Genomic DNA, 49,068 nt, shown 5'->3' with positions numbered 1-49,068 from the left:
GGGTACCCTTGGGAAATAAGACAACTAAGGAGGTAATATCAAATAAATGAGTTAACTTAACGACTGATACTTTTGGTCCAACATATGGGGAGTATTATAAATCTCTGCATTTAATAAACTTTAGTGGTGGCGTACAGGCAATCGCCTTGAAATCCGCTATTGCGCGTATACCTGACCGGTAGCGAATCCTCCCAAAACGGTATACAACAACGAAAGACACTGTTCATTCCGGAAAGGCAGAATCCGGATGCAAAATGATCCTTGCCTCCCCCTACCATCAGCACAGTGCAGGATGGTTCCTGTTCGTTGCTATCGTATTTTTAACACGGATTTACTTGTAAACGGCTTACCTACCCGGTAAACCGTCGGGTATCGGAAGGGAAAAGTTATGTAGATAATACTGGCGAATCACCTTCTGATGCGTATCTTTAGTGCACGGCGCCAACAAAGGCCGCCGGATTTTGTTAGGAATCCAAAAACGCCTCCCTGGAATGAAAGTCGGATTATTTATACCTTGTTACGTCGAGCAATTTTACCCAAAAGTGGCCATCGCCACCCTTGAGCTTTTGGAAAAGGCGGGTGTGGAGGTAGCCTACCCCCTAAAACAGACCTGCTGCGGACAACCCATGGCCAACTCGGGCTACGAAGAGTTTGGGCAGGGAGCTTCGGATTTGTTTCGGGAGAATTTTGCCGGATACGATTACGTGGTTTGCCCCTCCGGGAGCTGTACCCTGCATGCCAAGGAGCACATTCTTTCCGGGCAAAACGGCGAACCGAAAATTTACGAATTGTGTGAATTTCTGACCGATGTGCTCCAAATCAAGGAGTTGAATTCCCGCTTTCCCCACAAAGTGGGCTTGCACGCCAGCTGCCATGGACTTCGGGGGCTTGGATTGGCAAAGCCATCGGAATTGATGGTGCCCGATTTCAACAAACCCCTGCAGCTGCTGGAAATGGTTCAGGACATCGACTTGGTCCACCTGGCCAGAAAAGACGAGTGCTGTGGATTTGGCGGTACCTTTGCGGTTTTCGAGGAGGCCATTTCCGTACAGATGGGAAAAGACCGCATTCAGGACCATCAGGAACAGGGAGTGGCGGTGATTACCGGTGCGGACATGTCCTGCCTGATGCACCTGGAAGGCCTGCTACGAAGGGACAAAAGCCCAATAAAAGTGATGCACATCGCAGAAATTTTGAACGGGCAGGAGCCCGAGCTAAAAAATCAATAGACCATGAAACCAGCCCCAACGCACGCAGCGGCAGCTGAAGAATTCCTGAAAGATTCCGAGCGTAGCCATTGGCACGACGAAACCCTCTGGCATGTTCGCAGTAAACGGGATGTTTCGGCCCAGAAAATCCCGGAGTGGGAACAGCTCCGTACCCTTGCTTCCCAGATAAAAGACCACGTGCTTTCCAATCTGGATACCTTGCTGCTTCAATTTGAAAAGAATGCAACCGCCAACGGCATCGAAGTGCTGTGGGCCAAAGACGCGCAGGAGCACAACGAACACGTACTCCGTATTCTGGAGGAAAACCAGGTGAAGCAATTGGTAAAAAGCAAATCCATCCTAACGGAGGAATGCGGTTTGAACCATTTTCTGGAGGACAAAGGCTACGACGTGGTCGACACAGACCTGGGTGAGCGGATCATTCAGTTTAACAAGCAGGTGCCCAGCCATATTGTGATGCCGGCCATTCACCTGAAGAAAAAGGAGATCGGTGCTATTTTTCACAAGCACCTGGGTACCGAGGAGGGGGCAGATGACCCCCAATACCTGACGGAAGCCGCCCGGCAACACCTGCGGCAAAAGTTCATTCACGCGCATGCCGCAATCACGGGCGTTAACTTTGGCATCGCCGAGACGGGTGGCTTTGTGGTCTGCACGAACGAAGGCAATGCCGATATGGGTACCCACCTGGCCGATATTCACATCGCCTGCATGGGCATCGAGAAGTTGGTGCCCAGGGCGGCTGATTTGGGGATTTTCCTCCGGCTATTGGCCCGTAGCGCCACCGGACAAAGCATTACCAATTACAATTCGCATTTTCACCGGCCCAGAAACGGTAAAAAAATGTACCTGATCCTGGTAGATAACGGCAGAACCAAGCAGTTGGGCAGAGAGGATTTTCGAAATTCCCTCAAATGCATCCGCTGCGGGGCCTGTATGAATACCTGCCCCATTTACCGCAGGAGTAGCGGATTCAGCTACAACTCCACCGTGCCGGGACCTATTGGTTCCATACTATCGCCCGGTATGGACTTGAAGAAACACAGCACCCTCCCGTTTGCTTCCACCCTTTGTGGCTCTTGTTCGGACGTGTGCCCGGTAAAAATAAACATTCACGAACAGCTGTATAAATGGCGGCAAGTGATTACCAAAGAGGGACCTCCGCAGGCTTCCAAAAAATGGGCCATGCGTTTTGGTGGGCAGGTGATGTCGAAACCCAGGTTGTTTGACCTGATGGGAAAAATGGCCCGAAAGTCCCTTTCCATCAGCCCAAGAGGCTTTGTTTACAACAGTTTCAATGCCTGGGGCAAACACCGGGAGCTACCGGAAGTACCCAAGGAAAGCTTCAAGGATTGGTACAAGAAAAACAGAAACCAATGAGCAGTAAAGAACGTATTCTAGCGGCCATCCAGCAAAATAAACCCGATTTACTCCCCTTGCCGGAACAGCCGGAGTTTCCTTACGACAGCGACTTACCCGCCCAATACGCGATTGGTTTGTCCGGAAATGGAGGAAAATGCCTGGAAGTTGGTGGCCCTGAAGAGGTGCTGGCCTTCATTAAGGAGCATTTTCGGGAAAGTCAAATGATCGTCTCCCTGAGCGAATCGGTTCCGGGAAATTTTAATGTTGCGATGGCAGAGGATCCTCATGAGCTGGAACACGTGGATCTGGCCATTCTGGAAGGAGACTGGGGAGTGGCAGAAAACGGAGCCATTTGGCTTCCCGAAGAAAAATTGCACCATCGGGCGCTGCCCTTTATCGCACAGCACCTGATCGTATTGTTGAAAAAGGACCGGCTGTTGGGGAACATGCACGAGGTATATGCCAGGATAGACGTACAAGCGCCCGGCTACGGGGTATTCATAGCCGGGCCCTCTAAAACTGCTGACATTGAACAATCGCTGATCATCGGGGCGCATGGTCCCCGTAGCATGACCGTCTTTTTGTTGGATTAAGCTGAAAAGGATCCCTGAAGCGCTGCTTCGGTGGCCTCCAGTTGCTCTCTGACTTCCACGATGCTTTCCCATTCACGGCCAGCCTCTCCGTACTCAATGCCACACCAGGAGCGATAACCCGCTTTCAGCACGATGCGCATCATTTTTTCGTAATCCAGCGAATACTGATTGCCTTTGTTGTCCCAGACAGTGGTTTTCACGCTGACTCCCTGTGCATAGGGCATCAGCTCTTTCACACCCTTATACGAATCGTAGGAGATCGGCTGCGCGCCCTCATTGCGGCTGATTTGGAAATTGCCAAAATCCGGTAGTGTGCCCGCGCGGAGATGATCGGCGGCTTTCATCACCCCGGATAGCCACTTTCCGTTGCTGGAAAAGCCCCCGTGGTTTTCGATGGTCACACCGATATCCATGGTATCGGCAAATTCGCAAAGCTGGTGCAGCCCATCGGCTACCAGCTTCATGGATTCCTTAAAGGCCTGCCGGTCGGAACTGTAATCCACCGAAGAATAGCCGTTTACACGGATGGCGTGGCATCCCAGAAATTTTGCCGCTTCTACCCACTTTTTGTGATTCTCTACGGTGGTTGCCCGCTCGGCGGCATCCGCCGCACCGAGTTGTCCTTCCCGATCACACATGATCAATACCGAGGTGACCCCCTCTCCGGCTGCACGGGTTTTCATTTCGCGCAGGTAGGCCTGGTCCTGGGCTTTGTCCATAAAAAACTGGTTGACGTATTCCACTGCATGAATGCCGTGTTTTTTCGCCAGTAGTGGAAAATCCAGGTGGTCCATTTTCCCGGAAAACAAGAGCTTATTCACGGACCATTCGGCCAGCGATATTTTGTACAATTCCGCGCGGGTAGGCCGGGAGAAAGCCTCCGAACCGATTCCCAAACCAAGCAAGGCCGAGGCCATACCGGTTTTCTTGATAAAATCTCTTCTGGTATGCATGCGTTTCGAATAAAGGTTATTGCCTGAATGTAAAGACAGTCAAGATAGCGCTTTTATTTTTTATCAGCAATGTACGTGCAGAGGAACGGTAGTGGACTAGGGCGCCAGCCAATTTCCGGACCAGTCGTTTTCTTCTTTTCTGAAAATGGCGCGAAGGTGCTGCAGCCCGTTTAGTTGCAGGCATTCCACAGCTTCTGCCTGAATGGCGATCACCGTAAAATGGCGCGAATCCCCTGCCTGCTCCCAGGTATGGGCAGCAGCTGGGGTTTCGATTGGCGTGCCGGGAGCAAGGATGGATTGGTAGGCCTTTTGGGCCTCCCCCTGTACGTTTGCCCAATGGCTTTTGCTTACCGAATCCTGCCGGTGGATGGTGGCCCGGCCCTGTATTTTGACCTGGCATCGCTTTTGGGGATGGTAAAAAAGCAGGGTCACGACGGGTTGCTGCTCCAGTTGAAAAACTTTATGACTGCGGCTGTCGGTATAGATATAGCAGCAGAAGTCACCCTCCGTCTTTCGCAGGACTACGTAGCGGGCATCCGGGCGACTTTCTGAGGAACTGCTCAGCACCACAAACCGAAAGGGATGTTTTTTATCAAGCGCAGCCCGCTGCAGTTCCTTTTTGACAGTCATCCATACGGCATCCAGTGCCTCGGTTTCGTGAAAAAGCATGTTTTCTCAGGTTACGTATACATCTTGGTAATTCGGATAGCGTTGAGTATGGCCAAGAGGGCAACTCCCACGTCGGCAAACACGGCTTCCCACATGCCTGCCAGTCCGGCCGCCCCCAATGCCAACACCAGGAACTTTACACCGAAAGCCATACCAATGTTTTGCCATACAATGTTTTTTGTTGTTTTTCCAATGCGAATGGCAAGGGCTACCCGGGAGGGACGATCGGTCTGAATCACCACATTGGCGGTTTCGATGGCCAGATCGCTGCCCAGACCACCCATGGCGATGCCAATATCCGCCACCGCCAGGGCGGGTGCGTCGTTGATCCCATCCCCCACAAAAGCCACCACTCGGCCGGGTTGCTTCTTCTCATTTTCCAGCCAGGCGCTTTTTTCCTCCGGCAGTAGATCGCCCCTGGCTTGGCTGGCTCCCAGTTCCTTGCCCAATGCCTGCACGATTTCCTGCCGGTCGCCGGATAGGATTCCCGTTTCCGAAATTCCCAAGCTATGCAAATCCCTGAAAGCTTCATGTGCATCGGGTTTCAATTCGTCAGCGAGTGCGAAATACCCGCAGTAATTTCCTTCCACGGCTACATGTACCAGCGTTTTATCGGCGACAGAGGTAGCGGGAACGTTTTGGACCTGCATTCGCTCAAGCAGTATTCGGTTGCCCACCAATACGGCCTGGTTCTGGACGGTACCGGAGAGCCCCTGTCCGGCATGTTCCCGGAGCTCCGATACCGGATGGGGAGATTTTCCCAGGTATTGGACCAATGCCGCCGCGATCGGGTGGTTGGATTTGGATTCGAGACTGAGGGCCAGTATTTTCCAATCCGGATGGGCCCTTGCCACCGCTTTTTCTTCTTGTACGGAAAAAACCCCTTTCGTCAAGGTCCCGGTCTTGTCAAAAATCACGGTAGTGACCCGCGTTATCTGATCCAGGTAATTGGATCCTTTGAAGAGAATCCCTTTTCTGGAGGCCGCTCCTATTCCCCCAAAATAGCCTAGCGGGATGGAAATCACCAGGGCACAAGGGCAGGAGATGACCAAAAATACCAGGGCCCGGTAGAGCCAGTCACTGAATACATAGGGGTCAACAAATGCGTAGGGGAGCAGCACGAGTGCCAGCGCCAGATACGTGACGATGGGTGTGTAAACCTTGGCAAATTTGCGGATAAATTGCTCCGTTTTTGCTTTTTTCGCCGTTGCTTCCTGCACCGTACGGATGATTTTTGACAAAGAGCTTTCCTGGAACGAGCGGGACACCTGGATTTTGAGGAGCTGTTGCAGGTTGACCATACCGGCCAATACCTCTTCTCCGGCACCGATTCGGCGGGGAACGCTTTCCCCGGTGATCGCCGCCGTATTGAAGCTTCCGGTACCCTGCTGTAAGATTCCGTCCAGGGGCACACTTTCTCCGGCCTGAATTTCCAGGATTTCTCCTACGGCCACGGTTTCTGGCTGTACCCATTCAGCCTGCCCCTCACGAATGACTCGTGCCCGGCTGGGCCGCAGATCGAGCAGGGCCTGAATGTTTCCCTTCGCCTTGCTTACCGCCTGGTGCTGCAAGATTTCACCGACGGTGTAAAAGAGCATGACGGTCACGGCCTCCGGGTATTCTCCAATGGCAAAGGCGCCCAGCGTAGCGATTGCCATCAAAAAAAATTCGGTAAAAACTTCCCCTTTTAGCATCAGCTCCCCAGCCTTTTTAAGGACGGACCAACCCACCAGTCCGTACGCCAGTAGGTACAGGGGCAGCCAGACCGATAGGTTTAGGAGTTCGTAGGGATACAGGGCTTCTCCGATCGCGGCCAACAGGAGGGCCAGTAAACTGAGAATACTGCTTTTCCATTCCTGCCAGTAATGAAACCATCTGGAAGGAATGGTTTCGCAGGGATCGGGTGACTGATCGCAGCAGGAAGCCTGGGAGGAAAAAGGAGTACCCATCGTCTGTGTTTCGTTTTGGCCAAAGGTACAACATAAACTCATGCACAGAAATTGCAACTGACCTCGGTAGGCGATTTAATTTTCTCAGAGGGGTGCGGAGCGTTTTTTACCCGAGCATTTGATTTTCATTCGCTCACAGGTACTATCGGGATGGTTGCGGTAATAGATATAGGTACGTAGGTCTACCTTTCCTACGCGGTACCGCTCCTTGGCCCAGTCAAAAAAATCAGCATCGGCAGCATAGCCGTCTTTAAAGGACCGGGCTTCAAATACCTCTTTTTTTCCAAATAACGTTGCGAAAAGGATGCAGTCGTCCACGTGTACCAAGCGTTCCGGTTGGTGCCGGTCGGTCACGTAGTAGTCTTCTTCTTTCGCCACGATGGTTTCGGTGGTGGAGGCAATCAGGTCGTAGTACTCCATCTGACGCAGGCATGCCTGCAGGTGTTCGGGCCGGTACTCGTCGTCGGCATCCAGGATGGACAGGTAGGTACCGCTGCTGAGCAGCACTGCACGGTTGATGGCCCTGGATTGGCCCTGATTGTGTTGTCGGAGGTATACCAGGCGCTCCTCGTTCCGCATGCAGTACCCATACAATTCATGCCGGGCATCATTTGTAGAGCCATCGTCCACAAGAATGACTTCAAAATCCCGAAATGTCTGTCGCCAAAGCGAATCAATGGCCCGCTTCACCAGATGAAAAGGGGTATTGTACGTGGCGATCAATACGGATATTTTGGGAGATTCGGTCATACCGGTAAATTTAACCATCCCAATCCAAAAAGGTTAGCGGGCAGTACAAAAAGAATGGATCAAAGCAAAAAAAGCCCTGCACATAGCTGCAGGGCTTTTGAAAACGCCATGGGCGGACGTTATATTATTTGTTGGACAGGTAGGCGGCTACCCCCTCGCGAGTGGCAGACATGGCTTCTTTGCCTTCTTCCCAGTTTGCCGGGCAAACTTCTCCGAATTTTTCCACATGCCGGAGCGCGTCGATGAGTCGCAGCATTTCGTCGATATTTCTTCCCAAAGGCAAATCGTTTACGGTTTCGTGCCGGATGGTGCCTTCTTTATCGATAAGAAAGGTGGCCCGGTAGGCCACTGGAAGGCCATCGTAGGTAAGTTGGCCTTCTTCGTTGTAGTTCCAATCTCCGGCAAGCACGCCAAAATTGTGAGCGATGGTTTTTACCGGATCGGCGACAATTGGATAGGTTACGCCTTGAATTCCTCCTTCCTCTTTAGGGGTATTTAACCAGGCCAGGTGAGACTCTTCCGTATCGCAGGAAGCACCAATTACGGCCACGCCTCTTTTTTCGAATTCTTCCAACTTTTCCTGGAAAGCCAAAATTTCAGTGGGACAAACGAAGGTAAAATCCTTGGGGTAAAAAAAGAAAATCACATCTTTATTCCCGATGTACTGCTCCAGGGAGAAGTTTTCTACGATTTCTTCTCCATCCACTACAGCGGGGGCATTAAATAAAGGTGCTTTTTTTCCAACTAGTGACATAAAATAGATTTTAATTGTTTATAGATAAATTTATGATTAGAATAAGAAAATAATTCTGTTTTTTCTCAATTAACCACGGATACTTCCTCAACTATAAAAGCTTCGATTTGGTTCTTGATGCAGGCGCTTTTTGACGTTTTCGAGATTCCTGCATGTCAGTCATCGCTCCGCTCCGGCTACCGCCAACACAAATGTAGCAGCGCAATCCCAGGAGGGGATGAAAACGCATCGGTGCAGCGGGAGCAGTAACTCGTTTAACCCGCCTGCCCGGCAGCGGCCAGACAACGCGTCGCCCTGCGAGGGGAATAGGGGAAGGCCCTGCGGCTGTTATGCCGGTCATCCGAAAAGCAACCGAGCCAAAAAGATTGGCAGTCGGACAAGCTAGTAGAATAGGTGCTGCAGGCCGGGCTTCGATACCAGCGAAAACCGGGGATTCTTCGGCCGAAAATATCCAGTTTTTGTCGGCTAGCCATTCCTCCTCTCGATTCAGCCCGCAAAATTAGGCATTATTTTAAGAAATTCATATGGATAGTTCTTTCCTTTATTTAAATTGAAAGCCAGTTCAGTTAACCTTCAACCTGAGTCGCCAGGTTGTTCAGGTAAATCCGGAAAACGATGGTTTTATGATCAAAGTCTTGTTTGTTTGCCTTGGAAACATTTGCCGCTCTCCTCTGGCAGAGGCCTTATTTGCCCATAAAATTTCCGGTAAGCCCTATGCGTCTCAGGTGAAGGCGGATAGTTGTGGTACATCGGATTATCATATTGGAGAGCTTCCTGACGAGCGGGCGTTGAATTGTGCACAACGGAACGGGATCGATATGAACCATCGTGGCAGGCAATTGCACCGCACCGATTTCCGAGATTTTGATTACCTGGTTGCCATGGACCATTCCAATCTGGAAAACATCGTAAAATTGTCCAAAGAGGTGGGGTTACCGGCGCGAAACCTTCACTTGATGCGGGAATTCCAGCCTTCCCCGGAGTTTTTAGAGGTGCCGGACCCTTACTACGGTGGGGAAGAGGGGTTTCAAAAAGTTTTTGAAATCCTGAATGAGGCGCTGGATGGCTTCATTCAGGAGCTGGAAAAAAAACACCGACTCAATGGAATCACTTGAGGGTCTTTTTGAAAGCGTATGTCTTCAGGCCTTTGGCCGGGTGCCCGCCATCCGGCAGTACCGGCTGGTGGCGGCAGGAACCCGAAGTCAAGCCATTTACCTGCAAACGGATGCTGGTGAGTATTTCTTAAAAACGAATCACGAGTCTTCTCCGGAGATTTTTGAGCGGGAACGCGAGGGCTTGGATCGGTTGCGCGCTCATTGTAGCCTTTACGTACCACAGACGCTGGCATGTGGAAGCCATGAAGACCGGCATTTTCTTCTGATGGATTGGATCGGCAGCGGCCCGGAGCAGGCAGATTATTCCGAACAGCTGGGGGAGGGGCTGGCAGAATTGCACATGTGCACTTCAGAAAGCTTTGGTTTGGACCGGAACAATTACATCGCCGTTTTGGCCCAGAAAAACAAACCCATGTCCCGTTGGTACGATTTTTTTGTGGAAAACAGACTGGAGCCCCAATTGCAACTTGCTTTTTACAACCAGCTGATCGACTCGGATTTTATGGAACGTTTCCGTTCGCTGTACGAGCATTTGCAGGATTTTTTTCCTTCAGAAAAGCCTGCGCTGCTCCACGGTGACCTGTGGTCAGGAAACGTTCTTCCCGATGCCACGGGAGCGCCGGCATTGATCGACCCGGCCGTCTATTTCGGTCACCGGGAGGTAGATCTTGCCTTTTCCCGCTTATTCGGCGGTTTCGATGACCGTTTCTATGAGGCATATCGGTCCGTTTTTCCCCTGGAGCAGGGCTTTGATGAACGTGTAGCGGTGTACAACCTGTATCCCCTACTGGTGCACCTCAATTTGTTTGGGAAGGCTTATTTATCGGGAATTGAACACACCCTCAGGCGGTTTTTGGACTAGCCCTGGGCGTTTCGGGGAATACCGGCTGCCGATTCTCCCCGGCCAGGCGATCCCATCAGGGCGTTTCCGGTTCGTAGATCCATTGAACGAGTTCCGGGGTTTTTTGCTCCAGGAAGCACTTTTCGGCAACCTGCCGATAGTGTTTCACCGCTGCCTCGGTAGGATTTTTGACCGTGACCATCTGGAGCTGCCTTCTGATTTGCACGTGGAATACCTCCCGAAAAGGCCTGGCCAATTGCTCTTCCGAAAGGGGCATGTCCTGAATGACCACCTGTAGGTGTGCGCCAGAGGCCTGTATCAGTTGAATGCGCCAGTTGGCTTTTTTCGCTGCTTCGTAGACAAATTCGAAATGGAATCCGCCGACCATGGACAGGTCGCGAATTCGCAGGTTAAGCATTGTCAGATTACTTTTGAAAATGGTGATTGGAATACGCGGCGCCTGTCCAAAGGAACCAATGACCGTTCCGGCCATTTCCGGGTTCATAAAAGACTTGACATACAAGGGGATGCCGTGCTTGGCCAGGGGTTTGATCGTTTTGGGGTGAATCACCTTCGCCCCGTAATAGGTCATTTCGGCGGCTTCTTCAAAATCCAGGTAATCAAATTTAACGGCATCCGGAAAGATATCCGGGTCCCCGTTCAGGATACCGGCCACGTCCTTCCAGATGGTAACAGCGGATGCTCCCAGGCTCACGCCGAGAATAGCGGCCGTAAAATCCGAGCCTTCCCGGCCCAGTGTGGTGGTGTTGCCCAATAAATCGGTGCCGATAAAGCCCTGGGTGATTACGGGGAACTGTTCGAGTTTGGGAATCAAAATCCGCCGGCAGTGCTGCATGGTCAGGGCCCAATCTACCCGGGCCATCCGGGTCGTAGAATCGGTTCGTACCAGTTCCCGGGCATCCTGCCAGATGCAGGGGTTACCGGTCTCGCAGAGGTATTCTTGAAGGATGCGCGTGGAGATGAGCTCGCCATACCCAATGATCTGATCGTAAAAAAAGCCCTCCTCGGCTTTGAGCATATCCGTTTCCAGCAGGCGCCGCAACTGAGCAAAGTGGTTGTCGACCCGGGTAAAAATGGGGTGTTCGGGAGAAAAGAGGCTCCGGCAAAGGTCTTCGTGGTAGGTCAATAGTTCAAGCAGTTCTTTATCGTAGCGTTTTTCCTTCAGGGAAAGCTCGATTACCTCTTCCAGCCGGTCGGTGGTATTTCCGGCTGCAGAAACCACCAGCACCAGGCTATTGGTCCAGCGTTTTTTTACCAGTTGTGCGACATTTTTTATGGATGCGGCGTCTTTTATGGATGCGCCGCCAAATTTGAAGACCAGGGGTTGTATCATGAAAAATCGTACAGAAAGGCCAATGAATTGAAGATAATGAATTAACTTTAAAGGTATGAAGACACAGCCTTACAAACAAGACACGGGTAAACTGGCCTATAAGGTAGGCGTAACCCTGGACCGGTTTATTAAAAGCAAGCAGCAGGATTTCCCCTTTGCAACGGGTGAATTGTCTCAAATTCTTCGGGACATTGCATTGGCCTCTAAGATTGTTTCCAGAGAGATCAGTCGGGCGGGCCTTTCGGACGTTACCGGCGCTTTTGGTCAGACGAATGTTCAGGGAGAAGAGCAGCAAAAGCTGGACGTGGTGGCCAATGTGCGGTTTACCCGGGCACTGACCAAAGGGGGGGAAGTTTGTGCGGTGGTCTCGGAAGAAGAAGACCTGGTCATCGATCTGCAGAACAGCAAGGGAAAATACGTGGTGGCCATAGACCCGTTGGACGGGTCCTCCAACATTGATGTCAATGTTTCCATCGGGACCATTTTTTCCATTTACCGGAGAAAAACACCCACGGGTTCTCCAATTCAGGAGCAGGACGTGTTGCAGAAAGGATCGGAACAGGTAGCTGCCGGATACGTGCTGTATGGGTCTTCTACCATGTTGGTGTACTCGACTGGAAATGGCGCCAATGGCTTTACCTACGAGCGGTCTTTGGGGGAATTTTTTCTTTCGCATCCGCAGATGCAGATGCCAGCGGATGGTGGCATTTATACCATCAACGAAGGCCTGACTCCCTATATCAATCCCAATATCCTTTCCTACCTGGAGGGCTGCAAGCGCAAAGGTGCTTCAGCCCGGTATATTGGAAGCCTGGTAGCCGACTTTCACCGCAACCTCCTGAAGGGAGGCATTTACCTGTATCCCGCAACATCTCAGGCTCCGAATGGAAAAATACGGCTAATGTATGAGGCAAATGCCCTGGCCTTTATTGCCGAGCAGGTTGGTGGGGCGGCTTCCGACGGGACGAAACGAATCCTGGACATCGTGCCGGAGAATTTGCACCAGCGAACGCCCATTTACATTGGTTCAAAAAACATGGTCTCCGGACTGGAGAAAGCGCTGTCTGTCTAGCGATACTTGTTTCGGAAATATACTTTAATCAACTGCCGGTCCACGATCGCCAGGGATAGATCCATGGCCATTTGTTCGGGAGGACTTTCGGAGAGGATGCGTTGCAACGTTTCTTCACCCAGGTCCAGGCGGTAACACAGGCGTAGCAACTGCTCCATTTGACCGTTTAGGAGGCGGCGAATCGCCGGGGCGATCGCGGCCGCTAAGCTATCCCTGTCCTGGGCTTCGGGGATTTCCGGTAACTGCAACAATTGGGTAAGGTCCGAAGCTCCGGCCTGAATGGCAGGTTGTCCGGCCTTTTTGGGGTCCATCATGTATCTTGAGCTTTGTCCGAATCGTTGTCAGGACTTGCTTCGCCGGAATCGGCATCGGATGTATCTTCCAGCACTTCCGGGCACTGGCTGCGAATAATGTGGTACCAGTTTATCAGTTTTTTCACATCGGAGGCATAGACCCGGTCTTCGTCAAATTCGGGCAAGATGTGTTTCATAAATGCCTGGTATTCCTCTTTGTCCGCTCCTTCCAGCCCGGTATCGCCTTTAAATTCCTTTTCGATTTTCTGTAGGACGTCTTTTAGGGGAGAGGCCCCGTCCTCGGTCAGGGTGTAAATGGAAATTTCGCTAAGCAGGGATACGCGTTGTGCGGCCCCTACGACCAATTTCCCTTTTTTTTCATCCAAGGACTCCAGGATGACTCCGCTACGGCTGGGTTTCAGTACTTTGTAAAGGCCCGGTTTTCCGGAAACGGTGGCGATGTCTTTAAATTCCATGATAGCTAAGTTGTTTTCAGGCTGCAAATATACGGTTTCGGCAGGATTGACCAAGTCACTCAGCCAGGCTTGTACCATTCGGTAACGTTTTCTTCAATGAATTGGATCAGTTCTTCGCGCCCCTGTCGGTTGACCGCAGAGGTGACGAAAAATTCCGGTGGTTCGACAAACAGTTTTTCCATTTCGTCCAGAAACAGGTGCACGTTTTCGGCGGTTTTTGACTGAGATTGCTTGTCTGCCTTGGTAAAGAGCAGTACCAGTGGAAGCTCTAGCTGTCCGCACCACTGGATGAAATCCAGGTCGATTTTCTGGGGAGGGAGGCGGCTGTCTATCAACACAAAGACAGCGGTAAGATTTTCCCTTTCGGTGAGGTAGGAGCGTATCATTTTGTCCCAGTCGGCCTTGAGCTTTTTATTGACTTTGGCAAATCCATACCCCGGCAAATCCACCATAAACCAGCGGTCGTCGATCGAAAAATGGTTGATCAACTGGGTTTTCCCTGGTCTACCGGAAATTTTGGCCAGTTGCTTGTGATTGGTAAGCATGTTGATGAGCGAGCTTTTGCCCACGTTTGACCGACCAATAAAGGCAAACTCCGGTTTGCTGGGCGCCGGACATTTTCGGTGGTCCGTATTGCTGACCAGGAAGCGTGCATTTTTCAACATGGCTCTTTTTTCAACAAAGGTAACCAATTTCGGGCAAGGCCTCCAAACCAATAATTCATTAACAATTTTCCGATGCTCGGGTTTACTTAGTAATATTGTACCGAAATAAGAAGCCATGGCCGTAGTACCGTATAAAGACAAAAAAGAAGGCAAAAAGGAGCAGGTTGCCAGCATGTTTAATAATATAAGCAAGAAGTACGATTTGCTGAATCACCTGTTAAGTTTGGGCATCGACATCATTTGGCGCAAAAAAGCGATCAAAATGCTTCAAAAAGACCGCCCGAAGTTCATTTTGGATATTGCTACGGGTACGGGGGATTTTGCCATTGAGGCGCTTGCGCTTCAGCCAGATAAGGTGATCGGGGTCGACATTTCGGAAGGCATGTTGGCCGAAGGCCGAAAGAAAATGAAACAACGAAAGCTGGAACACCTGATCGACCTGCAGCTGGGCGACTCGGAAAAGTTGTTGTTTCAGGAAAATAATTTTGATGCAGTCATCGTTTCTTTTGGTGTCAGGAATTTTGAAAATTTGGAAAAAGGGCTCGCAGACATGTACCGGGTCTTGAAACCGGGAGGAAAAACGGTGATCCTGGAGTTTTCCAAACCAAAAAAATTTCCGATGAAGCAAGCTTATTCCTTTTATTTTAAATATATTTTACCCCAGATTGGTAAAATCATATCGAAAGATCATTCGGCTTACACGTATTTACCCGAATCGGTAAATGCATTTCCGGATGGAAGGGATTTTCTTGCCATTCTGGAAAAAGTAGGCTTCAAACAAACGCAATGCAAAACCCTCACCTTCGGCATCAGTTCCATCTATACAGGTATCAAATAGTCGTTGTATTCCTGATTTCCTTGCTGGGACCAATGCATCCATCGCAGGCGCAGGACAGAAACATGATCTTTAACGCCTCTGGAAGCGACGATCAGGCCATTTCCTATGGATTTTTTCTGGCTGCCCACAATAGCAGCCTCCGCATCAGGTATTCCGATAATTTTATGGACCCGACTGTAACCGGCTTGCACAATGTGCGGGCCATCATGCCGGTTTTTTCACCCGGTTTCGCCCTTGGCTTTTTGGTTACAGGCAGGATTCACGATCAGGTCAATGTGTTATTTACCCCCAAGGTGGGTTTTTATGAGTACCGGACAGAGCTACAGCTTTTTAGCGACAATACCGGCAGTCCGGACGGAACCGGCTTCAGCACCGTGCCGCTGCTGACCGAGGAAACCCTGGTAGAATTTCCGCTGCTATTGAAGTACAAATCCGAGCGGTTTAACAATACCCGGATGTTTTTTGTGGGCGGGCTAAATGGTCAAATCCGCACCAAAAATCAGGAAGAAGCCAACGAAGATCCAGTCGTGCTCAAGGGTAGGGATTTGGCGGTGGAAATGGGCCTGGGTTTTGATCTGTATTTTCAATACTTTAAGTTTTCTCCGGAAATCCGCTTTTCGCATGGGTTAATGAACCTCTACCAGCCCGGCCATTCGGACGATCGAATCCTGGGTGCTATTCAGGATATCCGCCGTAAATCCATCACCCTTTACCTGAATTTTCAATAACAGGCGAGGCATTCACTGGCTTTTTACTTTTGATACAGGCAGAAAAATTTTATATTTCCCCATGGAAAAAAAGATTGCATGTATCACCGGAGCCACTTCCGGCATCGGTAGGGCCTGCGCCCGGTACCTGGCCGAAGAAGGCTTTGCCATCATCGGTTGCGGTCGAAGAAAAGAACGTCTGGAAGCGTTGAAAGCCGAATTGCCCGAAGGAACCCCGTATCATTTTCTTGTTTTTGATGTCCGGGATCGGGAGGCCGTGGCAGCAGCCATCGACGCCCTACCCGAGGAATGGCAGTCCATTTACGTATTGATCAACAACGCCGGAAACGCCCACGGCTTGGATCCCATACAGGAAGGGAGCCTTGACGACTGGGACGCCATGATGGATATTAATGTCAAAGGATTGCTGTATGTATCGAAAAAGATCCTCCCCGGAATGGTGGAACGAAAGGCCGGTCAGGTCATTAACATCGGCTCTACGGCAGGAAAGGAGGTCTACCCCAAAGGCAATGTGTACTGCGGATCCAAACACGCAGTGGATGCCATCACCAAGGGCATGAGACTGGACCTGAATCCATACGGCATCAAGGTAATGGCGATCAATCCCGGCCTGGTGGACACCGAATTTTCCTTGGTCCGTTTTAAGGGAGACGATGATCGGGCAGCCGGTGTTTACAAGGGGTTTGATCCCTTGCAGGCGGAAGACGTAGCCGATCTGGTGCGGTACGCGGTAACCCGGCCCCCACACGTGGTCTTGGCTGACGTGATTATATTACCCACTGCACAAGCCAGTACGACGCTTTTGCACAAGAAAGAATCGTGAGGATACCTGTTTGGATACGGGCGTTTTTTCTGGCAGTAGCCTGTAGTTCGCCTTCCGAAAAGCAAGCCACGGGAGAGCCGGTACCCCTGCCCCGGTCGGTATCGGAGAGCAAAACAGTGGATCCTGCCAAGGCGGATTCAGTGCAGGAAGAAGTGCAAGTAGCGGAGCAGGAAACGGACACACTGGAAAAACGATTGCTTGCTGCGGGCTTGGTGGATGTGCAGGCAATCATTCCGGAAGTGAGGGTGGACCTGAAGTACGCATCTACCGATAATTTTTTTGGAAAAAACGTATACGGATCTCTTACCCGCTGCTACATGCAGCCTGAAGTCGCCGGGATGCTCAAAATGGCCTACCTGGAGCTAAGCAAAACCCATCCGGAACTCACTTTTTTGGTCTACGATGCAGTGCGGCCCCAATCGGTGCAACAAATCCTATGGGATGAGCTGGACAAACCGGACAGTATCAAACCGCTGTACGTAGCCGACCCCAAAAAAGGAAGCCTGCATAATTTTGGGGTGGCAGTGGACCTAACCCTTGCCAGCAAGGAAAATGGGGAACCGCTGGACATGGGAACCGGGTACGATTACTTTGGCTATCCCGCCTATCCGGATAGGGAAGAGCAGATGTTGGCGGAGGGCAAACTACGTCCGGAGCAGGTAGCGAATCGGCAAATACTGAGGGATGTCATGAAAAAGGGAGGATTCACGGGCATTGGCTCCGAGTGGTGGCATTTCAACGCCTTTGGTAGAAAAGTTGCCGGGGAGAAATTCGACATTGTGAAATAATAATTGTATTATCGTCCTTTATTTTAACTTACCAAATCCATGCATTCAATGAACAATAAACTCAAAACCCTGGGCTTTATGGTCTTCGGGTTGGCCTTACTCTTCGTGCCTGCTTTAAGTCAGGCACAGCAGTTCCGCGCATTGGTGATCAGCAAGACCGCCGGATTTCGCCACCAATCCATACCCGAAGGAGTCGCCGCCATCAAAAAACTGGGAGAAAAGCACCGCTTTCAGGTGTACGCCAGCGAAGACGCCAGCCTGATCAACGATAAGAACCTGGAGCGTTACGATGTGATCATCCTGATGAGTACTACGGGCACCATTTTCAACGCGGAAGAAAAAGCTGCTTTTGAGCGTTTTGTGCAAAGCGGCAAAGGGGTGGTAGGTGTACACAGTGCCACGGATACCGAATACGAATGGCCCTGGTATACCAAGTTGATCGGTGGACAATTTAACCACCATCCACAGCAGCAGACAGCAAGGATGAAGGTGGTAAACAGGGATCATCCTGCCACCTATCACCTGAACGACAAATGGCTTCGCACCGACGAATGGTACGAATTTAAAAATTTTAATGAAAGCGTCAATATTCTCGTTCAATTGGACGAAACGTCTTACGAAGTGGGCGAGCGAAACGGACAAAAAATGGGCATGGGCGCCGTGCACCCCATTTCCTGGTACCACGAGTACGACGGCGGACGGGTGTTTTATACCGGCCTCGGACATGTGGAAGAAGCGTTTGAGGATGCGGATTTCCTAAACCACCTGTATGGGGGCATTTGGTACGCAGCCCTGGGTAAACCGTTTTAATCCACAGGATATTCGTTGGCAAGATAATGCCTGTTGCTGGTTTTGATCGACTGGCGGCAGGCATTTTTTGTAGGCATTCTTTTCCCAACAGGAGGGGTTATGCGGTACCCGTAGCCCGGGCGGAATCCGGCATGGTAAAGAAGCCAACAGTACCTCGTCTAAGGTTCCCGCTGGGGTACTGGTTAGGATCAGCTTTCTATAGCTCGGGGAGCAGTTGCTTCAACTCTCCCAAGTCCTCGTATCGGTCTACGTCCCGAAGCTTTTCCAGAAAAGCGACGGACAGGCCTTCGGTTTCGGCACGTTCCAGCGTTTGGTGCAATACGGCGGAGGTACTCCAGGAGATATCCTCAAATAAGCGGTCAGCGGGCTTGCGGAGGCCGAGGAGGTAATAGCCACCATCCACCGCAGGTCCCAGGACCAGGTCCTTGTCTTGGAGCAAATCAAAGGCTTCGGTCATGTGCCTGGTTTGTAGCTCAAAACAGTCCGTCCCTATAATCAGGGCCTGTTCGAAACCCATGGAAAAAATCTGTTGGAAGGAAATTTTCATTTTGGTACCGAGATCGCCGGAGTCTTGCGGCTGAAAACGATACCTTTTTCCCGGATAGTCTTCCGGGGAAAAAGGACCTTTGTAAAAGACAAAAATGGCTGCATCGAGCCCGGCGAGTTGTTGGTGGGTGTGGCGGACCAGAAAGGCATACAAACGCGCCGCTTTGTCGGCACCGATGGTTTTGGCCAGACGGGTTTTCACGGTTCCGGCTTTCGGATATTTTTGAAAAACGATGATTGCTTTTTTCATGGATCTTTGCCAAATTAAGACATATTCGGTAAACGGCATAAAAAAAACGGAGGTCACTGACCGCCGCTTTTGATCCATTAATTAAACCCAAATTAATCTGATAATGTCTTGTGTTAGATCCCGGAAGACCCGGGTCGCTGTCGATCCCTGGTGCCAGGTCCGGAGCGCCTTCGTCTCTCCTGCATTTTTTCCTGGTTTTCTGCTTTCATTGATTCCCAGGTCTCCTTTTGCTCTGGGGTCAAAACGGCTGCTATTTTTTCCTGAAAGGCCTCTCTTTCAGCCTTCATGGCCTCTCTTTCGCCCTTTCTCTCTTCCCAGATGGCTTTTCTTTTCTGGGCTTCTTCCAGGTGCAGGGCATGGACTTGCTCTTTTTGTTCCTCGGATAGATCCAGTTTTTCTGCCATTCGTTCGGTCATTTTTTCTGCGAGTTGTTCCGGATTGACCTCTTGATTCCCGCGTCGTTGGGCCTGGGCCTGTACGAAGGTAGCTCCTACCAGTACGGCGATGATTAGTATTTTTTTCATGGTACGTATTTAATAATTGGTTTGTAGGGATTAGACCAAAGGCTGGCGCCGAAGTTTAAGCGCCGTTTGTTAAGAAATGTTAAAATGCAGGAAATGCGGCAGTTAATTTTTTTTCAAGGTCAGTTTTTCCCGGTCTTCTGGCTTGGAAATGGTGGGTTTAATTAGCAAACGCAGCGAGGGGTCAAAGGAAAGGTAGTTCCAGGACCAATCCAAAAAGATAAAAATGCGGTTTTTTACACCTACGATGGCCATGAGGTGGACAAATAGCCAGGTCAGCCAGGCCAGCAGACCCTGAAATTTAATAAAGGGCAAATCCACCACCGCCAGTTTTCTACCAACGGTGGCCATACTTCCCAGGTCTTTGTAGCGAAAGGGTTTTTCCGGTTGCTGATGGAGTTTGGCCAGTAAGTTTGCGCCCAGGTTCCGGGCTTGCTGTATGGCCACCTGTGCTACCTGAGGATGGCCGCGGGGGTAGTCCTCCATTTGCTGTAGGCAACCATCTCCGAGAACAAAGATGTTTTCGCTGGAATGGAGGCGGTTATAAGCGTCGACCAGCAGGCGCCCGCCTTTTGCGATTTGTTCCTCCCGAATCCCTTCGATGTGATTGGGCACAATGCCAGCAGCCCAAAGCAGGGTATGGGTTTGAAAGCGGGTTTCACCATTGATGGTTACATTCAGCCCGTCGTAATCGGCGACGGCGGTATGGAGCAATACTTCCACCTGTAGCTTTTCCAGGTAGGTTTTGGCCTTTTCACCGGATTCCGCGCTCATCCCGGCCAGCAGCGATGCGCCCGCTTCTACGAGCACTACCTTCATGTTTTTGAAATTTAGCTGTGGATAATCCTTCGGAAATACTTTGTTGCGCAGTTCGGCCATGGCGCCTGCCAGTTCCACACCGGTAGGTCCTCCCCCGACGATCACGACATTCATCAGGGCTTTCCTTTTCGATTCATCGGCGATGGTGATTGCCCGCTCGTAGTTGGAAATGATCTTATTTCGGATAAAGAGTGCTTCCGACACCGATTTCATCGGAATGCTGTTTTTCATGATGTTTTCCATTCCGAAATAATTGGTATCGGCACCCATAGCTAAGACCAGGTAGTCGTAGTCGATGTACCCGATTTCGGTGTACAATCGGTTTTGCTGCTGGTCTATGCGTTTGGCACCTCCCATGCGAAAGGTTACATTTGGGGTATCGTGGAAGACTTTGCGCAAGGGAAAGGAAATGGCACTGGGTTCCAGCCCTGCCGTGGCGACCTGATAAAAAAGCGGCTGAAACTGGTGGTAATTGTTTTTGTCCAGTAGGATTACGTGATAGGCTTTTTTGCGCAGGGTTCTGGCGAGTTTGAGGCCGGCAAAACCGGCACCTACGATGACGATTCGGGGATGGGGGGATTGCGGAAGGTTGGAAAGCATTTGCTCCATACGTACAGGATTTAGGGTTGGCAGGCTACTATGGTGTTACGGATTTTGAAAGGTTCGGGTTGAAAAAGGGCGTTGCGTGCAAAAGATATGTTTGGGTTTGTTTGACCCCGGTACTAGGCCTAATGAAAAATTTATTTATTTTTACAAACCTGAAAAAATAACGTGTATGGGAAGAGCATTTGAATTTAGAAAAGAGCGAAAATTCAAACGATGGAGTAAAATGTCCAAGGTGTTTACACGCCTTGGAAAAGAGATCGTGATGGCCGTGAAGGCGGGTGGTCCTGATCCGGCAAACAATGCCAAGCTGCGGACGGTGATCCAAAACGCCAAAGGCGCCTCCATGCCCAAGGATCGGATTGAGGCGGCGATTACCCGCGCCAGCAACAAGGACGAGAAAGACTACGAAGAGATCGTATACGAAGGCTATGGCCCCCACGGAATAGCCGTTATTGTCGAAACGTCTACCGACAACCTGAACCGGACGGTGGCCAATATCCGACACTACTTTACCAAAGCGGGCGGTTCGCTCGGCACCACTGGATCGGTAAGTTTTATGTTTGAGCGAAAAGCGGTATTCCGATTTCCCAAAGACGATTGGGATCTGGAGGAGTTGGAATTGGAGTTGATTGATTTTGGACTCGAAGATATCGACGAAAACGAAGGTGAAATATTCGTTTATACCGCTTTTGAGGATTTCGGCAACATGCAAAAAGCGTTGGAAGACAAAGGTATCGAAGTCATCAGCGCCGACATGCAGCGCTTTCCCATGTCTACCACCGAAATAAGCCCCGAACAAGAAGAAGATATCAACAAAATGATCGAGCGGATGGAAGAGGACGACGATGTAAATCAGGTCTACCACAACATGGCCTAAATCAAACGATTTCCAACTTTAAATTACCCAATGGCATTCCCGAAACGAAGAAATTACCAGGAACAGAAAAAACAGAGATTAGTAATTGTAGGTAGCAAAAATCCGGTAAAAATCAAAAGCACAGAAAACGCATTTCAATCGCTTTTTGAAGACTACTTTCTTGTGGAGGGGCTGAACGTTAACTCCAGCGTGAACGACCAGCCTCATGGTGAGGTAGAAACCTATACCGGGGCCTATAACCGGGCCTTTGAAGCCAAAAAGGCCTTTCCAGAAGCCGATTTTTGGGTGGGTATCGAAGGAGGGGTAGATGAAGTAGGAGAGCAGATGGTGGCCTTTGCCTGGATGGTGATCCTGGACCCAAGCGGCCAAATCGGAAAAGCCAAGACCGCTACCTTTTTTTTGCCGGAAGCGATATCCAGCCTGATTCGCAAGGGCATGGAGCTGGGAGAAGCCGATGATCGGGTTTTTCAGCGAACCAACTCCAAGCAAGGAAACGGGGCCGTGGGAATCCTGACAAACGGCGTTGTCAATCGCCTGGAATATTACCAGCAGGCCGTGACGCTGGCCTTGATTCCCTTTGTTCACAAAAAGCTCTACTAGGGCGCAATGACTCATAGATACAATCAATTGGAATTTGATAGCTATAGTTGTTACCTTTGCGCTTTCATTAAAATCAAACGAAACATATGTTACAGGAATTAACAACGGATAATTTAGCGGAGATCATTCAGGAGAACGAAAAAGTAGTGGTTCAGTATGGGGCTACCTGGTGTGGCAATTGCCGGATCATGAAGCCGAAAATGAAAAGGCTGAGCAATTCCCACGAAGGAATTACATTTCTGTACGTAGATGCGGAAAAATTGCCTGAGTCGAGAAAATTGGCCGAGGTGAGTAACTTGCCGACCTTTGCAGTTTTCAACAAAGGAGTGATCGTGAACCAGGTACAAACCAATAAAGAAGAAGTCCTAAAAACACTGATTGATGAGATTACCAATAATTAAACACGTATTGCAATTTATTGAGGAAAACGACGAGGACTGGGTGGTGGAAACCATCGAACTCTTGGAGTCCATGACCGAGATCAGTTCTCTGAAAGACGAGGAACTGGACGTGATGGGAGAACTGCTTTCAAACCTTTACGGTACACTGGAAGTTAACCAAATGATCAAAGATGGGACCGATAAAAAAGAGGCCATGAATGCCTTTATGAAGCGTGTAGTTGGCTCCATTGATAAATAAGTGCACTTTGAAAAAGTAGAAAAGTTGCTTATCACCCCAAAGTAAAATCTGCTCAAACGAAGTGTGAGGCATGTCCAAAGGGCATGCCTTTTTTTTTGAAGTGGAGGCGACCGAAAAACGAATCTGCAACTAGATGGTATGTTTTTGGATAAACCTGCATTGCCCAAAACACCCGATTTTGCTTCCTGGCAAAAAGAGTATCATACCCTACCAGATGTGTTTTTATCCACGTATTTCGGAATGCTCCCGTCGGATTTCTCCCAATCGAAGCTAATGGTTTTTCGCAATAGGAAAAGTGGCCTAGCTCTGGAAAAGCGAAATACTACCCTCCACAAAAAACCAAGCGTTTCGTAAGCTTTCAGTAAAGCGGCGTAATCCTGGCCCTTTTCCGGAATATTTGGTACTTTCAATACCATGAGTAGGAATAAGCAAAAACCGGAGAGTCGAAGGACGTTTTTACGAAACAGCCTGATCACCGGCGCCGCATTAAGTATGTCGAGCCTTCCCCTGGTTGGCCGGAAGAAGTGGCAGCCGGCGCTAGATTATCGCCTGGACTTGCAGGTGCCCACCCGTTTGTTTGATGGCAAGCAGTGCTGGGTACACCCCCGTGCCGGATTGATACCGCACCGGGGCGAAGCGATTATGACCCTGAGTACCCTGGACCTGGAGGGCAGTGACGTGTTCAAAGGAATGTACCGGATGAAAAGCCCGGACCGGGGTGCGACCTGGACCCAACCGGAAAGGTCTCCAGGATTGGCACCTCGCATGGAAACCATTGACGGTGTGGAGCGGCCGGTGGCGGCCAGTGATTTCTGGCCAAAATGGCACCATAAAACCGGCGTATTGTTGGGTACCGGGCACACCATTGTCTACACGCCAGAATGGAAAGTAACGCACCCCCGACCCCGACACACGGCCTACGCCATTTTTGATACCAAGAAAGGTAGTTGGAATACCTGGAAGAAAATGAAAATGCCGGATGAAGAGCGGTTTAAGAATGCCGGTGCAGGCTGCGTACAGCGCCTGGACCTTTCCGATGGAAGCCTTTTGCTTCCCATCTATTTTAGTCCGCCTGGGGAAAATTCGCAGGTGGCCGTTTGCCGCTGTGCGTTTGACGGAAGAGACCTTACCTTTCGGGAAATGGGCAATACGCTATCGGTAGCTGATGATAGCCGGGGACTGCACGAACCTTCGTTGACCTACTTTGCTGGAAAATACCTGCTTACCATTCGGAACGATCTGCAGGGCTACGTCACATCCAGCGAGGACGGCATGCACTTCGCGCCCATTCGGCCCTGGAAATTTGATGACGGCAGCGACCTGGGCAATTACAATACCCAGCAGCATTGGGTGCGCCACAGCGATGGATTGTTCTTGGTCTATACCCGCAGGGGTGCAGGGAACGATCACGTATTCCGGCACCGGGCTCCCTTGTTTATAGCTGAGGTAGACCCCGAGCGCTTGGTGGTGGTACGGCATACGGAACGTATCCTGGTGCCGGAAAGGGGCGCCCGCTTGGGTAATTTTGGCGTGACCGAGGTCAGCCCCTCGGAAACATGGGTGACGGTGGCAGAGTGGATGCAGCCGGAGGGCGTGGAAAAACACGGCAGCGATGGAAGCGTGTACGTTGCGAAGATCCATTGGAACCAACCGAATGCCTTATTTGAAAGCTGAATCATTGTACCGTGTACACGGCCGGTATCTCCTGGAGCGCGGATGGAAACCCCAAAAGCGATTAGTACGACACCTGTTCCAAAAAAGATTTTAACGCTACCCGCCAATCCGGATCGGCGTCCCAGCGCGTTCCGATGTATTGCTCGTTTCGTACCAAAAACCGGATGTAGTACTTGACGACAACCCGGTCAGGCGATTCAGTTGCCTCGGGGTTCAGGCCCATGCTTTGCATGAGGTCTGCTTCCCGGCCTTCCTGTTTCATCAGAAGAAACTGTACTCCGTCGCGAATCAGTTCCTGATTGGACCGTGCTTCGGTCAGGAAAACCACCTCGTGGGGATAATTGGCCTCAAAAACCGACTCCATACCTTCGCGTTCTGCCCGTTGTTCGGCGGCCACCTGCTCCTCCGGCTTACCGTAGACATCGTGTCGGAAACTGGTGAGAAAACCTTCGTTTCCTGAGGCGCCGGTAAGCAGTACCCCTAGTTTGAAGGCGTCGAGGTTGAGCGGGTTTCGGGGAAGGTAGCCACTTTGAGCCGTGCTATTCTCCATTCCCGGAACGGGCGGGTATTCCGGCACCTCGATTACCAAAAAGTTTTCACTGCTTCTGCCGCTGCCCAGGGATTCGATTTGGTTTTTAATTCCTTGCAGGTCTTCGGAGGAGCCGGACCAGTTTTCTCCCGGAGCAATGATGTTGGCATTGCCGGTAAAGGGAAATACGTGACTAAAAAACCGCCCATCATTTTTCCGGATCAACAAGACGATGTTTTTAACCAACCGTTGGGAAAAAAAGGAGGCATAGGTGCTTTTGATGGCTTCCGATAGGATGGCCTCTTCCAATTCGTAATAGGCTATGGGATCCCCTCCGGCAGCGATGAGAGCGGAGTGGATTTCTTCGGCCAGTTCTTTCCAGGAAAGGGAAGGCGTTGCATTCGTAGAAGCAGAAATAAATACCACCGACTTTCCACTTAAAAACTGCTCCACCACCTCATTTTGGCCGATGCTTTGCAGGTAGGTCAAAAAAAGCAGGCCTGCCGTTAAGATATATTTCGTCAACAAAGTCAAATCTACAAGTGAAAGTTTAGTATTTTCACGAATATACACAAGCCAACGTAAAAACTTCCTGTATGAAAACGATTACCCCGCTTATTTTATTACTTTTTTGGGCTGCTCCCTACCTGGTTTTTGGGCAGAATATTGACCAAAGTCGCCTGCTGGCCGACATGCGCACGCTCTCCTCGGATTCGATGGAGGGCCGGGCTCCGATGACCGAAGGAGGTCGTATGGCAAGGGAATACATCCGGGAGCGATTTGAATCCCTTGGCCTTGGTAGCCAGTTTCCGGGATATCGTCAGGAGTTTGTGCTGGATGCAGCCAAAGGAGCGGAAGGCTTAGGGGTAAATATCCTTGGTTTTATTCCCGGATCTGCTTCGGCCGAGATTATTTTGTTACTGGCTCACTACGACCATCTCGGAAAAAAGGGAGAGGCAATTTATAACGGAGCGGATGACAACGCCTCGGGAACGGCGGCCTTGCTGGAGATGGCGGCTTATTTTTCCGAAAATCTGCCCCGGAATTCCTTTCTCTTTGTGGCCACGGATGCGGAGGAAAAAGGATTAGTGGGGGCAAGGGCATTGCTCAGGGACTTCCCTTTTCCACTGGAAGAGGTCAAAGCGGTGGTCAACATGGACATGATCAGCAGAAGCGATGACCGAACCCTGTATGCGGTAGGTACCCGTTTTTATCCGCAATTTCGCCCCTTTCTTGAGGCTGCCGCCGGAAGGTCTTCCATCCGACTGGTGCTCGGAAACGATGGAGGGGCCGGCCAAAAGGATTGGAGTAAAGCATCGGACCACGGACCGTTTCACGAGCGAAATATCCCGTTTATTTATTTCGGCGTGGATGATCACAAGGATTACCACCAACCCACCGATACCTTTGAAAATATACAGCCCGATTTTTACGTAGCTGCCTGTGAATTGATTTTGGATACCCTCCTTGGTATGGACCAGGAAATGGCTAGCGAATAAGGTAGGAAATTCCCACCTGAGCCACAAAGGTCTGCTGGTCCAATCCGGGCACGAAATAGATTTCCGGGTGATTTTCCAGGTACCATTTGTAATTGAGGGTGTTTACGTATTGAAATTTACCCGCAACCAACAGGTTTTGAAAACGCCATTCGGCAAGTAATGAGGGAACGATGTCCACGTACTTCCTGCGCCAATCTTTGATTTCCTCAAAGCGCTTGTAGTAAAAATCATTGTTGTGGTTGATGTATTCCAGGGCGAAGCCCAGGCGGTTGAATCCCTTCACCCAGGCGGCGTCCAGCGAAAGTACGTTGCTACCCGGGCCGTAGCCGAAGCCAAGTACCTGGCCTTTGTGGGTGTACCCGTGTCGGACGTGGGGATGCGTGTACCAACTGTTGCGTGCCAGAATCACATCCCGGATCGTTTGCCCCGTTTGCGTCATTTCCATGCCGATCTGGAAAAACTCATCGGTTCTTTTTAATGGGATCAGGTTCGAAAACCCCAGCGTAAAAGCCCGGTTTTTATCCGGATTGATAAGAAAGTCGTACAAGGTTCTGCTATTCCCATTGGAACCGTATTCCCCGTAAAATTCAAAGTGACCATTGGTGTCTATCCATCGAAAGTATCCTGCACTCAGCTGGTTTCTTTTGTCCACATCGGGTCTGGAAATACTTTCGGGTCCTTTTTCTCCATTGAAAACCGGTAGGTAATCGGCCAGTTGCTGCATGTCGGTATGGTACATTTGCGATACGGAACTAAAGCCAAGAAACAATCCCGGTAGCCATTTGGGTTGGTAACTAAGCACCAGACCGGATAGGTAGCGCCAGTCCTCCTGCGGTCGTTTGGGCACATACAGCGGCGTGTTCGCGTATACATAGTTATCGTGAGGGGGGGCAAAGCCCGAATCCTCGAGCCTGCCGGCTATGAGCTGTCCTTCGAAGCTGCCGAAAGGCGTTTGAACCGGTTTTCGGGTGTTCAATGTTAGGTGGAGAAAACCCGGCGCGTGGTTACTCATCAGCAGCGAAGCATTCCTTCCCGGACCCCACCAAAGGTTTTCGTTGGAAACTCCCAGAGAGACCTCCCCGAGATTTAGGCGGATGCTGCTTTGCCCCAAAGAAAGGTAGGTATAGGGGGAACCACCGAATCGCTCGGGAATATCGGCCGTGTTCAACCACTCGTAATACTGCAGCCAGGTGCTACCCCAGTGGTCCAGGGGAAACCCCTGGAAATACTGATTGCCTGCATGCATGACTTCCGGCTGGAGTTGAATACTCAAAGGGCCGTATTCGAAATAGAAGCCGGCGTTGAACAGGTATTGCATGCCCCTGTTGGGGATCATGGGACCGTCGTTGATACCAAATCCGTACCCTTCATTGAATTGCGTCCGAACCATTACCGGTAATACTTGAAAGCGCCCTTTGTTGTCTTTGGTACGAAAATTAAACTCCGATAGGTCCTCATCCGTAAACGTTTCGTCCAGGTCCATTCCATTGGAGGTGCCAAAAGCTTCCTGCGGATACAGGGGGCGGATCATAAAACTACTGCTTTCGGAAAGGTTACCCAACAACTGCTGCCTACGCATGTACTCCCCATAAATTGGCAGATTCAAGCTGACACTTTGACCCCATGCAACAGGAACGCTTGCCCATAAATTTAGCAGAATAAAACCAGCGGTCGCAAAAAGGGTGGAAAGACGGTTGCTCATATGCGTTTTAATTTACAGTCATGGTACTCACCTGAATTCGTGCAATGGACCAGCTTTCGTCACAGACAGGGTCGGGTGCGTTTTCTTGTTTCAGCTCATCCCCACAGACGAGTTCCAATTCGCTCTCGGTGTGGTGAATTATTCTGGTAATTTGGTACCTGCTGGTCCAGCCTGGCGTGGTACTGTATTGACAGCGACCGGGAAGATCGGTAGTCACGGCCCCGGTTTTTGGCTCATAAAACCGGGGATACGCATCCGGATAAGATTGGTACAGGCAGTAGGTGGATTCGCAAGGGCTGTTTGAAAAGGTGGTACGCAGCACTTGTGTACCATCCAAATTCATGTACCAGAAATCCGGGCCACCGATGTTGTCCGGATTTCCATCCCAGCTATCGTGCAGCAATAATTCGATTGTGACCTTCAGCGCATTGTGAGAAGGAAGATCCGGTAGTCTTAGCAATATCTCTTCGTTGTGAAAATACCCCAGCACCGTATCACCGTTGAAATCATAGAGCCGGCCTTTTTCAAAATACACCAAATCGGACTCGGCAAAATCATTGTCGTACACCAAAACCTCTTCCAGCAGGCTATCCTCGCAAGAAAAGAAGCTCGTAAGGATAAGGGGCAAAATCCATAGAAAGGCTGGTTTTTTAGCCGTAAAGGGTACTTCCATCGGGGTTTTTTTCAACGATTTGGTTAGACTGGCTCAAGTTCGAAGTAGGCCCTTGGATTGTTAGCGTGACCAATCCGGGACGTCTTTCAAAGTACCTGACAAATAAACAAAAATATATCCAATTCCTCACGACTAAATGAGCGAATCGGCCGGCCGTTCAATCCAATACGTACAGCCGTTTCACACGCCTACCGATCCCTGTCAGCAGTTCGTAGGGGATGGTTCCGATGCATTCCGCGAGTTGTTGCAAGCTAGGGTCCTCTCCGAAGAGCATCACTGCATCTCCCTCGCGTACATCCATTCCTGTCACATCGACCATGCACATATCCATGCAAATGGTGCCGATGGTGCGGGCCTTATTTCCTTTGATTAGGACGTAGGCCTGGCCGTTGCCAAACCGGCGATCGTACCCGTCGGCGTAGCCGATGGCAAGGGTGGCAATTTCCCCGTCGGCATGCATGCGCCCCCTGCGGCCATAGCCGATGGTTTCGCCTTTTTTAAGTTTCCTAACCTGGGAGACCACCGTTTTCAGCGATACTGCCGGCTGTAGTTTTTCTTGTTCCATTCCGTTGATTTCTACACCAAACAGGCCGATTCCCAGCCGTACCATGTCCAGGGCGTATTCGGGAAAGCGAATGATGCCGGCGGAATTAAGCACATGGCGAAGCGGTCGGCATCCCAATCGTTGCATGAGGAACCGACTCCACCGGTCGAATAAGGCCAATTGCTGCCGGCTGAAGGCTTCGTGAGCGGCTTCATCGGCTGCCGCCAGGTGGGAAAACAAGCCGGCCATCTGTATGTGCGGGTGCTGCTGTAGAAGTGTAACGGTAGCTTCCAGGTCCATTTCCTCCATGCCCAGGCGTCTCATGCCGGTATCCAACTCCAGGTGGATGGAGAGGTTTTCTGTAGCGGTATCGGCCAATTCCCTCAATGTTTGTAAGTCGTAGACGACCGGTTCCAGCCGATAGCGAAGCAGCAGGTCCAGGTGGCGAACGGCCGAATTCATCACCATGATCGGCAACTCCACACCCCTTTCGCGGAGATATACACCTTCGTCCGGGTAGGCCACCGAGAGGTAGTCGGCGCCTATCTGTTGCAAGTGGTGGGCGATCTCCGCCGACCCACTTCCGTAGGCAAACGCCTTCACCATGACCATTACCTTTGTGCCCGGTTTTAGCTGTGCCCGGTAGTGGTCAAAATTGTGCCGAAGGCAGTTCAGGTTTATTTCCAGTACCGTGTCATGTACCCGGGCTTCCAGCGCCCGTACCACGCGTTCAAAGTGAAAGGCCCTGGCTCCCTTAACCAAAATCAGGTCCTCCCGCAGATTGAGTTCAGACAGGCGTTCTAACAAGGTATCGGTATCTGGATAAAACGCACGTTGCTCCGGGAATATCCCTTTATGGGAATCGAAGTTCTTCCCTACGCCCACAAAACGATCAATGCCGTAGTGCGTTATCATCCGGGCAATGCGCTCATGGACTACGGATTGCTTTCCTTCCTGAAGCATTTCCGAAAGGATAAGAACTTTTTTTCCTGCCGGTTTTCCCTGCTGGTTCATAAACTCCAGGGCGATTTCCAAACCGGCGAGATCGTTGTTATAGCTATCGTCCAGGATGCGGCAACGGTTTATTCCTTGCTTCGCGGTAAGGCGCATGTCAACGGTATGGAGCAGGTCCAACCCTCTTTGCACGGATTGGGCCGACATGCCCAATACCAACCCGGAAACGATCACGTGGCGGATATTTTCCAACGAAGCCGGATCCCGGAAAGTGGTGGTAAAGGTGTACGTGCTTAGGTCGTTTCCAAGCAATAGTATTCGGCTCCCCTTTTTTCCATCCGGTTTGACCGTAAGCATGTAGTCAGCGCCGGGTTTTTCGGACCAACTGATCCGTACCTCCGGTGGAAAGTGTTGTTCCAGGTATCCACTGATTTTTTCTACATCTTTTCGGTAGATGACAAACCGGCAACCGGCGAAAAGCACACATTTTTCGGCGATTTTTTGTTCCAGATTTTCAAAGTTTTCGTCATGGGCCGTTCCGATGGTGGTAAAAATTCCCAGCCTGGGTTGGATGATCGCTTCCAGACGTTTCATTTCCCCGGGTTGGGAGATTCCTGCTTCGAGCAGGGCCACCTGATGGCTGCTTTCCATTCCCAACACAGATAGCGGAACACCAAGTTGGCTGTTGTAACTTTTGGGGCTTTTCCAAACCCGGTAATTTTCGGAAAGCACCTGGGCCAGCCATTCCTTGACGATGGTTTTGCCATTACTACCTGTAATGCCCACCACCATACCTTTAAACGCGTGTCGGTTCATCTGGGCCAGGTCCTGCAATGCCCGCAGGGGATCCTGGCAAAATAGCAGGTTGGACCCGGAAAGGCTGGTTTGGAGTTCCGGGGATTGAGCAGCCGCCGGGAGTATGAAGTTTCTCACCTGTTGGCGGTAGGCGTCGGCTGCAAAATGCCAGCCACTGCGGCGCGTTCCCTCTAGCGCAACGAAAAGGGTAGAGGTGCCGTTTTGCACGTTTCTCGAATCGATTGACACCCGCTGGATTTGGGCCGGAGCAGATCCAGGCAGGTAGTCTCCGGAATGATTTACCGAAAAAGCATTGAAATCGATGGGCTCAATCATGGAAAAATGGATTCATTTTTTGGTACACAAGGGGTAGCAATACCCGGCGCTTTTTACCGGCTGTACGGCCAAACGACCGTCCGGCAGGTTAAAAGGATTCACGATAATCCTTTGCAATCCAACGAATTTTTCAGTATTTTTGAAGTAAGTTCTCGTTTCTAGGGATTGATTCTTTATCCAAAACATGGCTACCGGTGAATTTACGAAATATACTTCTGAAAATTAGTTTAAAATTTTTATTTGCAGGACTAATATTCTGCGCTCTTGCCGTATCTACTGCCAGTGGACAGACAGCGGAGGAGCGTATTCTCTCGGATAAAGAGAGAAAAGAACTTCCCTATCATCCGCAAACTTCCGAAAACCAGGTGGATAAATCAACCAAACCTTCGGGAGACCGCTCATTTTCGGGATATACCAGGGAAGAAAACACCACGAAAAAGCCAAAGTACAAAGAAATGGGCGAACGGGAAAACCTTACCGGAGAGGCTTCTTCGGAAGAGGTGTCTACGCTGTCCTTTAATATTTTTTTGTACGTCCTGGATCGGTTCAAAGAGGACTAAGCGAAGATAACTGCCGTAGCATTCGTTGTTGACTTGTTGCGTTTTGTTTCCGGGATTTTTTATATTCACGAGGCGTAGGCGGATTTAAATCACCAGTAAACCCAGAACCATGAATAAGCCCCTCCTTTTACTCGTTTTTGCTACCTTGTTGCTCGTGGAGTCAACGAGCGACCTTCAAGCGCAGAAAATCGGCCTTCAACTTTACAGTCTTCGGGAGCAGATGAAGACGGATGTAGAAAGGTACCACCAACTCATCAACCAATGGGGCATTCGCTATATTGAAGGTGGGGGAACCTATGGATTGAGTGAAAAAAAATACAAGGCACTTTTGGAAAAATACGGGCTTCAGTTGGTAAGCGTGGGAGGTACTTTTGAGGAAATGCGGGATAATCCGCAGGCGGTCATTGAGCGGGCCAGGTTTTTTGGCGCTAACTACATCGTAACCTTTTGGATTCCGCATGCGTCCGGTAGTTTTGGCGAGGTAGAGGCAAAAGAGGCCCTGGAGGTTTTTAATCGGGCGGGGAGGATGGCAAAGGAGGCAGGCCTCACGTTTTGCTACCATCCGCATGGGTACGAGTTTACGCCTTACGAAGGAGGAACCCTTTTTGATTACATACTGGAAAATGCCGAGCACTTCGCTTTTGAAATGGATGTTTTCTGGGTGAAAATGGCTGGAGCGGACCCCCTGGCACTATTGAAGGCGTATCCGGATAAGTTTCCCCTGCTACACCTAAAGGACCGCAAGCCAGGCACTCCGGGCAGCAGCGACGGAACGGGAGACAAGCAGTCCAATGTGGTGTTGGGTGAAGGAGACATCGACGTGGAGGGCATCATCCGGCACGCCAAAATGGCTGGTACCGATTACCTGCTCATCGAAGACGAGTCTTCCCGATCGGTGGCCCAAATTCCCCAATCGGTCTATTTTATTCAGTCGATTTTAGCGGAATAATTCCAGGAGCGTGGAAAGAAAAAGGCCGGAGCGCATTGGCAGTCCGGCCAGGTCAATCCAGTTTCAGCTTGTAATGATTTTAGTCCAGGTAGAGGTAGGAAGCACGACCGTTTGCATCCTGTACGCGGAGGTAAATGTCCTCCACTTTCATAAATTTCAGGTGGTACTTTTTCGAAAATCCGCCGGTTTCTTCAATGGTGTCCGAGGCAATTCGTTTGTGGTTTTGGTCGTAGATGGTGATCCGGGTTCCGGGTTTTTTTACGCCCAACATTTTTAGGGAAAAGGTCTTTTCATCCAAAACCTTGGCGTAGGCCATCGGGCGCCGTGGTGCGGGTTTTTTGCTAGCCACCCCGTAGCGCACGGATTCCTCGCCGGTTTTGATCTCCACGTCATACGTTCCTTCGGGGACCTCCGTCAAGTTGTAGGGAATCGTTAGTGGGCAATCAACCTGATAGCGGTCTTTTGCGATCAATTTTCCATTGGGATCGTAGATCGAAACGGTCAGGGGACCTATGGCAGCTGCCAATCGAAGCGTAAATCGCTGCCCTTCTTGTTCTATTGAGGCGATTTCCATCAGGCTTTTTTCCGAGGCCATACTTCCAACGACCAGGCCGAGGGTGAGTACGAGAGTTGCGAATGTTTTCATGATTTTGTGCATTTAATGGATAGTCTGTTTTCCTCTCTTGCTACCAATGCCATACCACGAAATGCGAATAAAAGAGCCCCCCGCCTGCGACGATAATTTCCACACTGGAGTGAAACCTTTTTGCCAACCACTTGCCGCGGAAAGTGTGTCGAAAGCGGACGTTTGATGCAGGAGTTGTCTGAAAATGAGACGGGTTTTGAGAAAAAAGTCCCTTCCAGCAGGCTAAGTTTTGTAAAAAAAAGCAACCGGAATTTTTTAAAAAATGATTAATGTAAACGGATTATCACGGTTTTGGATCGGAAATTACGTCCACTATCGAACAGGTATCGAATGGAAGCGAACACCGGATAGTGAAAAGCAATGTGGGGGCAGGTACGGTCAATGGAATGAAAGGCCCTTTTTGCCAATTCAATTTCGCAGGGGTTTTCGCCTGCGTTTGTAGCCGCCTTTTTTTCTTTTGCTACTCGTATAAAAATTGTAAAGGAAATTCAAGGCCATAAGCGTAATGGTAAGCGGGATGAAAAAGGAAGGAAGCATGTTTTTGATTCCTAGCAAAATAAACAAGGCCGCTATGATGCCAACTTTAAGGGAGGTGTAACTTTCCGGAAAGCTGCCACCTATCAAAATCAGGCTGGCGATTTCCGTTACAATCAGTAAAAGAATCATCCAGGTAAAAAGGGTATGCGTAGGAACGCTGCTCCCAATGAAATACCAGGCAAGGAGGCCGATAACAGCGATTAGGCTCAGGGTTTGCAGGGAGGTGTGGATAGTTTCTTTCATACGACAGGTTTTGGTAGGGAATATAGCATTATTTCACTGAAAACCAAAAAACAGGCTGTGGTACATTCCATTCTTTACAGCTTATTTTTGACATAATTTGTCATCATTCGGTACAGATGCCAGGTGGTATTCCCTCCATAAATGCCGTGGTTGCGATTAGGGTAATAGAAGGTGTCCACCTGCTTATCAGCGGAAATGAGTGCATCAAGCAACTCCACGGAGTTTTGAAAATGAACGTTGTCATCGCCGGTTCCATGAATGAGCAGAAAATTACCTGTAAGTTTATTTACATGCGTGATTGGACTGTAATTGTCGTATCCTGCCGGATTGAGTTGCGGCGTCTGTAGGTACCGTTCGGTATAAATGGTATCGTAATACCTCCAGCTGCTCACCGGGGCGACGGCTATTGCGGTTTTAAAGACGTCGTGACCGATCATGAGCGCTAACGAAGACATGTAGCCCCCATAGGACCATCCCCAAATACCGATTCGTTCGCTGTCAATATAGGGCATGGAGGCCAGGTACGTAGCGGCCGCTAGCTGATCCTGGGTTTCCAGCTTACCTAATTGGCCGTAGGTGCTGTGTTTAAACGCCTTGCCCCGACCACCAGTGCCTCGGTTATCCACACAGGCCACCACATACCCTTCAGCAGCCAGGTGTTGGTGCCACCAATCGCGGGTTCCTCCCCAGGAATTCACCACATTTTGGGAACCGGGTCCTCCGTAGACGTAGAGTAAAAGCGGATATCTTTTTGCTGGATCAAAGTGCGCAGGCTGAATCAAGTAGCCGTTTAATTCGGTGCCGTCTGGGATGGAAAAGGAGAAAAATGTCTTCGGACGGTAAGCATAGGTTTGCATCTGCTCCTGCAGTTCGGTGTTTTCTTCGAGCGTTTTGAGTAACCGGCCTTTGGCATCCATTAGTCGGGTTTTTAGCGGTTCAGCTACCGAACTGTACGCATCCACAAAAAACCGATGGTCCGGACTCATGCGTATGGCATGGGTACCGGACTCGGGGGTAAGTAATTTTTTATCCCGCCCCTCCATGTCAATGGAAAAAAAATGCCGTTCAAGTGGAGAGATTTCGGTGGAAAGGTAATATACTTTTTTCTGCTCCAGGTCCACCCCGACCAGCTGGGTTACTTCCCAATTTCCCTGTGTGATTTGCTGGATTTGGTTTCCCTCCAGATCGTACCGGTAGATGTGTTTGAAACCGTCTCTTTCGGAAGTGGTCAGAAACCCGTTTTCCTCGGGAAGGAATATAAAATGGTCGTTGTAATTCAGGTCCACATAGGTTTCCGAGGTTTCCGTTAGTATGGTCTTTGTCGTTCCTGTTTTGCTGTCAGCGAAAAGAATATCTTTTTGGTTTTGAAGCCGGTTAAGCCGCACAATGGCCAGCGTTTGGCTGTCGCTGGCCCAATACATGCGGGGAAGGTACTGATCCGTTTCCTCGCCTGTATCGATAGGCTGGGTGCGTCCCTGTTTCAAGTCGTGAACCAAAACGCTCACTTCGGCGTTTTTTTCGCCTGCTTTGGGGTATTTAAACAGGTAGTTTTCCGGATACAGGTCTCCCCACAGCTGCATGGAAAATTCAGCAACTTCCCGTTCATCAAACCGAATAAAGGCCAATTTGCTTCCATCCGGCGACCATTCATAGGCTTGGGCCATGGAAAACTCCTCTTCGTACACCCAGTCGGCAGCACCGTTTCGGATGGCATTGGTTTCTCCGTCATCGGTTACCTGCACCCGAATGCCGCTACTCAATTCTTCGTAGAACAAGTTGTTTCCTTTTACATAGGCCACTTTGGAATTATCCGGAGACAGACTTGCATACATGATTTTCTCTCCGTTTTCAAGTTGCCGTGTTTGACCCGTTTGCAGGTTAAGCAGGTGGTACACGGCCTTGCTTGACCTACGGTAAATGGACTCTACCTCCGACGCCAAAAGAGCCATGCTTTCGTCCGGATTGAATGCATAGAAATCAAAATCAATGCCCAATTTTCTTCCGTCAATTAATCGCCGGGATTCTTCCCCTGTCTCCAGATTTACCTGCACCACTACCGGAAACCCATCCACGGTTTTCATGGCGCTGTAAAAGCGTCCGTCCTTCATCCAGTTGATACCGTCTACGGTTTTTGGGCGGAACGCGGCTTCCTTAAAGACGTCTTCCAGGCTAATTTTTTTCTGATTTTGAGCAAAAAGCGGGGAAAAACTCAGGAAAAAGAGAAGCAGACTAATCGAATTTTTGAGTTGTTGTGACATAATTCCGTAGGTTTAACGCAGGTATTTTCTTCCCGGAAAGTTCCTGCAGGGCCATTACCTGATTACTTACTACAAACGAGGTGTTTTTGTTTTCCGGATGAGGGGCTACGTCTGATTAAGAATTATGGCTTTTCGTTTTCTGAATCGGAGGGACGTACGGGTTGTGTCCATGCTAACTGGTAAGGCATATTCTCCACTGGATTTACCTGTGCTTCCGAAGAGGTGATCTTGCATCGGACAAACAACAGGTCCTCTTCGAGTTCGAATGTGGCTGCATTACCCCGGACGGTTTTCAGCACACGCGTTTTCTTTTCTCCAGTGTTGCAGCCAATAAATTCCAGGGTATAGCTTACTCCCGCTTTGGGTTTTGCCCGAACCTCCAATTGGTTATCCGCAAAATGGACCTCCTCCAGTTCTACACCGGTAGACGCGTAGAAATCTCCCATTTCCAGGGCTTCAATCAGTGCACCTGCGGTCAGCTCTCCTGCTTTCACCACTACCCAGCCTCGACCGGAATTGGCCAGTTTGGAGGATTGTTCGTGGTAGCTATGGCTATCGTCGGTGGCCAGACCAAACAGCAAGGGCTGCCCTTTTTCCAGGTAGGCGATGTTGATAAAATCCCACATTTCTTCGTAGCCAATACGGGTGGAATCCCCCAGGTTATTTACTGCTGGATGGCCGTTATAAACTTCAAAGAATCGCTCTCCTTTGAGCCGAATCATGTCTTCCAGCGTAATCGCCCATCGAAAATTCGGATGGTTGATATGTACGATCATGGGCTTTCCGGATTCCTTTCGTTGTTCCAGGACGGCATTGATGTTGTTTTGCAATACTTCCACCACACTTCCACCTTCCCGGGGCTGTATCAATTGGTCCAGGTTGGTTGCATTTAGGTGCAGGGGTTTGCCTTCGTATCCGGCCGAGATTTCTTCCGCGGGCAGCAGTAAAAAGCGTTCCGCTTCCTCATAAAGTGGCGCGTATTCGGCGAAGGTTTTTAACTTCACGCGCAGGGTGTCGCCGTTCTCTTCATAATTAACCCAGGAATCCCCGTAGTCTTTCAGGTAGTTTTGAAAGGCATTTCGGTACATGCTATCCTGACGGATATTGACCCATTTTTCACCTTCCTGAAAAATATTGTGGTCGGAAAGCGCGACAAATTGGTACCCGTTTTCTTTGTACCAACGCATGATTACTTCCGGGAATTCGTCTCCATCACTCCAATACGAGTGCGTATGTAGGTTTCCCTTGTACCAGTTTTTGCTTTCCGGTATTGCGGCATCCTTTGCTGCACATCCGGCGATTAGGAAAGAAACAGCCAGTCCCAGCAGGGGTAGGCATGCGTAGTGTTTGCTTTTTTTCATGTTTTTTGAAGCCAAAAGAAGAAGTCATTTACCCGTGGTGAAGATATCGAATGTAGGGGTAAAATCAAACCTGTATACCAGCTTATCCGTCTCAGCATAGGTAGGACCAACGCATTTTGGTATATTTACTGTTTATTAGTTATTTTACCTAGCTATGGCGATTCAACAAAAATTAATAAATTACTTAAACCAACTATTAAAACATGCCCACGACAGCATCAAGGGATATAAGGATGCCGCCCGAAACCTAACGGAAGGTTCGTTGAAGGATTTCTTTATCGAACGGGCCAGAGAAAAGATGGTATTGCGGGATGCGCTTGTGGAAGAAATATACCGTCTAGAGGGCAAACCGATAGAGGCGGGTAGTTTTTTGAATCTTTTTCAGCGTTCCTGGAAAAACTTCAAGACCTCCCTGGACCACGATAATGAAAAGGAAATCGCAAAATACTGCCTGGAGGAAGAGAAAAAGGCCATCCACGACTTTGGTGTTTTGCTTCGGAATCCCGAACTCGTATCGGCCGATTTTTTCACCGTTTTGGAAGCCCAGCACGATAAAAACCTTGCTGCCTCAAAAGCGTTGATAGAAAGAATTAAGGCTTGAGATCGGGCCTTCATGTATGCCCTTGTTTTTACCAGGTGATCGTACCCTTAACCTTTTTCTTTGGGGAAGGTTGCACATAGTGAATATCGTTAACAACCAGAAACCATTATACTCGCTTATCCTATGAAAAAGTTTTCTATTTGGTTGGTCTGTGTTTTTCTAACCCAGACCTTGGCACTAGGCCAAACTAAGATTGATTTTCGGGAATTTTCCCTGGAAAATGGCCTGCATGTAATCATGCATCGGGATAACCAAACGCCAATTGTGGTGACGTCGGTTCTCTACCATGTAGGTTCCAAAAACGAAGACCCCGAGCGTACCGGCTTTGCACACTTCTTTGAACATTTGCTCTTCGAAGGATCGGAGAATATCGAACGAGGAGAATACACCGAATTGGTGGAAAGCAACGGCGGTGCGTTGAATGCATTCACAAGTAACGATATCACGTATTATTACGAGTTAATGCCGTCCAACTACCTGGAACTGGCGCTCTACCTGGAGAGTGAGCGCATGTTGCACGCAAAGATCGATGAAGTGGGATTGGAAACCCAGCGGGAGGTGGTAAAGGAAGAAAAACGACAGCGGTATGATAACCAGCCCTATGGAACCATCCTGCCGGAAACCCTGGCAAGGGCTTACTCCAAACACCCCTACCAATGGGCACCCATCGGGTCTCTGGATCACCTGAATGCCGCGAGTCTGGAAGAGTTCATGCAATTTTACAAAGACTTCTATGTGCCAAACAATGCCATCCTTACCATTGCAGGTGATATCGATTACGATCAGACCGAGGAGTGGGTCCGAAAGTACTTTTCGGAAATCCCCATGGGCAAAGGAGATATTTACCGTCCGGATGTCAAAGAACCCCGCAAAGAGGAGGAAATTCGGGATGTAATCTACGACAATATTCAGATCCCCGCCATCATTCAGGCCTATAACCTCCCTCCTAAAAATCATCCGGATGCCTATGCCATGGAGATACTATCCACTTACCTGACCGGAGGAAATTCCTCCCTGATGACCAAAGAGCTGGTAGACAAGCAGCAAAAGGCCTTGGTTATTGCGGCCATTCCGCTGGATTTGGAAGATGGAGGCATCTTTATCATGTACGGGATTACCAATATGGGGGTGGAGCCTGAAGATCTGGAGAATGAGGTCGATCGGCTGATTCGACAGGTTCAGGAAGAAGGCATTTCGGAAGACGATTTTCAAAAGATTCAAAACATCCTGGAAAATGATCTGGTGAGTAAAAATGCGACCGTTGAGGGCATCGCACAAAACCTGGCGGAGGCCCGATTGTTTTACGGGGACACCGACTACATCAATCGGGAACTGGAAAAATACCGTGAGGTCAGTCGGGCAGACATACAACGCGTGGCCAGGGAGTACCTCACCTTGGATGGACGAGTGGTCTTGTACTACCTGCCCAAGTCCCAACAGCCCGAAGCCTTCCAAAAATAATCCTTAAACGCTCAAAACCATGAAAAACGCATCGCTATTTCTTTTTGCATTCTTACTTTTCGGGGTTGCTATTGCACAAGTTGACCGGTCGGTTTTGCCTGAGCCCGGACCTGCGCCTTCGATCGCCTTTGAGGAGCCGGCTACCTTTACGCTGGACAATGGGCTGCAGGTCTTTGTGGTACCCAATGATAAATTGCCCCGGATTGCTTTTTACCTGATAGTGGATCGGGATCCGCTCTTTGAGGGGGATAAAGCGGGATTAACCAGCTTTGTCGGAGACATGATGATGGCTGGTACGCAATCCCGAACCAAGGATGAGCTGGACGAAGCGGTGGATTTTATCGGCGCCTCGTTGAGTGCAAGCTCCACCTCGGTCTCTGCCTCATCGCTAAAAAAGCATCAGGATAAAATTCTCGAGTTGATGACGGATGTGTTGTACAACCCCGTATTCCCTGAAGAGGAACTCGAAAAACTAAGAAAGCAGACACTCACCTCGTTGGCCTCCTCCAAAGACAGCCCCGATTACCTGGCCAGTGTGGTCTCAAATGCGGTAGTTTATGGAAAGGACCATCCCTATGGAGAGCCCATGACGGAGGAAACAGTGGCGAATGTGAGCTTGGAAGACGTTCGTCAGTACTACCGAACCTTTTTTAAGCCGAATATTTCTTACCTGGCCATGGTGGGAGATATTGAGGAAAAGGAGGCGAAGAAAATCGCAGAAACCTATTTTTCCTCCTGGGAAAAAGGGTCGGTGCCCGAATTTGACTATGCGAAGCCCAGGCTTCCAGAGGAAAATAAAGTAGCCCTGCATGACCGCTCCTCTGCAGTACAGTCGGTCATTCAGGTTGCTTACCCGGTAGAGATGGATTTGACCAATCCGGACTACCAGGCTACCCGTGTGTTGAATTTTATTTTGGGAGAGGGATTTAATTCCCGTCTAAACGGAAATCTGCGGGAGACCAAAGGATACACTTATGGCGCCCGGTCCAGTTTTGGATCGGATAAGCTGATCGCCCGGTTTTCTGCAAATACTTCTGTGCGGAATGCCGTGACCGATTCGTCCGTGTACGAAATTCTATATGAGATTCGAAACATTGCAGAAAACGGAATCACGGAGGAGGAATTGAAAACAGCAAAAGCTAATTTGAGCGGGAGATTTGGCCGGTCACTGGAAAACCCCAATACGATCGCCACCTTTGCAATCAATACCGCCCGCTACGGGCTTTCCGACGATTTTTACAGCAACTACCTGAAGCGACTGGAAGCACTCACCGTGGAGGAAATCAACGCTGCGGCCCGCAAGTACATGAAGCCAGAAAATCTCTACATCACCGTGGTAGGAGATGGTTCGGAGATTAAGGAAGGTCTAGCCCGTTTTGGAGCGGTGGAAATGTATTCCAATAAAGGAGACAAGGTGCAGGAAATCAACCTTTCGGATGCCGCTACTACGGCGGCTGATGTGCTGGATCAGTACCTGGAAGCGATAGGAGGGGAAGCGGCCGCTTCAGCAATTCAGTCTGCGAAAATTGAAATGTCTGCGGAGGTGCAGGGAACCAAGTTGACGCTGACAGCCCTACACGACATGGAAAAGCAGCGCATGGTTCAAAAGGTGTTGATGATGGGCAACGAAGCGTCCAAGACCATTCTAAAAGATGGGGCGGCCACGGTAAGTGCCATGGGCCAATCGCAAACCCTCACTGACGAGCAATACGAGGACGTGAAAATGGCATCCCTGTGGCTGATACCTGAGTTGTACTACGAAACGATGGGGTACACCCTGGAACTTGATGGAGCGACGGATATTGAGGGGGAAGCCGCCTACAAACTGGTGGTAAGTAATCCGACTGGTGGTAAGGTGATCAATTATTACAGCATGGACAGTGGGCTTAAGTTGAAAAGCGAAAACCAGATTTCCGGAGAAACTATCTATTCGGATTACAAGGAATTTGAGGGCGTAAGGATCCCGGTGAGCATGACGTTGAAAAGTCCGATGATCCCTGTTCCGTTGAATTCCAAGGTGGAAAATCTCGAAATAAATGTATCTTTGTCCGATCAGGATTTCAATTGATTTTAACGTACACGGACTGTTTGCATGAAAAAAGCTATTTTTCTGTTTCTCACGGCCGGTTTATTCGGTTCTCTGTTTTCGGTAGCAAGACCCTACCAAGATCACACACCTCCTGCAAAGACGCCAAAGGAAGTATTGGACGCCTATGTGGAGGCCATTGGCGGTGCGGAAAGAATCAGACAGATAAAGACCTTGGTTTTGGTTATGGAGGCAGAAGTACAGGGCATGACCGTGGAAATGAGCACGGTTCGGGATGTGGTAAATTTGCGGCTAATGCAGCAGGTAGTGATGAACGGAAATGTCGTTCAAAAAACCGTCGTGAAGAACAATGAGGGCTATATGAGTGCCATGGGGCAGGTTCAGTCCCTACGTCCGGAGGAACTCGAAACCTTGAAGACCAATATTTATGCATTTCCCGAGTTGCATTACGAGGAGATGGGATTTTCCATGAAAATGGGCGAAAATACGCGTATCGATGGAGAGGAGGCCTATACCCTTCACGTTACCAATGGTGAGGGCCTGGAGAGTGAGGAATTCTTTAGCGTAAAGACTGGCTTGAAGCTGAAAATGATGACAGAGGTCGCCGGGGATGTAGCCTTCAGTGATTACCAGGAAGTGGAAGGTATTTTATTTCCCATGAAAGTCGCCATTTCCAATGCGGTGTTACCGGTACCGCTGGAGACTCGATTGATCGATATACAGATTAATCAAAAACTGGATGATTCCTTGTTTGAGTAGTTGCCAGCATCCGTGCTGAGTTTATATAAAAAAGGCTGTCGCTCAATCCGCGACAGCCTTTTTTTATGCATGGGGAAATTCCCTAGTTTATTGCGGATGGCGTTAGCGGCGTACAAACGTTTCGAATAGCTCAGAGGATTCGGTGATTTGAATGCGGTAGCTTACGAAATACGCCTGGCCCGATTGCGGTAGTACGACCTCTTTCTTTTCTCCCCACCGCCGCAGGGAAAGGCGTAGGCCGCTATCAGTGAATTTGTACGACAGAATCAGGTCCTGAAGCATAAGCTGATGAAAAGCGGGTGACTTTGGATGGATTCGGATGATTTTGCCATCGGATGCCGTTTTTAATCCGAATTCACTCTCCAGGCGGTTTTCTTTTTTTACAGGCCGAACGGTTATTCCGATGGTTGGCAATAGGGATTCCAAAAGGGGAAACAGGTTTCCGGTGCCCCACACGTACTCTTTAAAAAATTCTTCCATCTGTCCGGGGTTTTCCGACAGCTCGCACAGCACATCCAGGTAATCTTCCAGGCCATAGCCAACTTCGGGCTTGCCGTATTTCGTCCACATGATTTTCATGGCCTGATGCAAGCCTGTTCCCTTTATCAGCAGCATCAGGTCCAGCGCCAGGCTGAGTAGTGCCCCGTGGGTATAGATGCTTACTTTTTTATCCGGGACCCCGGCCTTGTACCCGTCTAGCCAAAGGTCGAAGCTGGAGGCAGCAATGGATTGATTTTCCCAACCCAGGGTCTCAAATCCCCGATCGAAAAGCGTTTCCAGTTTGGAGAGGTACGTCTGCGGGGAATAATACCCGGATTTTAGCAGGTAAAAATCACCCATATACGTGGTCACTCCCTCGGCGACCAATCCTTCCGTCAGGTAAGCTTCCCTGGAAAAATCATAGGGAGCTATCGCCCGGGGCCGAATACGGCAGACATTCCAAAAATGGTACAATTCGTGGGAGCAGATGCCCATCAGTCGATCCATCCCAGTGCTGCTGCCGAGGAGGCTGTCCGGCCCCAGGGTAATGACCGTAGAAAACCGGTGTTCGACGCCATGGTAATGGGGGAAGGGGAGCAGCAGGAGTAGAAAGTGGTAGTCGCTAGCCGGGAACTCGCCAAAATCTTCCACTTGCTTATGGGTAAATCTCTCGAAATGATCCAGGACTTCATCCCAATCGAAGCAAACCTTTCCTTCCACCCAGAGGTGAAAGGTGCTGCCACCAAGCCGATAGCTGCGGTGTTCCAGTTGCGCTGAAGCAAGCAATGGGCTGTCCACCAACTCCTGGTAGTTGCCCGCCTGAAACAATTGCCCGCCCACCTGCTGAAGGGCACAGCCAATACGGTAGGTTTCCGGCAGGATGACCTGCAAGTCAATCGGTTCATCTTCTCTACCGGAAACCGAAAATGCCAGGTTTATAAAATTGATGTAAAAGGTATCCGGAGACACCCAACTGCCTCCTGCATCCAGCTGGGCCGCGTGAAATGCATACCGAACGCAGTAGGTACCCGAAGAGGTGGAGGTAAATGCCCACCGATCTTTGGTCAGCTTTTCAGTAGCAATCGCACCGTCGGGACCGATAACAACAAGATTTTTCAGGTATTGTGCATAATTTGCTATTTCGTAGCGTCCGGGTCGCCAGGAAGGTAGTTGCAGGGACAGGAGTTCCCTGGTATCACAGTAGATTTCCAGACAGATTTCCACAACCTGAGAGGTTGGAATGGGGACGGAAAGCGTATATTTCATGCATTGTATGGATTAGGTCTTAAACAAAAGTAAGCCACCCGTTTGTAAATAAAAAAAACCTATCTATCTTTGCAGTCCTTTTAAAATAAGCGAACGCGTAGTTAAAGATAGCAATAATGAAAAGAACATTTCAACCTTCCCGCAGGAAAAGAAGAAACAAGCACGGTTTCAGAGAAAGAATGTCCACTGCCAATGGCAGGAGAGTACTTAAGGCAAGAAGAGCAAAAGGCAGGCATAAATTATCGGTTTCTTCCGAGAAGACGCTGAAGAAATAATGCTTTTTTTGCTATCTTTAGTGGATAGATCGGTTTGTTTTACATGACGGATTGTACATTTTCAAAAAGGGAAAGGTTACATTCCAAAAAGTTAATAAAGGAACTTTTTGCTAAAGGTTCCTCTTTTTTTTTATACCCGTTTAAGGTCATTTATTTGAATCAACCCAATGACGCCACGCATCGGCTATTGGTATCCGTTTCGAAAAAGAAACTTCGACGGGCGGTGGACCGAAACTACATTAAGCGGAGGGTGAAGGAGGCGTACCGTCTGAATAAATACGTGTTGGAGGAGAGAGGGGTGCCAAAGAAACTTATAGCGTTGATTTACGTATCTCAGGACTTGATGGGGTATCGCGAGATAGAACCAAAGTTGAAAAAAATCCTGCATAAAATTCCGGAAGCAAAAAATCCTACGAATGAATAACGTGAAACGAAGTAAAATCCTGTTAGCCACCTTCCTTCTGGCGGGAGTGGTCGTCACCTTGTTTTCTTTTTATCCCAAAAATGACAAGCTTTTTAGTATTGCCAAGAACCTGGATATTTTTGCTTCGCTTATTAGAGAACTGGATTCCTATTATGTCGACGAGATCGATCCCGACGAATTGGTAACGGTGGGGATTAATGCGATGCTTGCTGAATTGGACCCGTATACGGAATACATTCCGGAAGAAGATTCGGACGATTTTCGGATGATGACTACCGGTGAATACGGTGGAGTTGGCGCAGTAATCGGCAACAGACTGGGGATCAACATGATCTTGATGCCCTACGAGGGTTTTCCCGCGCAACGTGCCGGGCTTCGGGTCGCCGATGAATTGCTTCGGGTAGATACCGTGCAGGTGGTTGACAAAAACACCGGAGAAATCTCGGCCTTACTGAAGGGACCAGCGAATACCGAAGTGGAAGTTGAAGTCAAACGCGGAGAAGATACGCTGACGTTTAACCTTACGCGTAAGAAAATAGTTATCAGCAACGTACCCTATCACGGGATGGTTGACGAGGAAACGGGCTATATCAAGCTTTCCGACTTTACCACCAACGCGTCTACAGATGTGATTCAGGCGGTACAAGCCCTTAAAGCAAACGGTGCCACAAAACTCATACTTGATGTACGTGACAATCCGGGAGGGATTTTGAAAGAGGCGGTAAAAATCGTCAATATTTTTATTCCGAAAAGGCGAGAGGTCGTAAAAACGATCGGCAAACTGGAAAGTGTTAATGCAACCTATGCTACGGAATTATCCCCTATCGACAAGGATATTCCATTGGTGGTGATGATCAATGAACGAAGTGCCTCTGCCGCCGAGATTGTTGCGGGAGCACTACAGGATTACGATCGGGCGGTGCTGGTCGGGAGGAAATCGTTTGGCAAAGGATTGGTGCAGAGCACGGTGCCACTCTCCTACAATTCGCAGGTAAAACTTACCACGGCAAAGTATTACATTCCCTCCGGGAGATGTATTCAGGCTATCGATTACAGCTTGAAGGACGAAGAAGGGAATGGGAAGTCAGTGCCTGATTCCTTGCGTATCGCCTTTAAAACCAAAAATGGGCGAACAGTTTTTGACGGTGCGGGGATTGAACCGGATGTTGAAGTAGATTCCCGTAGTTTCGCGCCGATTACCTACAGTTTGGTAACCCGAAGTCTGATTTTTAGGTTTGCGAATGAATTTGCACTAAGTCGTGAATCCATTCCCGCTGCGCGGGAATTTGAGGTGAGCGAGGAGCTGTACCATGAATTTGTGGAATGGCTTCAGGACAAAGAGTACGATTACGTTACCCGGGTAGAAAAAACCATCGAGGATTTGGAGAGGTATGCCGAACGGGAGAAATATTTTGAAGAAATTCGAGACGAACTGGCATCGTTGAAGGAGCGGGTAACTCATAGCAAGGAGCAGGACTTGATTACATTCAAGGAGGAAATCAAAGATGCCCTCAAAGATGAAATAGTCTCCAGGTATTATTATCAGCAAGGGATCATTGAAGGATCCCTTGATACAGATGCTGAATTAACGAAAGCGGTAGAAATACTGGGGGATACGGAGCTTTATGCGCAAATCCTATCGCCGAAATTGCGCGAATAATGCGTGAAGTAGCCCTGCTAAGTTGTTTGAAGATAGCAAGGGGAGAGATCATTGGTCGGGCCTCAGGCAATCCGGATAGGGGATTGCAGTTGACCCTTTTTTTACCTGGCGATAACCGTGGCTAATCTGTTTTGAGACGTTGGTGGATTCAGTTAGTTGGGGATAACGGGTGACAGTTCCCGATGCAAAGAAAAGGATGAGTAAAATACTTTCCATAGAAACATCCATCGCTATTTGTTCGGTGGCGATTCACGAAGGCGGCCGATTGGTGGGACTGTTGGAATTGCATCAGGAAGCCGTACATGGGAGCAAATTGGTGCCCTGTATCAAGAGCTTGATGGAGCATTCCGGCTATGCGATGGGCGATCTGGATGCGATAGCAGTGGCTGAGGGCCCCGGGTCGTATACAGGCTTGCGGATTGGCGTTTCCACGGCGAAAGGGCTGGCCTATGCACACGACCTCGCGTTGATTGGGGTGAATAGTTTGGATGCGTTGGCAAGACAGGTGATGTCGGAAATGGACCCGGGCGATTTTGTGATTCCGATGATTGACGCGAGGCGCATGGAAGTGTATGCCAAAGTACTGGACCACGAAGGAAATTCGCTGGTGGCTACGCGTCCGGAAATACTGGACGAAAACGCTTTTCGGGAGTACCTGGAACAGGGGGCCGTCTATTTTGTGGGGAATGCCAACGAAAAGGCCAGAAAATGCCTGGAATCCCCTCGGGCTGTCTTTCGGGACTACTTAAATGGTGCCCGGTGGGTAGGGGAGATTGCTGGCGAGAAATTTGTGCGGGGTGAGTTGGCAGACATTGCCTATTTTGAGCCGAACTACTTAAAGGAGTTTATGGTTCTTAAGTCGAAGAAAAATCCATTGCTGTCATGAGTGAAATTAAAAACAGGGTGGCAAGTAGCCCCATCGTAACCATTGATCTTGAATCCTTTTATGAAAAAGGGGACCGGATACTTTTTGATCTGGAGCCTTTGCTTTTTCAGGGCCTTGTGGTGAAGGAAAAAGAGTTTCGTCAGCAGGTGAAGGAATTGGATTTGTCGGTTTATGCAGACAAAATGGTCGGGATACATTGTTCCGTTGATGCCATTATACCGACCTGGGCATTGATGCTGGTGGCAGTTCGGCTTCGGGAGGCTGCCCGGGAGGTAGTGATTGGTGATTTGAAAGACCTGGAAATTCATTTAATGGCGAAGGCACTACGGCAGCTCGATCTGGAGGCATTGAGAGATAAGCCGGTAGTGGTGAAGGGTTGCAGCAAATTACCCGTACCGGACTATGCCTACGGTGAGTTGGTGCGATTGGTGCTACCGGTCGTGAAGAGCTTGATGTTTGGAGAAGCCTGCAGTACGGTTCCCGTATACAAACGGCCAAAGGTGCAAGGGAATTAAAGTAAAATAATCGTGCTGGTTTTCAGGTTTTTTGGGTGCTGGGGCAAATAAAAACGGGTTCCAGTTTGGCTAAATCGTAAAAGAGGTCTATGTTTGCATTCCCATTCGGAAAGAGCGCCGGAAAGGAGTCCGGAAAAGCACGTTTTCCGGCACAAAAAGTAAAAAGTAGCGTAAAGTTTTCCGGGAAATTTTCCACCTTTACATTTGAATATTTGGGATTTTAATCCGACATTTGCAATCCTGTTTGCGCCAAATTGGCGAAAAAGGGATTCGAAAATGATTCGGCAAATGGGCGAGTAAGTTGCCTGTAACGTTCTTTGAAGTAGTGTAAGACAGCATTAATGATTCTGACAATTCGATTCAATTCGAACTGGAATACTATCGTGTAACTAAATTCTTTCGAGAGTTCGTTACACAAACAAACTTTACAATGGAGAGTTTGATCCTGGCTCAGGATGAACGCTAGCGGCAGGCCTAATACATGCAAGTCGAACGGGATTGTTGACTTCGGTTG

49 protein-coding genes and 1 rRNA gene are annotated in these 49,068 nt (G+C 49.6%); 29 read left to right on the top strand and 21 right to left on the bottom strand.

Translation table 11 applies throughout. The features are described 5' to 3' along the window. Positions 1-491: 491 nt before the first annotated feature. Genes GCU44_RS20280 through GCU44_RS20270 form a run of 3 tightly spaced genes read left to right on the top strand, consistent with a single transcriptional unit; the run spans position 492 to position 3,184 of the window. On the top strand, positions 492-1,229 hold the full coding sequence (locus GCU44_RS20280) for a (Fe-S)-binding protein (protein WP_154859122.1): 738 nt from the start codon (positions 492-494) through the stop codon (positions 1,227-1,229). 3 nt (positions 1,230-1,232) lie between these two features. Then, complete coding sequence (locus tag GCU44_RS20275; protein ID WP_154859120.1) at positions 1,233-2,609, top strand: lactate utilization protein B; 1,377 nt, start codon at positions 1,233-1,235, stop codon at positions 2,607-2,609. Next, the gene (locus tag GCU44_RS20270) at positions 2,606-3,184 is read left to right on the top strand and encodes a LutC/YkgG family protein (protein ID WP_154859118.1); all 579 of its coding nucleotides are present in this window, start codon (positions 2,606-2,608) and stop codon (positions 3,182-3,184) included. Before GCU44_RS20275 ends, GCU44_RS20270 begins: the two co-directional genes overlap by 4 nt. Here GCU44_RS20270 and GCU44_RS20265 read toward each other — a convergent pair. The 5 genes from GCU44_RS20265 to GCU44_RS20245 all read right to left on the bottom strand — a co-directional run bounded on the left by GCU44_RS20265 (position 3,181) and on the right by GCU44_RS20245 (position 8,259). Further along, positions 3,181-4,137 (bottom strand): sugar phosphate isomerase/epimerase family protein, encoded by a 957-nt coding sequence (locus GCU44_RS20265; protein WP_154859116.1) that lies wholly within the window; start codon positions 4,135-4,137, stop codon positions 3,181-3,183. The genes GCU44_RS20270 and GCU44_RS20265 overlap by 4 nt on opposite strands. 96 nt (positions 4,138-4,233) lie before the next feature. Next, positions 4,234-4,806 (bottom strand): pyridoxamine 5'-phosphate oxidase family protein, encoded by a 573-nt coding sequence (locus tag GCU44_RS20260; protein WP_154859114.1) that lies wholly within the window; start codon positions 4,804-4,806, stop codon positions 4,234-4,236. Between the two features lie 11 nt (positions 4,807-4,817). Next, positions 4,818-6,797 (bottom strand): heavy metal translocating P-type ATPase, encoded by a 1,980-nt coding sequence (locus GCU44_RS20255; protein ID WP_241685046.1) that lies wholly within the window; start codon positions 6,795-6,797, stop codon positions 4,818-4,820. Between the two features lie 42 nt (positions 6,798-6,839). Beyond that, positions 6,840-7,505, bottom strand: coding sequence for a glycosyltransferase family 2 protein (locus GCU44_RS20250; protein WP_154859134.1), 666 nt, complete (start codon positions 7,503-7,505; stop codon positions 6,840-6,842). Between the two features lie 124 nt (positions 7,506-7,629). Then, positions 7,630-8,259, bottom strand: a complete 630-nt coding sequence (locus tag GCU44_RS20245) for a peroxiredoxin (protein WP_154859112.1) — start codon at positions 8,257-8,259, stop codon at positions 7,630-7,632. 623 nt (positions 8,260-8,882) lie between these two features. On the opposite strand from GCU44_RS20245, the gene GCU44_RS20240 reads away from it, so the two are divergent. Continuing rightward, the gene (locus tag GCU44_RS20240; RefSeq protein WP_154859111.1) at positions 8,883-9,374 is read left to right on the top strand and encodes a low molecular weight protein-tyrosine-phosphatase; all 492 of its coding nucleotides are present in this window, start codon (positions 8,883-8,885) and stop codon (positions 9,372-9,374) included. Next, positions 9,361-10,236 (top strand): fructosamine kinase family protein, encoded by an 876-nt coding sequence (locus GCU44_RS20235; RefSeq protein WP_154859109.1) that lies wholly within the window; start codon positions 9,361-9,363, stop codon positions 10,234-10,236. The genes GCU44_RS20240 and GCU44_RS20235 overlap by 14 nt, the downstream gene beginning before the upstream one ends. Before the next feature lie 55 nt (positions 10,237-10,291). Here GCU44_RS20235 and GCU44_RS20230 read toward each other — a convergent pair whose 3' ends face one another. After that, positions 10,292-11,569 carry an aspartate kinase gene (locus tag GCU44_RS20230; protein ID WP_154859107.1) on the bottom strand — a complete coding sequence of 426 codons (1,278 nt, stop codon included), beginning with the start codon at positions 11,567-11,569 and terminating at the stop codon, positions 10,292-10,294. Between the two features lie 55 nt (positions 11,570-11,624). On the opposite strand from GCU44_RS20230, the gene fbp reads away from it, so the two are divergent. Beyond that, positions 11,625-12,641 carry a class 1 fructose-bisphosphatase gene (gene fbp, locus GCU44_RS20225; RefSeq protein WP_154859105.1) on the top strand — a complete coding sequence of 339 codons (1,017 nt, stop codon included), beginning with the start codon at positions 11,625-11,627 and terminating at the stop codon, positions 12,639-12,641. Here the strand turns inward: fbp and GCU44_RS20220 are convergent. From GCU44_RS20220 to yihA, 3 genes are read right to left on the bottom strand one after another with little or no spacing between them, the layout of a single operon-like run. Next, positions 12,638-12,955 carry a hypothetical protein gene (locus GCU44_RS20220; protein WP_241685045.1) on the bottom strand — a complete coding sequence of 106 codons (318 nt, stop codon included), beginning with the start codon at positions 12,953-12,955 and terminating at the stop codon, positions 12,638-12,640. The two genes, fbp and GCU44_RS20220, sit on opposite strands and share 4 nt — an antisense overlap. Beyond that, a complete protein-coding gene (locus GCU44_RS20215; RefSeq protein WP_154859130.1) occupies positions 12,952-13,410 on the bottom strand; it encodes a DUF5606 family protein in 459 nt (152 codons plus the stop codon). The genes GCU44_RS20220 and GCU44_RS20215 overlap by 4 nt, the downstream gene beginning before the upstream one ends. 59 nt (positions 13,411-13,469) lie before the next feature. Continuing rightward, complete coding sequence (gene yihA, locus GCU44_RS20210) at positions 13,470-14,075, bottom strand: ribosome biogenesis GTP-binding protein YihA/YsxC (RefSeq protein WP_154859103.1); 606 nt, start codon at positions 14,073-14,075, stop codon at positions 13,470-13,472. Between the two features lie 115 nt (positions 14,076-14,190). Here yihA and ubiE point away from each other — a divergent pair, with 115 nt between their 5' ends. The 5 genes from ubiE (at position 14,191) to GCU44_RS20185 (ending at position 18,062) form a co-directional block, all read left to right on the top strand. Further along, positions 14,191-14,913, top strand: coding sequence for a bifunctional demethylmenaquinone methyltransferase/2-methoxy-6-polyprenyl-1,4-benzoquinol methylase UbiE (gene ubiE / locus GCU44_RS20205; protein ID WP_092170408.1), 723 nt, complete (start codon positions 14,191-14,193; stop codon positions 14,911-14,913). Then, a complete protein-coding gene (porT, locus tag GCU44_RS20200) occupies positions 14,862-15,641 on the top strand; it encodes a type IX secretion/gliding motility protein PorT/SprT (protein ID WP_154859101.1) in 780 nt (259 codons plus the stop codon). Before ubiE ends, porT begins: the two co-directional genes overlap by 52 nt. A 61-nt stretch (positions 15,642-15,702) precedes the next feature. Then, a complete protein-coding gene (locus GCU44_RS20195; protein WP_154859099.1) occupies positions 15,703-16,464 on the top strand; it encodes an SDR family NAD(P)-dependent oxidoreductase in 762 nt (253 codons plus the stop codon). Between the two features lie 140 nt (positions 16,465-16,604). Then, positions 16,605-17,252, top strand: a complete 648-nt coding sequence (locus tag GCU44_RS20190; protein ID WP_241685047.1) for a M15 family metallopeptidase — start codon at positions 16,605-16,607, stop codon at positions 17,250-17,252. Between the two features lie 39 nt (positions 17,253-17,291). Further along, positions 17,292-18,062 carry a ThuA domain-containing protein gene (locus GCU44_RS20185; protein WP_154859096.1) on the top strand — a complete coding sequence of 257 codons (771 nt, stop codon included), beginning with the start codon at positions 17,292-17,294 and terminating at the stop codon, positions 18,060-18,062. A 196-nt stretch (positions 18,063-18,258) separates the two neighbouring features. Here the strand turns inward: GCU44_RS20185 and GCU44_RS20180 are convergent, their stop codons facing one another. The 3 genes from GCU44_RS20180 to GCU44_RS20170 all read right to left on the bottom strand — a co-directional run bounded on the left by GCU44_RS20180 (position 18,259) and on the right by GCU44_RS20170 (position 20,807). Then, complete coding sequence (locus GCU44_RS20180) at positions 18,259-18,858, bottom strand: TIGR04282 family arsenosugar biosynthesis glycosyltransferase (protein WP_161993986.1); 600 nt, start codon at positions 18,856-18,858, stop codon at positions 18,259-18,261. Positions 18,859-18,971: 113 nt separating this feature from the next. Beyond that, positions 18,972-19,382 (bottom strand): Spy/CpxP family protein refolding chaperone, encoded by a 411-nt coding sequence (locus tag GCU44_RS20175; protein ID WP_154859092.1) that lies wholly within the window; start codon positions 19,380-19,382, stop codon positions 18,972-18,974. A gap of 102 nt (positions 19,383-19,484) precedes the next feature. After that, the gene (locus GCU44_RS20170) at positions 19,485-20,807 is read right to left on the bottom strand and encodes an NAD(P)/FAD-dependent oxidoreductase (protein ID WP_154859090.1); all 1,323 of its coding nucleotides are present in this window, start codon (positions 20,805-20,807) and stop codon (positions 19,485-19,487) included. A gap of 166 nt (positions 20,808-20,973) precedes the next feature. On the opposite strand from GCU44_RS20170, the gene GCU44_RS20165 reads away from it, so the two are divergent. The 5 genes from GCU44_RS20165 to GCU44_RS20145 all read left to right on the top strand — a co-directional run bounded on the left by GCU44_RS20165 (position 20,974) and on the right by GCU44_RS20145 (position 24,594). Then, a complete protein-coding gene (locus tag GCU44_RS20165; RefSeq protein WP_092170390.1) occupies positions 20,974-21,681 on the top strand; it encodes a YebC/PmpR family DNA-binding transcriptional regulator in 708 nt (235 codons plus the stop codon). 30 nt (positions 21,682-21,711) lie between these two features. Further along, positions 21,712-22,281 (top strand): inosine/xanthosine triphosphatase, encoded by a 570-nt coding sequence (gene yjjX / locus GCU44_RS20160; protein WP_154859088.1) that lies wholly within the window; start codon positions 21,712-21,714, stop codon positions 22,279-22,281. Positions 22,282-22,367: 86 nt separating this feature from the next. Then, the gene (locus GCU44_RS20155) at positions 22,368-22,682 is read left to right on the top strand and encodes a thioredoxin family protein (RefSeq protein WP_154859086.1); all 315 of its coding nucleotides are present in this window, start codon (positions 22,368-22,370) and stop codon (positions 22,680-22,682) included. Continuing rightward, a complete protein-coding gene (locus tag GCU44_RS20150; RefSeq protein ID WP_092170382.1) occupies positions 22,663-22,920 on the top strand; it encodes a DUF6952 family protein in 258 nt (85 codons plus the stop codon). Before GCU44_RS20155 ends, GCU44_RS20150 begins: the two co-directional genes overlap by 20 nt. A gap of 414 nt (positions 22,921-23,334) precedes the next feature. Beyond that, positions 23,335-24,594 carry an exo-alpha-sialidase gene (locus GCU44_RS20145; RefSeq protein ID WP_154859084.1) on the top strand — a complete coding sequence of 420 codons (1,260 nt, stop codon included), beginning with the start codon at positions 23,335-23,337 and terminating at the stop codon, positions 24,592-24,594. Positions 24,595-24,655: 61 nt separating this feature from the next. On the opposite strand, the gene GCU44_RS20140 is transcribed toward GCU44_RS20145, so the two are convergent. Then, entirely contained in the window at positions 24,656-25,648 is a 993-nt protein-coding gene (locus tag GCU44_RS20140; RefSeq protein ID WP_154859082.1) for an NTPase, read from the bottom strand. 71 nt (positions 25,649-25,719) lie between these two features. Between GCU44_RS20140 and GCU44_RS20135 the strand changes: the two genes are divergently transcribed. After that, the gene (locus GCU44_RS20135; RefSeq protein ID WP_154859080.1) at positions 25,720-26,622 is read left to right on the top strand and encodes a M28 family peptidase; all 903 of its coding nucleotides are present in this window, start codon (positions 25,720-25,722) and stop codon (positions 26,620-26,622) included. Here the strand turns inward: GCU44_RS20135 and GCU44_RS20130 are convergent. From GCU44_RS20130 to GCU44_RS20120, 3 genes are all read right to left on the bottom strand, one after another. Next, on the bottom strand, positions 26,612-28,324 hold the full coding sequence (locus tag GCU44_RS20130) for a capsule assembly Wzi family protein (RefSeq protein ID WP_154859078.1): 1,713 nt from the start codon (positions 28,322-28,324) through the stop codon (positions 26,612-26,614). The two genes, GCU44_RS20135 and GCU44_RS20130, sit on opposite strands and share 11 nt — an antisense overlap. Positions 28,325-28,331: 7 nt before the next feature. Further along, positions 28,332-29,012, bottom strand: coding sequence for a hypothetical protein (locus GCU44_RS20125; RefSeq protein WP_241685044.1), 681 nt, complete (start codon positions 29,010-29,012; stop codon positions 28,332-28,334). A gap of 142 nt (positions 29,013-29,154) precedes the next feature. Then, a complete protein-coding gene (locus GCU44_RS20120) occupies positions 29,155-31,626 on the bottom strand; it encodes a bifunctional UDP-N-acetylmuramoyl-tripeptide:D-alanyl-D-alanine ligase/alanine racemase (protein WP_241685043.1) in 2,472 nt (823 codons plus the stop codon). Between the two features lie 194 nt (positions 31,627-31,820). Here GCU44_RS20120 and GCU44_RS20115 point away from each other — a divergent pair, with 194 nt between their 5' ends. Both GCU44_RS20115 and GCU44_RS20110 read left to right on the top strand, forming a co-directional pair. Next, positions 31,821-32,186, top strand: coding sequence for a hypothetical protein (locus tag GCU44_RS20115; protein WP_092170365.1), 366 nt, complete (start codon positions 31,821-31,823; stop codon positions 32,184-32,186). Between the two features lie 109 nt (positions 32,187-32,295). Further along, positions 32,296-33,135, top strand: a complete 840-nt coding sequence (locus GCU44_RS20110) for a sugar phosphate isomerase/epimerase family protein (protein ID WP_154859076.1) — start codon at positions 32,296-32,298, stop codon at positions 33,133-33,135. 79 nt (positions 33,136-33,214) lie between these two features. Here the strand turns inward: GCU44_RS20110 and GCU44_RS20105 are convergent, their stop codons facing one another. The 4 genes from GCU44_RS20105 to GCU44_RS20090 all read right to left on the bottom strand — a co-directional run bounded on the left by GCU44_RS20105 (position 33,215) and on the right by GCU44_RS20090 (position 38,180). Next, complete coding sequence (locus GCU44_RS20105) at positions 33,215-33,781, bottom strand: hypothetical protein (protein ID WP_154859075.1); 567 nt, start codon at positions 33,779-33,781, stop codon at positions 33,215-33,217. Positions 33,782-34,189: 408 nt separating this feature from the next. Beyond that, positions 34,190-34,561, bottom strand: a complete 372-nt coding sequence (locus GCU44_RS20100; protein WP_154859073.1) for a hypothetical protein — start codon at positions 34,559-34,561, stop codon at positions 34,190-34,192. Between the two features lie 74 nt (positions 34,562-34,635). After that, complete coding sequence (locus GCU44_RS20095; RefSeq protein WP_154859071.1) at positions 34,636-36,819, bottom strand: S9 family peptidase; 2,184 nt, start codon at positions 36,817-36,819, stop codon at positions 34,636-34,638. Positions 36,820-36,941: 122 nt separating this feature from the next. Then, positions 36,942-38,180, bottom strand: a complete 1,239-nt coding sequence (locus GCU44_RS20090; protein ID WP_154859069.1) for a CehA/McbA family metallohydrolase domain-containing protein — start codon at positions 38,178-38,180, stop codon at positions 36,942-36,944. A gap of 154 nt (positions 38,181-38,334) precedes the next feature. On the opposite strand from GCU44_RS20090, the gene GCU44_RS20085 reads away from it, so the two are divergent. The 4 genes from GCU44_RS20085 to GCU44_RS20070 all read left to right on the top strand — a co-directional run bounded on the left by GCU44_RS20085 (position 38,335) and on the right by GCU44_RS20070 (position 43,048). Continuing rightward, positions 38,335-38,781, top strand: a complete 447-nt coding sequence (locus GCU44_RS20085) for a PA2169 family four-helix-bundle protein (RefSeq protein WP_154859067.1) — start codon at positions 38,335-38,337, stop codon at positions 38,779-38,781. 123 nt (positions 38,782-38,904) lie between these two features. Next, positions 38,905-40,242, top strand: a complete 1,338-nt coding sequence (locus tag GCU44_RS20080; RefSeq protein WP_092170345.1) for a M16 family metallopeptidase — start codon at positions 38,905-38,907, stop codon at positions 40,240-40,242. A gap of 19 nt (positions 40,243-40,261) precedes the next feature. Continuing rightward, complete coding sequence (locus GCU44_RS20075; RefSeq protein WP_154859065.1) at positions 40,262-42,310, top strand: M16 family metallopeptidase; 2,049 nt, start codon at positions 40,262-40,264, stop codon at positions 42,308-42,310. 24 nt (positions 42,311-42,334) lie between these two features. Further along, complete coding sequence (locus GCU44_RS20070) at positions 42,335-43,048, top strand: peptidase, M16 family protein (protein ID WP_154859063.1); 714 nt, start codon at positions 42,335-42,337, stop codon at positions 43,046-43,048. 102 nt (positions 43,049-43,150) lie between these two features. On the opposite strand, the gene GCU44_RS20065 is transcribed toward GCU44_RS20070, so the two are convergent. After that, complete coding sequence (locus GCU44_RS20065) at positions 43,151-44,794, bottom strand: M61 family metallopeptidase (RefSeq protein WP_154859061.1); 1,644 nt, start codon at positions 44,792-44,794, stop codon at positions 43,151-43,153. A 116-nt stretch (positions 44,795-44,910) separates the two neighbouring features. Here GCU44_RS20065 and rpmH point away from each other — a divergent pair, with 116 nt between their 5' ends. The 6 genes from rpmH to GCU44_RS20035 all read left to right on the top strand — a co-directional run. Continuing rightward, positions 44,911-45,069 (top strand): 50S ribosomal protein L34, encoded by a 159-nt coding sequence (gene rpmH, locus GCU44_RS20060; RefSeq protein ID WP_092170336.1) that lies wholly within the window; start codon positions 44,911-44,913, stop codon positions 45,067-45,069. Between the two features lie 43 nt (positions 45,070-45,112). Next, a complete protein-coding gene (gene rnpA, locus GCU44_RS20055) occupies positions 45,113-45,493 on the top strand; it encodes a ribonuclease P protein component (RefSeq protein WP_154859059.1) in 381 nt (126 codons plus the stop codon). Continuing rightward, entirely contained in the window at positions 45,486-47,153 is a 1,668-nt protein-coding gene (locus GCU44_RS20050) for a S41 family peptidase (RefSeq protein ID WP_154859057.1), read from the top strand. The genes rnpA and GCU44_RS20050 overlap by 8 nt, the downstream gene beginning before the upstream one ends. Before the next feature lie 196 nt (positions 47,154-47,349). Then, positions 47,350-48,039, top strand: coding sequence for a tRNA (adenosine(37)-N6)-threonylcarbamoyltransferase complex dimerization subunit type 1 TsaB (gene tsaB / locus GCU44_RS20045; protein ID WP_154859055.1), 690 nt, complete (start codon positions 47,350-47,352; stop codon positions 48,037-48,039). Further along, positions 48,036-48,554, top strand: a complete 519-nt coding sequence (locus GCU44_RS20040) for a DUF2480 family protein (protein ID WP_154859053.1) — start codon at positions 48,036-48,038, stop codon at positions 48,552-48,554. Before tsaB ends, GCU44_RS20040 begins: the two co-directional genes overlap by 4 nt. A 427-nt stretch (positions 48,555-48,981) precedes the next feature. Then, a 16S ribosomal RNA gene (locus GCU44_RS20035) occupies positions 48,982-49,068 on the top strand; the annotation flags it as partial.

It is taken from the genome of Cyclobacterium xiamenense (assembly GCF_009467825.1).
Taxonomy (GTDB): domain Bacteria; phylum Bacteroidota; class Bacteroidia; order Cytophagales; family Cyclobacteriaceae; genus Cyclobacterium; species Cyclobacterium xiamenense.
This window is presented reverse-complemented; position numbering and strand designations above follow the sequence as displayed.

What these genes read in the sequence shown, in the direction of transcription:
- GCU44_RS20275 (WP_154859120.1), top strand. Translation starts at nt 1,233, where the DNA reads ATGAAACCAGCCCCAACGCACGCAGCGGCAGCTGAAGAATTCCTGAAA.
- GCU44_RS20280 (WP_154859122.1), top strand. Translation starts at nt 492, where the DNA reads ATGAAAGTCGGATTATTTATACCTTGTTACGTCGAGCAATTTTACCCA.
- GCU44_RS20195 (WP_154859099.1), top strand. Translation starts at nt 15,703, where the DNA reads ATGGAAAAAAAGATTGCATGTATCACCGGAGCCACTTCCGGCATCGGT.
- GCU44_RS20230 (WP_154859107.1), bottom strand. Translation starts at nt 11,569, where the DNA reads ATGATACAACCCCTGGTCTTCAAATTTGGCGGCGCATCCATAAAAGAC.
- GCU44_RS20070 (WP_154859063.1), top strand. Translation starts at nt 42,335, where the DNA reads ATGAAAAAAGCTATTTTTCTGTTTCTCACGGCCGGTTTATTCGGTTCT.
- rpmH (WP_092170336.1), top strand. Translation starts at nt 44,911, where the DNA reads ATGAAAAGAACATTTCAACCTTCCCGCAGGAAAAGAAGAAACAAGCAC.
- tsaB (WP_154859055.1), top strand. Translation starts at nt 47,350, where the DNA reads ATGAGTAAAATACTTTCCATAGAAACATCCATCGCTATTTGTTCGGTG.
- GCU44_RS20260 (WP_154859114.1), bottom strand. Translation starts at nt 4,806, where the DNA reads ATGCTTTTTCACGAAACCGAGGCACTGGATGCCGTATGGATGACTGTC.
- GCU44_RS20075 (WP_154859065.1), top strand. Translation starts at nt 40,262, where the DNA reads ATGAAAAACGCATCGCTATTTCTTTTTGCATTCTTACTTTTCGGGGTT.
- GCU44_RS20175 (WP_154859092.1), bottom strand. Translation starts at nt 19,382, where the DNA reads ATGAAAAAAATACTAATCATCGCCGTACTGGTAGGAGCTACCTTCGTA.
- GCU44_RS20250 (WP_154859134.1), bottom strand. Translation starts at nt 7,505, where the DNA reads ATGACCGAATCTCCCAAAATATCCGTATTGATCGCCACGTACAATACC.
- GCU44_RS20040 (WP_154859053.1), top strand. Translation starts at nt 48,036, where the DNA reads ATGAGTGAAATTAAAAACAGGGTGGCAAGTAGCCCCATCGTAACCATT.
- GCU44_RS20165 (WP_092170390.1), top strand. Translation starts at nt 20,974, where the DNA reads ATGGGAAGAGCATTTGAATTTAGAAAAGAGCGAAAATTCAAACGATGG.
- rnpA (WP_154859059.1), top strand. Translation starts at nt 45,113, where the DNA reads ATGACGGATTGTACATTTTCAAAAAGGGAAAGGTTACATTCCAAAAAG.
- GCU44_RS20270 (WP_154859118.1), top strand. Translation starts at nt 2,606, where the DNA reads ATGAGCAGTAAAGAACGTATTCTAGCGGCCATCCAGCAAAATAAACCC.
- GCU44_RS20145 (WP_154859084.1), top strand. Translation starts at nt 23,335, where the DNA reads ATGAGTAGGAATAAGCAAAAACCGGAGAGTCGAAGGACGTTTTTACGA.
- GCU44_RS20240 (WP_154859111.1), top strand. Translation starts at nt 8,883, where the DNA reads ATGATCAAAGTCTTGTTTGTTTGCCTTGGAAACATTTGCCGCTCTCCT.
- GCU44_RS20110 (WP_154859076.1), top strand. Translation starts at nt 32,296, where the DNA reads ATGAATAAGCCCCTCCTTTTACTCGTTTTTGCTACCTTGTTGCTCGTG.
- GCU44_RS20235 (WP_154859109.1), top strand. Translation starts at nt 9,361, where the DNA reads ATGGAATCACTTGAGGGTCTTTTTGAAAGCGTATGTCTTCAGGCCTTT.
- GCU44_RS20065 (WP_154859061.1), bottom strand. Translation starts at nt 44,794, where the DNA reads ATGAAATATACGCTTTCCGTCCCCATTCCAACCTCTCAGGTTGTGGAA.
- GCU44_RS20185 (WP_154859096.1), top strand. Translation starts at nt 17,292, where the DNA reads ATGCATTCAATGAACAATAAACTCAAAACCCTGGGCTTTATGGTCTTC.
- GCU44_RS20090 (WP_154859069.1), bottom strand. Translation starts at nt 38,180, where the DNA reads ATGAAAAAAAGCAAACACTACGCATGCCTACCCCTGCTGGGACTGGCT.
- yihA (WP_154859103.1), bottom strand. Translation starts at nt 14,075, where the DNA reads ATGTTGAAAAATGCACGCTTCCTGGTCAGCAATACGGACCACCGAAAA.
- porT (WP_154859101.1), top strand. Translation starts at nt 14,862, where the DNA reads ATGCAAAACCCTCACCTTCGGCATCAGTTCCATCTATACAGGTATCAA.
- yjjX (WP_154859088.1), top strand. Translation starts at nt 21,712, where the DNA reads ATGGCATTCCCGAAACGAAGAAATTACCAGGAACAGAAAAAACAGAGA.
- GCU44_RS20120 (WP_241685043.1), bottom strand. Translation starts at nt 31,626, where the DNA reads ATGATTGAGCCCATCGATTTCAATGCTTTTTCGGTAAATCATTCCGGA.
- GCU44_RS20265 (WP_154859116.1), bottom strand. Translation starts at nt 4,137, where the DNA reads ATGCATACCAGAAGAGATTTTATCAAGAAAACCGGTATGGCCTCGGCC.
- fbp (WP_154859105.1), top strand. Translation starts at nt 11,625, where the DNA reads ATGAAGACACAGCCTTACAAACAAGACACGGGTAAACTGGCCTATAAG.
- GCU44_RS20180 (WP_161993986.1), bottom strand. Translation starts at nt 18,858, where the DNA reads ATGAAAAAAGCAATCATCGTTTTTCAAAAATATCCGAAAGCCGGAACC.
- GCU44_RS20135 (WP_154859080.1), top strand. Translation starts at nt 25,720, where the DNA reads ATGAAAACGATTACCCCGCTTATTTTATTACTTTTTTGGGCTGCTCCC.
- GCU44_RS20220 (WP_241685045.1), bottom strand. Translation starts at nt 12,955, where the DNA reads ATGATGGACCCCAAAAAGGCCGGACAACCTGCCATTCAGGCCGGAGCT.
- GCU44_RS20245 (WP_154859112.1), bottom strand. Translation starts at nt 8,259, where the DNA reads ATGTCACTAGTTGGAAAAAAAGCACCTTTATTTAATGCCCCCGCTGTA.
- GCU44_RS20255 (WP_241685046.1), bottom strand. Translation starts at nt 6,797, where the DNA reads ATGAGTTTATGTTGTACCTTTGGCCAAAACGAAACACAGACGATGGGT.
- GCU44_RS20080 (WP_092170345.1), top strand. Translation starts at nt 38,905, where the DNA reads ATGAAAAAGTTTTCTATTTGGTTGGTCTGTGTTTTTCTAACCCAGACC.
- GCU44_RS20155 (WP_154859086.1), top strand. Translation starts at nt 22,368, where the DNA reads ATGTTACAGGAATTAACAACGGATAATTTAGCGGAGATCATTCAGGAG.
- GCU44_RS20130 (WP_154859078.1), bottom strand. Translation starts at nt 28,324, where the DNA reads ATGAGCAACCGTCTTTCCACCCTTTTTGCGACCGCTGGTTTTATTCTG.
- GCU44_RS20105 (WP_154859075.1), bottom strand. Translation starts at nt 33,781, where the DNA reads ATGAAAACATTCGCAACTCTCGTACTCACCCTCGGCCTGGTCGTTGGA.
- GCU44_RS20215 (WP_154859130.1), bottom strand. Translation starts at nt 13,410, where the DNA reads ATGGAATTTAAAGACATCGCCACCGTTTCCGGAAAACCGGGCCTTTAC.
- GCU44_RS20150 (WP_092170382.1), top strand. Translation starts at nt 22,663, where the DNA reads ATGAGATTACCAATAATTAAACACGTATTGCAATTTATTGAGGAAAAC.
- GCU44_RS20100 (WP_154859073.1), bottom strand. Translation starts at nt 34,561, where the DNA reads ATGAAAGAAACTATCCACACCTCCCTGCAAACCCTGAGCCTAATCGCT.
- ubiE (WP_092170408.1), top strand. Translation starts at nt 14,191, where the DNA reads ATGGCCGTAGTACCGTATAAAGACAAAAAAGAAGGCAAAAAGGAGCAG.
- GCU44_RS20170 (WP_154859090.1), bottom strand. Translation starts at nt 20,807, where the DNA reads ATGGAGCAAATGCTTTCCAACCTTCCGCAATCCCCCCATCCCCGAATC.
- GCU44_RS20095 (WP_154859071.1), bottom strand. Translation starts at nt 36,819, where the DNA reads ATGTCACAACAACTCAAAAATTCGATTAGTCTGCTTCTCTTTTTCCTG.
- GCU44_RS20050 (WP_154859057.1), top strand. Translation starts at nt 45,486, where the DNA reads ATGAATAACGTGAAACGAAGTAAAATCCTGTTAGCCACCTTCCTTCTG.
- GCU44_RS20085 (WP_154859067.1), top strand. Translation starts at nt 38,335, where the DNA reads ATGGCGATTCAACAAAAATTAATAAATTACTTAAACCAACTATTAAAA.